Here is a 57,671-nt window from a genome sequence, read left to right on the forward strand (position 1 = left end):
AACCGAAACGTATCAGATACAAACCCATTACGCGCTAGTCTGTCAATTATTGCATGTAGCATTTCGGCCAGTGTTTAGGCTGGTGACATTGGTAGAAATTGCCTTTGTCACATCGGCTACGGCTTCTTGTAAACTTATCACTACTGCATTGATGTCACTGGTAACCGTTTTGCTGATGATGCTTTGGCAGGATAATGAAGGCATGTCTCCTGAGCTTGTACCAGCATTTAGGCGTGTAATCGTCCATACAAAATTGGTTTGTACTTGTTCGCCCAGAGTCGCATTGAACTGCTGCAAATTAATAGAAATGCGGTAAATAGGTTGATTAGCGACTCGGCCGCCACGTGAAATATCGATGGCGCCAAGCTGATTGGTGATTCCGCTAACAAAAGCATCATGTAGTTCGTCATTGAATGCGGATGACCAGCGATCCTGCTCTAGAATCTTGATTTGAGAAACACTCTTTGAGGTAATCACTAACTGCGGACGTTTTAAGCGCTCAGGAACGCGTACAGGCAGCACCTCAATGGCAATTGGTGTTGTGTTTGATACACCCGCCGGCTTGCTTTGCGTTTGGTTGCTTAATGTATAAAAGCGCACGGTTGCAGGTGTTGCACATGCCGCGAGCGCAATAGCCAATACAACTATCAATGCTCTAGATTTGGTTAAACTCATCCGATGACTCCAATTTATCATGTTGCTTTTCCATATGACAAGGTTTTGAAACTCTTTTGTGCATTTATAAAGTTAAGGATTATCAATGGCTTTGCCACGAATCAGCGATTCAGGGTGTTGTTCAAGATAATCAGTTAATACTTTTAAAGAGCTTGCAGCACGCGATAGGTCTTGTAGTGTTTGCCTTAAATCTTGCTGTAATGGCGCGTCTTCTGACAACGTACGCCCTGCACTGTCAAGGGTTTTACGCACATCTTTCATGGCAGCGGTCACCTCAGGTGCTACGTCTTGGTTGAGTGTTTTTGTCAGTTTTTCAGCGCTGTTTAAGGTGTTGTTTAAGGTGACTAATGATTTTTGCAAATCAATACCGATTTGATCGAACGGCACTTTACTGAGCTTGCTAGTGATAGTCGCAATCTGTGTTTGCACTTCATCTAGCCCATTAGAAATGGTTGGTAATTCTATTGGTGTGCTCGGTGCTAGCACCACTGGCGGCGCTTTGGGGAAGAAATCAAGTGCAACGTAAAGCTGACCTGTCAGCAAATTGCCTGTGCGTAGCTGAGCACGCAAGCCGCGGCTGACCATAAATTGTATACGCTGCTGCTGTGTGTAAGATGATTGAGCTTCATCTTTAGCATATTTACTACCTAGCCTAGCAGGATAAATCTCAATGACCACGGGCATATCGAATTCACGGCGTTTAGTGTCATATTCAATGCCTATTGATTTCACTTGACCTAGCACTACGCCGCGGAAATCGACCGTTGCACCAGGTGTTAAGCCGCGGATCGACTGGTTGAAATGAAGGATGGCTGTTTCCGAGCGGCCATCCGGCTGCTTAAGTGCTTCGGTTTGGTCATGCGCTAATAGGAAAGTGGTATTTTCTTTGGCAAGCGTACCAAGATTACCATCTGCTGATTGAAATGCAAGCCCGCCCAGAACGACGCTAGCGAGTGATTGCGTATTGACCTTAAAGCCGCTGGCATTCACCTGAATATCCACCCCGCTGGCCTGCCAGAAGCGCGTGTTCATGCCAACAAACTTGTCATAAGGTTTATCGATGAAGATACGCAAACTAACACCTTTGCCATCATCATCTAAATCATAAGCAGAAACTTGGCCTACCTTGATGCGACGGTAAAAAATAGGTGACCCTACATCGACCGACCCCAAGTCATCTGCGTGCAATATGAACTGCTTACCCGAAGCGTCGCGCGTAACCGTGGGTTGTATTTCCAGCCCTGTGAATTCTTTGGTGGTTTCGTCGGATATACCGCCATCCGCGGCAATGTAAGCACCTGATAGCAATGTGCCTAGGCCTGAGACGCCAGAAGCACCAAGGCGTGGACGTACCACCCAGTAGTGCGTATCCATCGTGGTGAAGCTTTCTGCATTCTTAGATAGCTGCACCTTTACCAGCACCTGTGAGCGGTCTTTACTTAAGCTAATGGTTTGTACTTCACCAATATCAACTTCCTTATACTTCACCTTGGTCTTACCTGCTTCCAAGCCTTCACCAGTACGAAATGTGATGGTGATGACTGGGCCACGGTCTATTAATATTTTGGCGACTAAGATGACACCAATAATTGCAGCAATAATAGGAATTAACCATACCAACGATGGCAGCCAATTACTTTGCTGCTCACGCTTAGGGGTGGGCAAGCCAGTCACATTTTCTTGTTTAATCTCTTCGTTCATCGCGTTTCTTTCATCTTGTCTTTTATCTTTAATTTGGCATTACTTTTGTTTGAGCCATCAGTGGCTATAAATGACTGACTTGAAGTTTGGGAATCTGCAGTGTCCCAAATCAGCCGCGGATCAAAGCTGAGCGAAGCCAGCATGGTTAATACTACTACTGCGCCAAAAGCCACAATACCCACACCTGCAGTGATTTGGGCAAATCCCTGAATCTGTACTAAACCTACCAAAAGTGAGACGACAAAAACGTCCAGCATCGACCAGCGACCGATGATTTCTACTAAGCGGTATAACTTAGCTCGTTCTAGTTGTCGCCAGAAACTTTGCCGTTGTGCGCTAATCACTAATATAAATAATGATGCCAGTTTGAGTAAAGGTACAAGAAAGCTAGCAATGAAGACCACGGCTGCTAGACCCCAATCTCCAGACACCCAGAAGAAAATGATGCCGCTCAGAATGGTATCTTGATGGGTATCAAATAAAGTGCTGGTGATCATGACCGGCAACATATTAGCTGGAATATACATGATGCATGCGGTGATGAGTAGCGCCCAAGTGCGGTTAAGGCTATCTGGCTTGCGCATGTGCAGTGTAGCGTTGCAATGTAAGCAACATTGACCTTGCTGTGCACCTTTCCAGAGCTTGCCACATTGGTGACAGGCTAGTATGCCCAAGCTGCTAGCAGTCTCGAATTGAGTAGTTGCATATTCAGAAGGCAGCACTGCCATGTTAGTTAGAACGTTCTTCGTCATCTTGCCTCCTGTTCGGAGGTTTCCAACTGCCACAAATAACGTGGGTTGAATGACACCACAACTGTGAGCATCACGGTGAGCATACAAAATGCCCACAAGGCAATGCCGGGGATGATAGTGGCCATGTTTGATAGTTTGATTAACGCTACTAGTACCCCCAACATGAACACTTCCACCATGCCCCACGGGCGTAGCATTTGCATGATGCGTATCAATAGGCTAAACCCAGGGCGGTCATTAAGACTCGTTGATGGGATGAGTAGGTAAAATAAGATCAGCATCTGCATCAATGGAAATAATATAGTGGTTGCTAGCACCAGTAGTGCTACCAGCGAGACACCCTCGGTGCTTAGCGATAATACCGCACCCATTAATGTCGTTTTGCTGACTAAGCCCTGTAACTCTATTTGGACAATAGGAAAAGTATTTGCGATGACGAAAATGATGAGACTGGCGATGGTCAATGGCAGCAAATGATTACGCCGCTCTTGAGCATTACGGTCGAGTTCAGCTCCACAACGTGTGCAAAGTGAAATTTCGCCATTACCTAGTGAGAGCTTTTGAAACACGGCGTCACACTGCTCGCAGGCAATCATGTCTTGGATTTCATGCATAGTCAAGTCAGGCGATGTCTAATTAAGTCTATGATTAGACTATAACTTAGAAAAGCTATGGCAGGGGTTATCTAGGCCAAAACAGAACAATGCCATGGGCTAAATTTTATCAATATTTACAAAAATATTTATAGCCAATCCCAATCTAGGCGCTTCTTATGAGGCGCTTTTTTTACAGCAAAATCCCATAAAAATGGCGGTATTAAACGCATAAATCTTGCTACCCAACCCATTTGCCATGGAATCACACAGAAGCGGCGTTTGTTTTCAACGGCATTGGCAAATTTATAGGCAAATACATCGGCGTCCATTAAGAATGGCATTTTGTATTGATTTACGTCTGTCATTGGCGTGCGAATATAGCCCGGTGCAATAGTGGTGACGGCAATATTGTCTTGCGCCATTTCTACGCGCAGACTTTCTAAATAACTAATGGCGGCCGCTTTACTCGCGCTGTAAGCGCCTGCGCCTGGTAAGCCGCGAATACCCGCGACACTAGCAACGCCGACTAATTGAGCGTTCTCACCTTTTGCCCCAGCTTGGCGCATGGCGGCAATAAATGGCTGGAAGGTATGTACCAACCCCATGACGTTAATATCCATAATCGCTTGAAAAGCGGCAATGTCTTCCACGTGTTCGGTGAGCGTTCCACGGCTTACGCCTGCATTGGCAATGACTATGTTTGGTGTGCCATGTTGCTGCATAAAGCTTTCAGCAGCACTGGCAAGTGCTGCGCTATTACGTACATCTAGCGGATAAATGACACATTTAATTTTATAGGTTTCTTGTAGCTTAGATTGTAGCTTTTGTAAGTGCTCACTACGCCTAGCTACTAGTCCTATTGTGGTGTCTTTATTTTGAAAGCGTTTAGCATATTCTGTGGCAAGCGCCTCGCCTATGCCGCTGGAAGCGCCAGTGATAAAAACTTTCATGGATATAGCCTTAGTTGATGAGAGCAATTGAATAACGGAAATATTATAGGCGTAAAAAACCCGTTAATACCAGAAGGTAGTAACGGGCTCATTAGGTTTAAGCTAGAGTCTTAACAGAATCACCGATTAAATATTCTCTGGAAAAAAGACGTTAACCAGTTTGATTCTCCAACTACTTTTTTGCTGGGGTCTTCGCTTTGCTTGCGCGAACGTTTCCAACAATAAAATCAACCGTTTTAAGTGCTTGCTCGTTACCACCAGCCATTGTGCTAGAGGTAATGAATTGACCATTGATAATAAAACTAGGTACGCCAGTTGCGCCAGAAGCACGGAAGAAATTAGCCGCTTGGTTCAATTTATTATTCATAGAGAATGATTTAAATGCCGCTTCTACTTTCGCTTTATCTAGACCGCTTTTTTTAGTCATCCAATCAGTAATAGCTGCTTCATTGGTAGGATCAAGTGACTTTTCTTTATGCACAGCATCAAATAAAGCGGTGTGCAATTTGTCAGATATTTTCAAATCTTCCATAGCATAGAAAGCTTTAGCCATAGGTGCCCAAGATGGATTAGGCAAACCAGGTACACGTTTGAATACTACATCTGCTGGTAATTTCTTGACCCATGCGTTAAGGATAGGATCCATGTGGTAGCAATGAATACAGCCGTACCAGAATATTTCAGTCACCTCAATTTTACCTGGGTTGTCTGTGTTGATGACTTCTGCGGTTTTATCAAACTCTTGACCCAATTGTGGGTCTGCTGCCAATACATTGAATGAGGCTAACAACATTAATGCGGCCAACAATTTTTTCATCTTTAACTTTCCTTTTAACTTGGTCTAAAATTTAACTATCTAAATTAATGATTAATATTCACTCACATTACTTAAATATTATTTACATACAAACGTGTGACTTTAAATTTGGCTGACAATTCAATCTATAAAAATTGTAGTCAGTATCTAAAATAACTTGTTTACGTTACTGGTTTTCGTTATTTACTTTAATCAAGTCAGCATTAAAGCCGTTACTGATTAAATCTTTTTTGGTTTTGTTGATTTGATCTAAATCGTTCAAAGGTCCTACGCGTACGCGGTGCCAAGTACCTTTATCAGGAATTGTAGCGGTTTGTACTACCGCCTCAAAGCCTTGCAAGGCAAGTTTAGCTTTCAAGTTGTCAGCTTCTTCATCTGTTTGAAAAGCACCAACCTGTAAAAAATAACTTTTTGGTACAACTGGCTGCTGGTCATTTGCCTTGATTTTATCTTCTTCTTCCTTGGTCACTTTGCTCTCGCTACCCGGCAAAATCGTGTAAAAATCAAAACGTGTTTTGTCATCAACATTTTCATTATTATCTGCAGCGGCTTGTTTGTCTTTTTCAGCTGCAGCTTTTGCTGCTTCAGCTTTAGTGTCCGCAACAATTTTATCTGCCAATGGCGTTTTAGGTTCTTTCTCGGTTTGTGCGCCAAATGGGCTATCGCCGCCTTTAATAAACATCACCACGCTGAGTGATGCAGCAACACCTAACAAAATGCCGACCAATAGACCCGTTAAAAAAGGGCTGCCTTTGCTGCTGCTCTTAGTTCTTTCTGGGCTTGGTTTGTAATCTCTACTCATAATTTTCTAAAGTCCTTACATTTGTACTACATTTTTTCGGGCGCACTTACGCCAAGTAAGCCTAAACCATTTTTTAAGACTTGTTGCGTAGCGCTAATCAAGCTTAAGCGCGCTAGTTTAACGGTTTCATCTTCAATTAAAAACTTATATTCATTGTAATAGCTATGCAAATCACTGGCTAAATCTTTTAAATAATTTGCGATTACGTGCGGCGCTAGCTCGGTCGCGGCATTTGCAACTGTTTCAGGGTAGGAACTTAAACGTTGCATCAATGCAGTTTCATGCGGATTATTAAGCGGGCTTAAATCTACATCATTTAATTGCGCTGCAACACCACCCCATTGGGCTAACACGCTGCAAATACGGGCATGGGCATACTGAATATAAAACACAGGGTTATCGTTGGTTTGAGCACGAGCTAAATCAATATCAAACACCAATTGCGAGTCTGAACGACGCGCGGCTAAGAAGTAACGTGTTGCGTCACAGCCAACTTCTTCAATTAAATCACGTAGCGTGACATAACTACCTGCACGTTTTGACAGTTTCACTTCTTCGCCACCGCGCATCACAGTGACCATTTGGTGCAATACATAATCAGGCCAACCGCTTGGAATGCCAGCATCTAAAGCCTGCAAACCAGCACGAACGCGAGTAATGGTGCTGTGATGGTCAGCGCCCTGCTCGTTAATTACACGTACAAAACCACGTTTCCATTTTTCAGAATGGTAAGCCACGTCAGGTACAAAGTAAGTGTAGCCGCCTTCAGATTTGCGCATCACACGGTCTTTATCATCGCCAAAATCTGTGGTTTTTAACCATAACGCACTGTCTAGCTCATAGGTGTGACCGCTTTTAATCAGTGCTTGCACGGTTTCTTCAACTTTGCCTTCTGAATACAAGGCGCTTTCTAATGAAAATACGTCAAACTTGATTTGAAAGGCTTTTAGATCTAAATCTTGCTCATGGCGCAAATAGGCTACAGCGAAAGTGCGCACGGCATCTTCGTCAGTAATTTCGCCATTTGCAGTGACTTGCATGTCATCGGCGGTCACGGTTTCTTTGTTCAGAAACGCGTTGGCGATGTCCAAAATATAGTCGCCACGGTAACCATTTTCAGGAAAGCTGGCATCATCCGTTGAAAGGCCTTTGCAGCGCGCTAGCACTGAAATCGTCAGATTATCGATTTGCGCACCAGCATCGTTATAGTAAAACTCACGTGTTACATCCCAGCCGTTAGCATCAAGCAAGCGTGCCAAGCAATCGCCGACCGCTGCGCCACGTCCGTGGCCTACATGCAATGGGCCGGTTGGGTTAGCTGAAACAAACTCTACTTGTACTTTCTGACCACTACCGATGTTATTGCGACCATAATTTTCGCCAGCTTTTAAAATATCAGTCACAACAGCTTGTTGTGACTGTGCATTCAAAAAGAAGTTAATAAACCCTGCGCCCGCGATTTCAGTTTTCGCGATATAGTCACTGGTTGGCAATGCTTCGAGGATTTGCGTAGCGATTGCACGCGGATTTTGTTTGAGCGGTTTGGCTAAAACTAAGGCTAAATTGGTTGCAAAATCACCATGTTCGGCAGATTTTGGGCGTTCAAGTAAAATGGTCGCTTCAAATTCAGGCGCAATAGTTTTTGCGGCTGCGGTCAGTAATTGGGTAAGATGTGTTTTCACAATATTTGCATTACATGCTAAAACCGCTATTTTAACCTACTGTCGCCATTTTTTCTTTAATCAGTTGATTTTCTGAACATAACTTTGCCCAAAACCATCCTAAATATTGCTTTAGATGTGCCGCTTGACCGCTTATTTGATTATTTGAGCGGTGGAAATGTTGCGCAAATTGGTCAGCGCGTACTCGTACCATTTGGCCGTAGAAGCCAGATTGGTATTGTGATGGGCTTTGCTGAAACTAGCGAATTTCCGATTGAAAAACTAAAGCCTATCACGCAGGTGTTTGCAGATGAATTGCCAATTAATACTGAAACGTTAAATTTGATTAAGTTTAGCGCGGATTATTACCAATATCCGTTTGGTCAGGCATTGTTATCCGCCCTACCCTCACGTTTGCGGCAAATTGCACCAGCCGTTTCGCGCAAGCAGTTTGCTTATCAGTTAACCGAGTTTGGGCGTGCGCAAACTGTCGAGTTAATCCCTAAACGTCAATTGGTGACGCGCCGAGTTTTTGAGGCTTTGCTGGCTTCTGAATTGTTAACCGAAGCTGAGTTAGATGCAATTTCCAGTGGCGCACGCAAAGCTGCAAAACAGCTGGTGCTGGATGGTTGGGCTAGCAGCAAGCAAGTGCAAGCAGGATTGCGTGTGTTAGAACAGCAATCAGCCACTGAGCCAGACTTAAATGATGAGCAGGCGCACGCGGTTGAGCAAATTGTACAAAATTCCAACGAATTTAAAGCTTGGTTATTACACGGCATTACAGGTAGCGGTAAAACCGAAGTGTATGTTCGCTTGATGCAGCATTTTTTAGCTTCTAAAGACGCTCAAGTATTAGTGCTAGTACCAGAAATCAATCTAACGCCACAATTAGAATCACGCTTCAGAAGCCGCTTTGCAAATATTCCATTAGTGAGTTTACATAGCAATTTGAGCGAGAGTGAACGCTTACATCATTGGCAAATGGCGCAGTCTGGCGCAGCTAAAATTGTCATTGGCACACGTCTTTCTATCTTTACGCCATTGCCTAATTTAAAGCTCATTATTATCGATGAAGAGCACGATGGTTCGTATAAGCAGCAAGATAGCATGCGCTATCATGCACGCGATATTGCACTGGTGAGAGCCAAGCGTTTGAATATTCCCGTGGTGCTTGGTTCTGCCACGCCAGCGCTGGAAAGTTGGCACAATGCAACTACAAATAAATACCATTTACTTAGCCTGAATCAGCGCGCGGTCACGGCGGCGCAACTGCCCAATATTGAGTGTATAGATACGACTAAAGTGAACCTGCAACAGGGTTTAACGCCGCAACTGATTACTGCGTTAAAACTCAGGTTAGCGCGCAAAGAGCAAAGTTTGTTGTTTATTAATCGCCGTGGTTATTCGCCTGTTTTGTTGTGTTCAGCTTGCCATTGGATTGCGCCGTGTATGCGTTGTAGCAGCCGCCTGGTAGTGCATTTAGGGCAACGAAAACTGCGCTGTCACCATTGCGGACATGAGCAAAAGATACCACTGCAATGCCCAAGTTGCGGCAATGCGGATTTGCACCCAACTGGACACGGTACGCAAAGGCTAGAGCAAACCTTGGCGCAATTGCTACCTACTGCGCGAATTGCACGAGTAGACCGCGATAGCATCAGTCGCAAGAACGCTTTAGTTAAGATTTTAGACAAAGTACATAATCAAGAAATCGATATTTTGGTGGGCACACAAATGCTCGCTAAAGGGCATGATTTCCCAAACTTGACCTTAGTTGGCGTGATTGATACCGATAGCGCGCTGCATAGTCCAGATTTTCGGGCGAGTGAGCGTTTGTTTGCGCAACTCATGCAAGTGGCTGGACGCGCAGGTCGGGCAGATAAAGCCGGGCAAGTGATTATTCAAACGCAGTTTCCAGAGCATGTGCTATTTAACGCCCTGCGCAGCCAAGACTATGTGAGCTACGCCAATGCCATGCTGCTAGAGCGTGAGCAAGTGCAGTTTCCGCCGTATGTGTTTATGGCACTGCTGCGTGCGGAAGCGAATGATTTCGCACTTGTGCAGCAATTTTTAAACCATGCATTTAAAGTAGCGCGAGACTTAAGCGCTGAAGTCACCGTATACGACCCCATTCGCCCGCAAATGGAGCGCCTAAAAGGCATGGAGCGCGGCCATGTATTGATGCAAACCAGCAATAGAAGCGCACTGCAAAAGTTGCTTAGAAACTTGGTGAGTCAATTAAGAGGTCAAGCCATCGCAGCTAAAGTGCGATGGGCGATTGATGTTGATCCACTAGAGTTTTAATCTCTAGCTTCTTTGGATAATGTGATAATCGAACATACTCGCTTTTACTAAATTACAGTAAAATGAAGGATTAGGCGGGATTGGTGAAATGGAATCACGAAACTTTCCCAAAGTTTAATCGCGGGTTCGATTCCCGTATCCCGCTCCATTTAAATTAATGTAATCATTTAGCGCAAAAATATTATGGCCAATCAAGCACCACCTTCAGTTCTAACCTTTGCTGGCACAGACCCTAGCGGTGGCGCGGGTTTGCAGGCAGATATTCTCACTTTTGCTAGTATTGGCTGCCATCCGCTTTCTGTAGTGACGGCTATTACCGTGCAAGATACGCGTGGTGTTGATGGCGTGCTAGCGATGGATGCCGATTGGGTGAATGATCAAGCACGAGCGATTCTGGAAGACGTTCAGGTGTCTGCATTCAAGCTCGGTCTGTTGGGCTCAGTTGAAAATATCGCAGTGATTGCTGAAATCATGGCGGATTATCCAGATATTCCATTGTTGATAGATCCAATCTTAACCTCTGGTCGTGGCGATGATTTAACCAATGATGACATGATGGATGCGATGATTGAGCTGTTATTTCCACAAGCCACTTTAATTACGCCCAATAGTTTGGAAGCGCGTCGATTAGCGTTTGCCGATGCGGACGATGAAGTGGCGTTAACTTCGCTAGATGAAGCTGCTGCGCGCTTGCTGGAAATGGGCAGTGAATACGTGTTGATTACCGGCACGCACGAACGCAGCCTAGAAGTCACTAACACGCTGTATGGTGAAAATAAACTTATTAAAGCGTATAAATGGGAGCGATTAGCAGGTAGTTATCACGGCTCTGGCTGTACGCTTACTAGCGCCATTGCCGCTTGCATGGCGCATGGTTTGAGCATCGAAGAAGCCGTGATGGAAGCGCAAGAATATACTTGGCAAACACTCAAAAATGGATTCAGGCCTGGCATGGGGCAATTTATTCCCGATCGTATGTTCTGGGCGCGCGACGAAGAAGATGCCGTTGTAAATAGCGGTGATGGTAGTGCTAAAACGCACTAATGTTACGCATAAAAGCTATCTGTAGGAGCGGCTTGCAGCCGCGAATTATGGCGAGACTCTGTACGGCTGTTCGCGGCTGCAAACCGCTCCTACAAGTAGCCGCGTCATTCTGAGCAAAGCGAAGAATCCATGCAACTTATACCATTTCATAAAATCTACGGCTTATACGCAATCACGCCCGACGAAGTTGACACAGGCTTACTGTTAGCAAAAGTAGAAGCTGCACTTCAAGGCGGCATAAGCGTGCTGCAATATCGCAATAAACAAGCAAGCTATGACTTACAAGCTCAGCAAGCAGGGGCTATTTTGCCGCTATGCAAGCATTATCAAGTGCCATTCATCATTAATGACTCATTAGAGATTTGCCTCGCTTTAGATGCAGATGGTGTGCATATAGGCGCAGATGACGGCAATATCGCCGAAGTTAAAGCAAGGTTAGGCGCGAATAAAATACTAGGCGCATCGTGCTATAGCCGCTTTGATCTGGCTTTGAGCGCGCAACAAGCTGGCGCAACTTATGTGGCCTTTGGCGCTTGCTTTGCATCAACTACCAAACCGCATGCGCCTGTAGCAAGTTTAGATTTATTCAAACAAGCAAAAGCGCAATTACATATCCCAGCCGTAGCTATAGGTGGTATTACTTTAACAAATGCGTCATCCGCTATAGAAGCTGGTGCAGATTCAATCGCTGTGATTAATGCAATTTTTAATGCAGATGACGTAAAATTAGCAGCTCAACAATTCGCACATTTATTCAAAGAATCAAACCTTAAGGCAACGACATGACTTCTACCAATCAAACCCTTTTTGATAAATCTCAAGAGCTAATTCCTGGCGGTGTAAATTCGCCAGTACGTGCGTTTCGCAGTGTAGGTGGCACGCCGATATTTTTCAAAAAAGGTTTAGGTTCTAAATTATGGGATGTTGATGGTAAAGAATATATCGATTACATCAACTCTTGGGGGCCGATGATTGTTGGTCATGCGCACCCTACTGTGATTAAAGCTGTGCAAGAAGCTGCGGCAAATAGCCTGTCATTTGGTGCGCCGACTGGTTTAGAGCTTGAAATGGCGCAGCTGATTAATAAGCTGGTGCCAAGCATGGAGCAAGTGCGCCTTAACAGTAGCGGTACTGAAGCCACTATGAGTGCAATCCGCACAGCGCGTGGTTTTACCGGACGCGATAAAATCGTGAAATTTGAAGGTTGCTACCATGGCCATTCAGATGGCTTGTTGGTAAAAGCTGGTTCAGGTCTGCTCACATTTGGTGAGCCAGATTCAGGTGGTGTGCCAGCTAGTGTAGCTGCACACACGCTCACTTTAGAATACAACAATACGCAGCAATTAAAAGACTTGTTTGATAAAACGGGTGATGAAATCGCGTGTGTGATTATTGAGCCTGTCGTCGGTAATATGAATCTAATCGTGCCGCACATGGAGTTTTTACAAACGCTACGTGAACTTTGCACTAAACACGGCGCCGTATTGATTTTTGATGAAGTGATGACGGGTTTCCGCGTCGCTTTGGGCGGTGCGCAAGCGCTATATAACATCAAGCCTGATATGACCACTTTGGGTAAAGTGATTGGTGGCGGCTTGCCAGTTGGCGCGTTTGGTGGACGTAAAGATATTATGCAATGCCTCGCACCTGTGGGTAAGGTGTATCAAGCCGGCACGCTCTCTGGCAACCCTGTTGCGGTGACTGCTGGTTTAAAAACACTAGAGCTTATCCAAGCGCCCGACTTCCACGCTAAGTTGACCGCGCAAACTCAAAAATTAGTTGATGGCTTAAAGGCTGCGGCAAAAGAAGGTGGTGTGATATTTAATGCACAAAGTGTGGGCGGTATGTTTGGTCTATATTTCTGCGAAAAATGCCCGACTTCTTACCATGAGATGATGCAATCAAACAAAGAGCACTTTAACCAGTTCTTCCACAGCATGTTAGATAGTGGCATTTATCTAGGCCCATCTGCATTTGAGGCAGGCTTTGTTTCAGCCGCACATACTGATGAAGATATTGCTAACACTATTGCTGCAGCTAAAAAGGCATTTTCACTAATCAAGTAAAGACTTGCTGCTTTAATTGTACTCTTCAGTTCCTCTAGTCAATTCCACTCACCAATTCCCTTTGCCCCCGTTATTTCAATATCAGTGAAATGGCGGGGCTCTGTAGTTTGAGTTTAGACTTGCTTTATTTCTTAATGAGGCGCTTAAAAATTAAAAAAAACGAAATTCAGCCTAATTTATGTCCCTATCTTATTGAACACATAGGCATTTAACGGTAAACTTGAAGGTTCCGCTAAATGTTTTGTGATTAAATAATATGGCAACAGTTTTAAGTAACTCGAACAACCTAAATTCAAACAATTTGAATTCAAATCAGCCTGCTAAACAGGGCTTATATAGCCCGTCAAACGAGCGTGATGCTTGTGGTGTAGGTTTTGTGGCGCATATCAAAGGCAAAAAGAGCCATGAGATTGTGCAAAAAGGGTTGGAATTATTAACTAACCTGACCCACCGTGGTGCTACAGGTTATGACCCTAAATTGGGCGATGGCGCTGGCTTGCTTATGCAATTGCCAGACGCTTTTATGCGTAAAGAAGCCGCAAAGCTTGGAATTACCCTTCCAGAAGCAGGTCAATACGCTGTTGCTAATGTATTTTTGCCGCAAGCTACAAAAAATCGTGAAGCTTGCGAAGCTTTAATCAGCAAAATCATTGCAGAAGAAAATCAAACATTACTCGGCTGGCGCGATGTGCCAGTAGATAACAGCAATATTGCTCAAGCTGCGCGTGATGTTGAGCCGACTATGCGTCAACTCATTGTAGGCGCCACAACTGCAGATCAGAACGTTTTTGAACGCAAATTATTTGTCATCCGCAAACGCATAGAACATGCAGTTCGCGCGCTGAATTTGCAAGATAAAGCCACGTTCTATATTCCATCATTATCTTCACGCACCATTGTTTACAAGGGTATGTTGCTTGCTAATGAAGTGGGTGTTTATTACACAGATTTAAACGATGAAACGATAGTTTCAGCTTTGGCGCTAGTGCACCAGCGTTTTTCTACCAATACCTTCCCAGCTTGGGACTTGGCGCATCCATTCCGCATGATTGCACATAACGGTGAAATTAATACAGTTAAAGGTAACGTTAACTGGATGGCAGCGCGTCATGAGACGATGAAATCTAGCCTGATTGGTGAAGATTTAGAAAAACTATGGCCGCTAATTGTAGACGGTCAATCTGACTCAGCTTGTTTTGATAATTGTTTAGAGTTGCTAGTGGCTGGTGGTTACTCATTGCCGCACGCGATGATGATGTTGATTCCAGAAGCTTGGAGTAATAATGCCTTGATGGACGAAGAGCGTCGCGCATTCTATGAGTATCACGCTGCCTTGATGGAGCCATGGGATGGCCCTGCTGCTGTAGCATTTACCGATGGTCGCATGATTGGTGCAACTTTAGACCGTAACGGTTTGCGTCCAGCGCGTTATTTAGTAACGGAAGATGACCTTGTAATGATGGCGTCTGAGATGGGTGTGTTGACATTCCCGCAAGAGAAAATCGTTAAAAAGTGGCGCTTAGAGCCAGGCAAAATGTTGCTGATTGATACTGAGCAAGGCCGTATTATTGGCGATGCAGAAGTGAAAAGCGCACTTGCAACGGCTAAGCCTTACAAACAATGGATTGAGAAAACACGTTATTTCTTAAGCGACATGCCTAAAGTTGATGGCGGTCTAGAGATGGCGGCAAGCCTGCTAGATACGCAACAAGCTTTTGGCTATACACAAGAAGATCTCAAATTCGTGATGCAGCCTATGGTGCAAAACGGCGAAGAAGGCGCTGGTTCAATGGGTAATGACGCGGCGCTGCCAGTCTTATCTGCTAAACCAAAACTACTTTATAACTACTTCAAACAATTATTCGCACAAGTAACTAACCCGCCAATTGACCCAATTCGTGAAGAGTTGGTGATGTCATTGGTAACCTTCATTGGCCCAAAACCAAACTTATTAGGCGTGGATGAAGCAACGCCTCCAATGCGTTTAGAGGCGAGCCAACCTGTATTGATGTTAGATGAGTTGGAGCAATTGAAAGCGATTGCTACACTTACACAAAACCAATATAAATCATTAGTGTTAGATATTACTTATCCAGCAACACAGGGTAAGGCTGGCATGGCAGCAGCAGTTGCTAGCATAACTAGCGCGGCTGAAAATGCAGTGAAAAGTGGCTTTAATATTCTGATTCTTTCAGATAGAAATATCAGTGCAGATCGCCTAGCGATTCCAGCATTGCTGGCTTGTTCTGCAACGCATGAGCATTTAGTGGATGCTGGACTGCGAACAAGTACCGGCTTGGTCATCGATACTGGTTCTGCACGTGAAGTGCATCACTTTGCTTTGCTTGCAGGTTATGGTGCTGAGGCAGTTTGCCCATGGTTGGCATTTGAAACCATTAAACATATGGATGTTAAAGACCCGTATGCAGCCGCTAAGAACTTTGTTAAAGCGGTTGGCAAAGGCTTATATAAAGTCATGTCAAAAATGGGTATTTCTACTTATCAGTCATACTGTGGAGCCCAGAAATTTGAGGCCATTGGCTTAAACACGGCTTTTGTAGAAAAATACTTTACCGGTACCACTACCAATGTTGAAGGCATTGGCTTAGACCAAGTGGCTGAAGAAGCTGAACGTTTGCACACGTCAGCATTTGGTGAAGATCCAGTGTTGGCCAATAGCTTAGATGCTGGCGGCGAGTACGCATTTAGAGTGCGTGGCGAAGAACACATGTGGACGCCAGATTCTATTGCTAAATTGCAGCACGCAACTCGCACAGGTCAATACGATACTTATAAAGAATATGCGAAGTTAATCAATGACCAAACACGTCGTCACATGACCTTGCGTGGTTTGTTTGAGATTAAATCAGTAGGCGCAGCAATTCCGCTTGATCAAGTAGAATCAGCCAAAGAAATCGTTAAACGCTTTGCGACTGGTGCGATGTCGCTGGGTTCAATCTCTACTGAAGCACACGCAACTTTAGCCATTGCCATGAACCGCATTGGCGGTAAATCTAACACTGGTGAAGGTGGTGAAGATGCGAAACGCTTTATTCCTGTAGCCACAGACACGACCATGGCGAAAGTCATTGGCAGCGATGTGATTGTGAAAGATATTCCGCTCAAAGCGGGCGACTCAATGCGCTCACGCATCAAACAAGTGGCTTCAGGTCGCTTTGGTGTAACGGCTGAGTACTTGGCTTCTGCTGATCAGATTCAAATCAAAATGGCGCAAGGGGCTAAACCTGGTGAAGGTGGCCAATTACCTGGCCACAAGGTATCTGAATACATCGCGAAATTGCGTTTCTCAGTACCTGGCGTGGGTTTGATTTCTCCTCCTCCGCACCATGATATCTATTCAATTGAAGATTTGGCGCAGCTGATTCATGACTTGAAAAACGCAAATCCTAAAGCGTCTATTTCAGTTAAATTAGTCGCTGAAACTGGCGTCGGTACGGTTGCAGCTGGTGTTGCTAAAGCTAAATCAGACCATATCGTGATTGCCGGTCATGATGGCGGTACAGGTGCATCACCAATTTCATCAGTGAAACACGCTGGCGGTCCATGGGAAATAGGCCTAGCTGAAACACAGCAAACATTAGTACTTAATCAACTGCGCGGTCGCGTTGTACTGCAAGTCGATGGTCAAATTAAAACCGGTCGCGATGTTGTGATTGGTGCTTTACTAGGTGCTGATGAATTCGGTTTTGCTACCGCGCCGCTAGTGGTTGAAGGCTGTATCATGATGCGTAAATGTCATCTGAATACTTGCCCTGTAGGCGTGGCAACACAAGACCCAGAATTACGTAAACGCTTTACTGGTCAACCTGAACATGTAGTGAATTACTTCTTCTTTGTTGCTGAAGAAGTGCGCGAGTTAATGGCTTCTATCGGTGTTGCTAAATTTGACGACTTAATTGGTCGTGCAGATTTACTAAACATGCAAGCAGGTATCGACCACTGGAAAATTCAAGGTTTAGATTTCGCTAAAGTGTTCCATCTGCCAGAAATGCCTGCGAGCGTATCACGTAAAAATAATGACGTGCAAGACCATGGCTTGGTGAATGCGCTAGATAACAAATTAGTCAGTTTGGCTAATACGGCCTTAGAAACTGGCGCAAAAGTAGTGTTAGACATAGCAATTTCTAATACAAATCGTACTGTAGGTACTATGTTGTCTAATCAAGTTGCTACGCGTTATGGTCATGCAGGCTTGCCTGATGACACGATACACGTTAACTTTACAGGTACTTCTGGTCAAAGTTTTGCAGCATTCTTAGCCAAAGGCATTACGTTTGAACTGACTGGCGAAGGTAACGATTACGTGGGTAAAGGCTTATGTGGCGGACGTATTATCATCAAACCGCCAGTGGCGTTCCGCGGTATCGCGCATGAAAATATTATTATCGGTAATACCGTTATGTACGGTGCAACTACTGGTGAAAGCTATTTCCGTGGCGTTGCAGGTGAGCGCTTCTGCGTACGCAACTCAGGCGCATCTGCGGTAGTTGAAGGCGTTGGTAATCATGGTTGTGAATACATGACTGGTGGCACGGTTGTAGTGCTTGGTGTTACAGGTCAAAACTTTGCAGCAGGTATGAGCGGTGGCGTGGCATATGTGTATGACGAAGATGGCCTATTTGCTAAACGCTGCAACATGAGCATGGTTGCGCTTGAAAAAGTGGAAAGCGCAGATGCAAGCGTAGGTAAAGTACATCATCTAGATCAACCAGATGAAATTACACTGAAATCATTGATTGAAAATCACGCTAAATATACTGGCAGTGTTCGTGCTATTGCGATGTTGGCTGATTGGGCAAACTACAGAACTAAGTTTGTTAAAGTGATGCCAAATGAATATAAACGTGCATTAATTGAAATGGCTGAAGATAAAGCACTGGTTGCAGCTTAGCAGCGACGTAAAGTTGGCTAAATAATTGCTTGTTAAAAACAACAGTATGCGCAATGCAAAAAAATTAAATATGGGTAAGGGCTTATTAGTATGGGCAAAGTAACAGGTTTCATGGAATACGATAGACTGGCTGAAGCAAATCTGCCAGTGACTGACCGCGTTAAAAATTACAAAGAGTTTGTATTACATTTAAGCGATGCAGAGGCTAAACAGCAAGGTGCGCGCTGCATGGATTGCGGTATTCCATTTTGTACTACGGGTTGTCCTGTCAATAATATCATCCCTGATTTTAACGACTTGGTGTATAACCAAGATTGGAAAGCAGCGATTGATGTGCTGCATTCAACCAATAACTTTCCTGAGTTTACGGGCCGTATCTGTCCAGCACCTTGCGAAGCGGCTTGTACGCTGAACATCAACGCGGATGCAGTTGGTATTAAGTCTATTGAACACGCGATTATTGATAAAGCTTGGGAAAATGATTGGGTAACGCCACAAATTCCTGCGCATAAAACTGGTAAAAAAGTCGCAATCGTCGGTTCAGGCCCAGCGGGTATGGCTGCTGCGCAACAATTGGCACGCGTAGGTCATAGTGTAGTGCTGTTAGAAAAAAATAGCCGTATTGGTGGCTTGCTTCGTTATGGTATTCCAGATTTCAAAATGGAAAAATTACACATTGATCGTCGTATGACGCAGATGGAAGCCGAAGGCGTTGAGTTCCGCGTTAATCAAAATGTAGGCGAGAACGTAAACGCTGATGACTTGCTCGCTGAGTTTGATGCAGTAATTTTAGCTGGTGGTGCCGAATATCCACGTGATTTACCAGTAAAAGGTCGTGAGTTAGATGGCGTGATGTATGCCATGGATTTTTTAACACCGCAAAACCAAGTGGTGGCTGGCGATACTGTTGTAAATCAAGTAATGGCGAGCAATAAGAACGTTGTTGTAATTGGCGGTGGTGATACAGGTTCAGACTGTGTAGGCACTTCAAACCGTCACGGCGCGTTAAGTATTACGCAATTCGAATTAATGCCACAACCACCAGAAAAAGAAAACAAAGAGCTCGTTTGGCCAAACTGGCCACTCAAAATGCGCACTTCAAGCTCACATGAAGAAGGCGTCAGCCGTGATTGGTCTATCACCACTAAAGAGTTAATCGGTGAGAACGGTAAAGTCGTTGCTTTAAAAGGCGCTAAAGTTGAGTGGGTCAATGGCAAAATGGTGGAAATGGCTGATTCGGAGTTCACAATCAAAGCTGATTTAGTGTTATTAGCAATGGGCTTTGTATCACCTGTCCAAAAATTGCTTGAAGTTTTTGGTGTAGAAAAAGACGCTCGCGGTAACGCAAAAGCTACTACTGAAGGCGCTGAGAGCTATAAAACCAGCAAAACAAAAGTGTTTGCAGCCGGCGATGTTCGCCGTGGACAATCCTTGGTGGTTTGGGCGATTCGTGAAGGTCGCCAAGCGGCTAAAGCTGTGGATGAGTTTTTAATGGGCTCTTCTACATTGCCACGCTGAGTATTGCCAAGGTAAGCTGCAGTGAAAATGCAATTTCTAATCCAAGTTTATGAACGATGATTAGACACAAAGGACGCGAAGTAGATTATTTTGCGTCCTTTTTTATGAGTAGAATATTAGGTTAACACAATGAGTGAATTAAAAAACGATACGTTCTTAAAAGCGCTAATGCGCCAACCAACTGAGTACACGCCAGTGTGGATGATGCGCCAAGCGGGACGTTATTTACCAGAATACCGTGAAAGCCGCAAAACTGCGGGTAGTTTTTTGCAGTTGTGTAAAAGCCCTGATTTCGCGACTGAAGTAACGATTCAGCCGCTAGATCGCTATCCGCTTTTAGATGCTTCAATTTTGTTCTCTGATATTCTTACTGTGCCAGACGCAATGGGTTTAGGTTTATATTTTGAAGAAGGCGAAGGCCCGAAATTTGAGCGCACATTACGTGAAGAAGCTGAAATTCAAAAGCTAGAAGTACCAGATATGGCTAAATTGCAATACGTGTTTGATGCCGTAGCGCAAATTCGCAAAACATTAGATGGCCGAGTACCTTTGATTGGATTCACCGGTAGCCCTTGGACGCTAGCCACCTATATGGTAGAAGGCAAAGGTGGCACAGACTTTTTAACTATAAAAAAAATAGCCTACGCTCGCCCAGATTTATTGCATCATATTTTAGAGACAACCGCGCAAACTGTCATTCAGTACCTCAATGCGCAAATAGCCGCGGGTGCTCAAGCCGTAATGATCTTTGACTCATGGGGCGGCGCACTTTCACACGATGCCTATATTGAGTTCTCGCTTAATTATATGAAGAAAATTGTGGCTGGTTTAATTAAAGATAATGATGGTCGCAAAGTCCCAAGTGTTGTCTTTACCAAAGGTGGCGCCTTGTGGTTAGAAGCACAAGCTGAAATCGGCGCAGATGCACTTGGCTTAGATTGGACAGTAGATATTGGTCAAGCGCGTAAACGCGTTGGTGACAAAGTCGCACTGCAAGGTAACTTAGACCCAGCAATTTTGTTATCAACGCCTGACGCGATTGATAAGCAGGTAGAAAATGTACTTCGCAGCTATGGCCACGGTCATGGCCACGTATTTAACCTTGGGCACGGTATTACTCAATGGACGCCACCAGAGAATGCGGCAGCGATGTTAGAAGCTGTTAGAAAACATAGTAAACAGTATCACCAGTAAATAAAAAAGCCCGAATCAATCGGGCTTTTTTATTTGCTCATAATTTATTACTTAAATGTCATGCGTTTTAAAGTATCGTCTTTGTCAATAATCTTATGTTTTAAAGCACCCGCAACATGGAGTGCAACTAACACTAATAAAACAATACCAACAAACTCGTGAGAGCCTTCAAAAAAATCTCGTAGGGCTTTATTGTCAGCACCTTTGATTAACTCTATGCCAAACCAATTAACACTATATTTTCCGTAAATGCTCATTAACAAACCAGTTAATGGTATGACTACCATGAATAAATATAGAAGATGATGCGTTCCAGTAGCAACTTTACGCTCTACTGCAGAATATGAAGTTAAAAAAGCTGGTGGTTTGTGGGTAACACGCCACAAGATACGGATGGCAATCAACGCAAAAATGGTGATGCCTAAAGATTTATGTAAATTGAAGTAAAAAGCTCTAGGTGAGATTTCTTGAGCGACTTGCCATGTGTAAACGCCTAAATCGAATAGATCAAAAGCAGTTTGTTTCGGCGCTTCTTTTGGAATATCAGTCATAAACCAACCTAATACAAACATCCCAACTAGAAAAATAGCGATAAGCCAATGAAGTACAACTGCGGTTTTGGTGTAACGAGAAGATGTTTGAATCGTCATGATATTCCTGTATATTAATTTTTGTTCCTATGTGACACGTGTCACAGCAATAGATTCCACAATACCACATCATTCTAACCAATTATCTAATCAACAGGAATGAATCATGCGAATTTTAATGATAACCCTTAGCCTCTTGGCGTTAGTGAGTTGTGCGCAAGTACAAGCGCAGGATGACAGCTTTGCCATTGAAAGTCTGGGTGATGGTATCTATGTGCATCATGGTGTGCATTTAGATATAGATGATGGCTATCAGGGTGATATTTGCAATGCTAGCTTTATTGTGGGCAGCAAAGGCGTGGCGGTAATTGATACGGGCGGCAGCTTTAAAGTCGGCAAGCAGTTACGCGAAGCTATAAGAAAAATCACGCCATTACCGGTAATATACGTGATTAATACGCATGTGCACCCTGACCATATCTATGGCAATGCTGCTTTTCTGAATGATAAGCCACAATTTATAGGCCATGATAAACTGGCAAACGCTATGGAGTTACGCCATGAAGCTTATGCCAAATTAAACGCCAGATTGTTGGGTTCGGATGCACAAGCCAGCGAGCTTGTTAAACCTACAATGACTGTTAAAACTACGTTAGAACTCGATTTAGGTGATAGAAAATTAACGCTCACAGCGCATCCAGTAGCGCACACCAATACTGATGTTTCAGTGATTGAAAGTAAGGCAGGTACATTATTCACAGGTGATTTGTTGTTTATCGAGCGCACGCCAGTCTTAGAGGGTGATATCAAAGGTCTAATCACAGAAGTGCAAAAGCTGAAAAATAGCCCAGCTAAACAAGTCGTTCCTGGGCATGGACCCGTCACTAAAGACTGGATAGTGGCGCTGAATAATGATGAGCGTTATTTAACGATACTTTTAACGGATATACGCGCTAGCATTAAAAAAGGCGAGAGTATGGAGTCCACCATGAATACTGCAGCTGCGTCTGAAAAAGGCAAGTGGCTGTTGTTTGATATCGCTAATAGGCGCAATGTGAATACGATTTACCCTGCGCTGGAATGGGAATAATACTGAAATGGCAGTTAAAATCTAGGTAATAAAAAAGCGGCATATAGCCGCTTTTTTGAGTGAGATACCTGATTATTTTTTCAAGCTGTCTACACTGCAAGATGTCACCGGATTTAAATAAAGCATTAGCAAACCGCCTGCAATGGCTAAGTATTGCAGCACTGGCAAATGTAGTAAAACAGAAATGATTACGGCATAAATCGCCATGAATAAGGCAAAAAACTTAGTTTTATAACCAAAGAAAAGTGCTAATCCGCCAACTAATTGAATCAAAATAATTAATGGTGCAAAAATACCAGGTAAGCCCAAGCTGCCTAAACCAGCTTGATATTGTGCATAACCATCGGGATTGCTAAAAAATCCAACCATGAGCATGGTCACTTGTAATAAAAAAACTTGTGCGAGTAAAATGCGGGCAAGAGCTGTTAAATAACGTTGCATAAGACACTTTCGATGAGTCAAAAATTTATAGCCTGAATAATGCACTGAACATTCTAATTTCGCAAGCTTATCTAAATGCCACCAAAATCTAATCATACGAAAATTTCACCTAAGATACTTTCAAAAGTCACGATTCAACAAGTGACTTGGCAAACGGCAGAAAGTGAACTGCGCGCCGTTAGAACGCCAGTATTTATAGAAGAGCAATTTGTGACGCCTGAGTTTGAGTGGGACGATATTGATGCCAGCGCTGTGCATTTGTTAGCTACATATGAAAATCAGCCTATCGCTTGTTTGCGCATCATTCATTATCAAAAAATTGGCCGCATGGCGGTGATAAAGCAATGGCGAGGTGTTGGGCTGGGAGCAGCTCTGCTGCAAAAAGCCATTAGTTTTTGCAAAGAATGTGGCAGTAAAAGTATTTATTTATCCGCGCAAACGCATGCCATTCATTTTTATCAAAAAGCTGGATTTAAACAAATCAGTGATGAATATTGCGATGTAAATATTCCGCACGTAGATATGCGACTAGATTTATAGCTAACTTTCGCAATTAAATTGAAACTAAGGCTAAGCCTTTGGTAAAATAGCGTTTTATTTAATATCATCAAAGAGAAAATTATGTCAAAAATCGTGTTTAAAGCTGGTGAGGCAACTGTTTATTCTGAAGGTAAAGACGTGACTGCGGCTATGCCTGAAATCTTAATCGGCAGTGTAGATGGCCCTGTTGGACAAGCGTTTGCTAATATGATGGCGCAAAGTAAAGGTCACACTGCAATGTTTGCGGTGCGTGATATCAACCAATTAGTACGCCCAGCTTGCATGATGGTGCCAAAAGTAACTTTAAAAGGCAGCACTGATGTGGGTTTGTTTGGTGGCGTGGTTCAAGCAGGTGTAGCTGATGGTATTTTGGATGCTGTTATTGAAGGCATTATTCCTAAAGACCAAGTAAATGATTTATGTATCGTTGCATTATTATGGATTGATCCAGGTTGTATCGAGTTAGAAAAGGCGGGTACTTTAGATAAAGCTGACATGTACAAAAACAACTACGAAGCAATTAAATTAGCACTTAAACGTGCACTGAACGATGAGCCAACTATTGATGAGTTGATTGCAAACCGCAAAAAAATCAAACACTGCATGTGGGAAGAGAGCTGGGGCGAGATTTAATTTCCCCATTTAGCTTTGAATAGTCAGTGTTGAATCAATAGCCACAAACAAGGTGTTGTAAAGATTAGTCAGTTTTAATTAAAATTTGCTATGATGAAATATCCGTGTCATAAATCGGGAGTGAATATGGCTGAATATAACGCATGTATGGAAGCATTTGAGCGACTTTGTGAAGATGTAAACGCAGATAAAAAGTCTGCGATTGATCAATCTGATTACTGGTTATTTGAGTTGGGATTTAGATCTGCAATTGAAGAGCTGTTGAATATTGTAGACGCAGGTACACAAACTAAAGAGTTTGTTTCACCGCGTTTTCAAATGTTGGCAGATAAAATATTACAAGCAAGGTTTCACTAAATAGAAAAGCGACCTAGGTCGCTTTTTTTATTCTTCTTATCAAGTATTACTTTTAAAAAATACTTAAGTTTTTGTTGGCGGTGTTTTAGTTAACCAAGCTCGCAGGCCACGCATTGCTAAAGACGCAATCCAACTCCGACGCATCCACTTAGCCGCCCCCATCGGCTTAAGCAAGCCAATTAAGCTCACTAATCCCATAATGAGTATGGGGTGCTTTTTAACATAGCGTACGATGTTTAGGCTTTTATCAGCAAGCGTCAGACCACCTTTTAGTGGCTGTATGTGCTTTGCCAATGCTATACGCTGTTGTTCAGCTTGCGCTACCAGCAACTGGCGTCGTTCAGCAATTGAGGCTAGCTTCTTCTTCATCTTCTAAATCGACTTGTCAGTATCGAGCTGTTTTTGGTCTTTTGCCAGTTCAATAATGCTCGTTTCAAATAAGCGCGGCATAGCTTTGAGTGCGCGTATTGCGAGCACACATAACACGATGCCAGCCGTAATGAATATGGCCGTTAATGAGCCTAATATCAATAATCTATGCGTATCCCAAAGCAGCACGATAATGAAAATAGCTAATAACACCATGCCGAAACAAAGGCAGAACAATGCGACAAAAGCTGTGACTAAGAGTGATACAAGCCGAAGCCAGCCCTCTTCTAAGTCTGTAGAGAGCAGCTCTAAACGTGTACGTGTGAGCGCCAGCAAGGTTGTGGCGATATTTTTCACTGAGGCAATTAAGCCTTCATCATCAGTTTTGGTTTCTTCAGTCATTTAGTATATTCATTTGAAAATAGAATTCAAATAACCTGTTTATGTGTGCAAGGTGTTAAGTTTATCTTAGTCTGATGATAATTACTTAGGCTTGATTTAAAAAACAAAAGGGCTTTGTATAGAGAAGGCTTACTTAAGCTACCGCTTTAGCCTTAAGCGGATTTAGATTGCGAAAATGAGCTAAAGGTAACCGCACTAATCACTAAGATGGCTCCTAATATCTGTGCGTGATTTGGCGGTATGCTTTGAATCGTTGCGATAACCATTGAAGTGACCGGTACCAGATTCATAAAAATCGCGGCTTTTGATATGCCTAATTTAGCAATACTCGCGTTCCAGAAAAGATAAGCCAAGACACCTCCTCCAACGGTCATCATGATTAGTGAGGCGCTTGTAGAGGCTGTCGGCACCACAAAACTATCACCATGCAAGATTGCCGCAAGACTTAATGCCATTGCCCCGACAGTCATGATGCCAGCTGTATTTGCAATCCCACTTACATCCTTAGGCATCATTTTACGCACCAGCACGTTATAGAGCGCCCAGCTTAAATTGGCTACTAATATGTAAAGGTCTCCAATTGAAATTTTCAGGTGTGCACCAGCACCAAGCACAACGATAGCTACGCCTGCCACCCCAATAGGAAAAGCAGTCATTTGTCGTTTTGATGGTCTTTCATTCAGAATTAGATAAGCTAGAATAGCCGTCAATAATGGGTTTAATGCCATGATTAGCGCACCATTGATAGCCGAGGTCGTTTCCATGCCAAGAAAGAAAAAAAGATTGAACCCAAAAACGCCTACAACCCCCAAGGTTAAATAAGTTCTCAAGTATCGTAATGGAATGGTCTCTTTTCTAATCTGTGTAATTAGCAGCATAATGGCTGCGGCTAAAATATAGCGGCTAGCGCCTGCAACATAAGGCCCCATTTCGTCCACAACAGGTTTAGCTAAATTGAAGTTTGCTCCCCAAAATACTGCTGCCATCGTAGCCATCAGGTAAGTTTTAATATTGCCCATAATGTATAGTCCGTAAAGCTTTGAAAAATTGTAATCGCTGAAAATTATTGAGGCAGGCTACAGCAAGATAAATATGATTTTATAGCTCGCTGTAACCAAACAAAAATATGAAAGGTTGTTAATCTCTCACTCCCTCAACTATTAAAACACGGTACTCAGCACCCTTGTGGCGATGTTTTATTGCCTCTTGATACTTGGCGCTGTGATACCAACTCTGTGCATCTTTGGTTGTTGGGAATCGATGTATCAAACAACCTTCTGCATTAGCGCCTTCCAGAATTTCCATGGCGCCATATCTAGCCAAGGGCTTGACCTCATGCCCATCTCGCGCTAACGTGGCTAGCTTGGCATACTGCGTCATTTCTCCTTGATCCAGCGTATGCTCTCTTATCATGACAACATAAGCACTCATACTCGAACACTTTCACTTGTGAGAAGTAACAGCTGTCTAGCCGCCTCTGCAGAAGAGGCAGGATTTTGCCCAGTAATCAGATTACCGTCCTTGACAACATAAGACGCCCAATCAGAAGCGCTGGAATACTGCCCACCTTTACTGATTAGTTCATCTTCTACCAAGAACGGCACAATTTCTGATAATCCAACTGCGGCTTCCTCTGAATTCTTAAAGCCAGTAACTTTCTTGCCATACACTACTGGCGTACCCTCTGGATTTTTAACATGCCTTAGAACGCCAGGTGCATGACACACCAACGCGACAGGTTTATTACTAGCTAATGCGCTGGCTAGTAACTTGATAGAGTTTATATCCTCAGCCAGATCCCATAATGGCCCATGACCGCCCGGATAAAATATCGCATCGAAATCCTCAATATTTATCGACTGCAAGGGTATGGTGCTGGCAAGTGCAGACTGTGCCTCTGGGTCAGCTTCAAACCTATGTGTGGCATCGGTTTGAAAGTCAGGCTCATTACTTTTAGGGTCTAGCGGTGGTTGACCTCCCTTAGGTGAAGCTAAAACGACTTCAGCCCCTGCGTCCTTAAATACATAGTATGGCGCAGCTAGCTCTTCTAGCCAAAAGCCTGTTTTACGGCCTGTTTCGCCCAATTGGTCGTGTGAAGTTAATACAGTAAGAATTTTCATATGATGACACCTTTTAACAAGTTGGGATAACTAGATACTTCTGATCCACCCAACAATTAGACCAGTCGTATATTATTTGATTAAAAAAATATTCAAGCTAAGAATATTTAGTTTGAATAATTGAGTGCTACTTACTCCAAATGCAAAATCTTTCTTGTAGCAGCCATCGCATTCTTCATGGGGTCCATACTTCGAGTAATCTTAGCCATTAAACTCGCGCCTAGCCACAACTGATAAAGCGTCTGAGCCAAGCTGTTGGCATCGGCTTCAATATTCAATGAGCCATCAGCTACTCCAGCATCAATGACATCTGCCAATCGATTAATAATACCTGTAGTACCTGATTTAATTGCTAATCGCATGGCTTCAGACAAGTCAGCGACCTCAGCAGCTAATTTAACTGCTAAGCACTTGCCTTGGCAATCGAAAGACTCTTGTGAATCCAACCAGTGTGCCCAGTAATTCAAAAGGCGCTGAGCCATAGTCTGATTCGCAGCACTAAAAATTGTGTCCATAGTAGCAAGATAATTTTCAAAGTAATTCTGAAGCATTGCCTCACCAAATGCGTCTTTGGATTTAAAGTAGTAATAGAATGAGCCTTTAGGCACGTCAGCCGCTGTTAGGATCTCATTGAGACCTACGGCAGAATAGCCCTTTCTGCTAATAATTCTCTGAGCAGTTTCTAGCGTGTGCTGACGGACATCAAGGTTGTTATTTTCAGTATTCATGTGGCTACTTTATCAACTAGTAGACCGGTTGTCTAGTAATTTTTTGTGGTTATATAATATTTATTTTATGAATTTGAAATTGATTTAATTAATTTGTAAAATATGAAGAGAAAATATCTGGCAGGAGCTAAGCTTTGCAGCAGAGAGACTGCAGTCGAGGTTGCTAAGCAACGACAAGTGAATAGTTTAAATTTAAGTGATTAAAGTAGCGACTTTTGCATACTGAGTAGAATTTTACGTATAGGCGTTGGAATAGCTGCGCCAATTGCGTCTTCGATGCTTAGCCACATATGCGCAGCTTGGTTCACTTGAGGGTTTAGTTTTACCACTTGCAAAGTTTGGGGGCGAATGTGCAGCTTAAAGTGCGTAAAAACGTGTGTTAAATTGGGTAAGCTAATATCATTTTCAGCAATTACTCCAAACTTTTCCAGCGCTAGGGCTTCAATATCTTGGCTATTCTCAGCTTCAGGAAAACTCCATAAGCCTCCCCAAATACCAGTAGAAGGACGTTTTTCGAGCAGTATTTCATCGCCGCGACGCAATATCAGCATGGTGGTATGTTTCTCTGGAATGGTTTTGCGTGGCTTGGGGGTGGGTAATTCATGTACGCGTTGTGTTTGAAGTGCTATGCAGCTGTCGTTTAATGGGCAATTGCCGCACTTTGGCTTGCTTCTGGTACAAAGTGTCGCGCCTAAATCCATTAAGCCTTGGGTGTACGCCACCATGCCTTGTTCTGGCAATAACTTTTCAGCAAGTAGCCATAGTTCTTTTTCGACTTTAGGTGAGCTTGGCCAGCCTTCAACTAAAAAGTGCCTAGCCAGTACGCGCTTTACGTTGCCATCTAGAATAGTTTGTACTTGATTAAAGGCGAATGATGCAATGGCTGCTGCGGTGGAACGACCTATGCCAGACAGCGTTTGAATTGTCTCAAAGTTTTGCGGAAATTGTCCCTTATGCTCATCCATTATGGTCACTGCAGCATTTTGTAAATTCCGCGCTCTTGAGTAATAGCCTAGACCACTCCAATGTTGTAGCACTTCATCTTGCGTTGCATTTGCCAAGCTTGCGATATTTGGAAAGCGTTTCATGAATTTACTGTAATAGCCAATGACTGCCGTCACTTGCGTTTGTTGCAGCATGATTTCAGATACCCAAATTGCATATGGATCTACAGTATTTTGCCAAGGTAAATCGTGCCGCCCATGTATTTTTTGCCATGCAATGAGGCGATTTGCAAAATCAGACATTCAGTGAAACCTTAAATGAAGCTAGCGTGTTGATGCGCAGGTTATACGAATGAATCGTACAACCTACATGAGTGATATAAATTAATTAAATGCTTAAGCGTTTAAAGCTGAAATTTTAAACTTAGAATTTAAGTAATTTTTTAAGTTTGTATTTGGCTTTATCTTCTGCAGATTTAGGTTCTTCAGCAGGTTTTGCGGCTGCATCGGTTGTTGCTGGCGTAGTTGTAGTATCTGTTGGTTTTTTCTTACCGAGTAAGCCGCTCAGCGCATCTACTTTATTCCCATCACCAAGTAAGTCTTTGACAGCAGTAGCTTTGTCGCCACCCACTTTATCTAGCAACTTAGACTGTGCAAGCGCGGTGCCAATAGCTGCAAAATCCATACCGTATTTAGGGCTGGAAAATGTTCCTGTAATTTTCAGCGGAATTGCAAAGCCTGCAAGAGAATCTAAATCTGCGCCCTCTTGACCTTTGAGTGATTTAACAATGGTTGGCTTGGCTAAATAATTGATTGATTCATTACCAATATCGACATCTCCACGGCTATCGCCTTTAGCTAATCTTAGAATTGGCGCTTTCATGGCTAAGTCTTCGTTATGCGCTACGCCATTTTTAATGGTGAACGAAGCAGTGAGTTCGCTGAAGTCAGTTTTCTTAGATTTATCCGCGTTAGCATCTTTAGTTTTAAGAATATTGACCTTGTTTTTAAGCTCACGGACGCTGCCAGCAATATCCACGCCTTTTAACGCACCATCGGTTAGACTAAGGGATGAACTACCTGATAAGGCTTTTTTAAGCGCCCCCACAGTGTTGCCTGACGCTGTAACATCAACATTCACAGTTCCTTTGCCAGATAACATATCATTGTTGATAGAATCTACTAACAAAGGGCCAATCGAAACGTTTTTCATGTTTTGTTTGAACGCGATACTAGGTGTGGACCGCGCATCCACCTTTAGCAAGCCATCCATACTACCTTGATACAGATTGGCAGAGAAAGGTGAAAGTGTCGCCACGCCTCCTTCCGCTTTTAAACCAAGGTTCACATTCTCAGTTTTAACATTTGCCAATTTAAGCCAGCCGATTTTCGCCTCGCCTGAAGCGTTCAACTTTTTTAGTGCGGATAAGTCGATAGGAGCATCGCCGCTAGTTTTAGCCGTAGAGTCACTTTTGGTGATGTATCTGTCGGCGTCTAGCTTATCTATATTCACATTAAAGCTATAAATCGGGTCGCTAAACCTTGAAATGCCAACGTTGGCATTTACCTGGCTGTCATCAATCTTTGCTGCGACTGGGTTCAAGTTTAACTTCTGTCCATCGGCCTTTAAGTCGATGCGGATATTTGAAGCTTTGGTTTTACCATATTTAAGGCTGCCAATCCGCAGGTTACCATCCGCGTTAAGCGCTTTCAGTGCGCTTAAATCAAGTGGTTTGCTGTCGCTGCTAGCTTTAGTCGGAGTCTTGTTTGTTGATGCGTATTTATCAACATCTAACTGATCAATATCTAAATCAAAGGTGTAAAGTGGCTTGGTGAGTTGGCTAATACCTAGGCTGCCTTTAATCTGGCTGTCATCCACTTTAACATTTAAGCCGCTCAATGTGAGCTTTTCACCATCGGCTTTAATGGCGACATTCAGACCTGAAATTTGGAATTTTTCATACTGAATACTTCCCACATTCAACTTGCCATCTAATAATAGGTTTTTCATTCCGCTTAAATCTGCAGGTTTTTCGCTACTTGGTTTTTCTGCCTGGGTAGATTTTGCTAATAGTTTATTCAGATTTAGCTTATCCGCACTCAAGTTAAATTTAATGCTTGGTTTTTTAAAGCTAGCTACTGCAACATCACCATTGAGCTTGGTGTCATTAATATTTAAACTAAATTTGCTATTGGCTAGTTCATTTTTAATATCAGTGTGTGCAGATAAATTGAATAAGCCTTTCATGCCACCATTCGGTAAGCTAGGATCTTTAATATCTAGGTTGCCAGCCAATTTTGGTAAGTCGAAAATCAGGCTTTCAAGGTTGCCACTAAACGGTGAAGAGAACTTGCCCGTTACCGTGCGTTTACCTTGTACGGCAGAAATGTCGCCAGTAATACCACTACTTTCTAATGCTTTTGGCGAACCTTTAATGTCGGCTAGCTCTAAGTTTGCCTTAAAGGTATCACCGGCTTTTTCTTGCATTAAAGTCACGGTAGTTTTTTTGCTAGTGACTTCATCTTTTTGAGCATTTAATTTTGGTGCGTTAAGCTCAATGCTCATTTTTGCATCGTTAAACTGACCAGAACCTACCAGCTTTAAGCTATCCACCAAGAATTCACGCGATTCAGGCTTGGCATCCACGTCGCCGCTCAGTGTTACATCAACATTTTTGCCGCCAAGTAAGTCGCCTTTTATTGCAGCATCTAAGCCTTTGGCGACAAAATGTTTGGTCTCAGGGTCTACTAAAAAATTACCTTTTAAATTGGCATTGGCTGCAATTTCAGGCTGGTTTGAGCTAATGGTAAAGTCAGTTGCAATATCTACGGGCTCAGCCAGTGCAATGTGGCCAGACTTGAGATTGAACTTAGAAATATTGAATTTTGCGCCAGTGGCTTCATCACTATAACTTACGGCTGAGTTAGTGACATTTACGCCATCAATATCAAATTTAATGTCTTGTGACTCTTCATCTTTACTCATTAAGTCGTCAAAGTTGGTAGTGCCGTCTTTATATTTAACGATATTGGCTTGTGCACCATCAATATAAACAGTGTCTACCACTAACTCTTTTTTCAGTAGTGGTAACAGGGCGAGTGAGACCTTAACGCCATTGACTGAAGCAAACTCCTTACTGTTTTTATGTTCAGAAATTGAAACTCTGCCTAGATTTGCGCCAATTTTCGGCCAAAAAGCGAGCTTGATGTCACCATCCAGCGTAAGCGTGCGCTCCTTTTTCTCCTGCACTAAATCAATCACTTTTTGCTTGTAATCATTTGGGTTGAATGTCGCAGTAATAATGCCTACGGCAATTAAAACTAGGCCGATTAAGCCGCCAACACCATACAAACTATATTTAAGAAATTTTTTCATGATGACTCTCGCTACAAGGGATCAATAGAGGGGTTACAAAATTTTAACACTAGCGCAATTCTTATACTATTTCCAGAAAAAATGGTGAATCGCGGCCGCACCAAATTTCCAAGCGATATAAAGCACCATGCTATATAAAATAACAGATAGAACAATACAAATTAGCGAAAAAATCGCCATTAAACCGTCATGTTCAGTTTCGCCAGTGCAGTAAAACAGCACCGCTAAACTTGGAAATAGATTTTTAAACGGCATGCCTGCCAACGGGATAGCGACGATGACGCCAACTGCCATGAAAATAAAGCCACCTATTTGTTGGCCTAATTTACCTTCGACTAAAAACCTTAAGCGTGGTTTGGTAAATCGATGAAAAAAGCGCATGATTTTTAAACAAGTATTGACTAAAACTTGTCGAGTACGCAAACTTAAAGTCAAGTTGCGGATTTTATTGGGTAGGCTTAAATTCTGCTCGCCTCTGAATAATTGTAGGCCCAGCGCCAAAAATGCTGCGCTACCGACTAGGGCGAATACTCCTAACGGGAATGGCTGCAAGAAAGGTAAAACAGTAATGGTTGCAGTCAATGTGTAGGCGTCAGCCCCTAGCGGATCAATCGCAGTGCCAAAGGCTAATGGTTCCGTCGCAGCAGGAGCAGCAAAGAGATTAAGCGTTGCAACCAAATCATCATAACCGCTCTCGGTATGTGTCATCTTAATGCCAGAAATAGGCCAACACGATTGCACCAAAAACAATGCGATACCAAGCAAACGCAGTAAAATCGTGGTTTGCAACATAGCGGATTAATACTTTAATCACAATTAATGCTGCAATAAATGCTGTAACAAACCCAGCTAAGAACAGCGTTAAATCATGAGCGGAAAGTAAATCTCTACTTTTGTATAAATCATAAAAAGTAGCGGCAAACATCACCGGTATCGCTAAAAAGAATGAAAACTCTGTTGCCGCAGTGCGTGATAAACCAAAACACATGCCGCCGATGATAGTTGAACCAGCCCTAGAAGCGCCTGGAATTAAAGCAATGGCTTGTGCGAAACCAACTTTAAGTGCAAGTTTCCAATCCATATCATCAACAGAATGAATTTTTACTGGGGGCAGCTTCTTCTCGATAAACAATATCACAAAACCGCCCACAATGAGTGCAATGGCCACTGATTTTGGGTTGAATAATAAATCTTTAATTTGATGATGAAACGCTAAACCTAGTATTGCTAGTGGTAAAAAGGCAATGAATAGATTAATCACTAATTGTCGTGATTTGCTTTCATTTAGATTGGTTGCTACGTGAATGAATTTTATACGGTATTCCCAAATCACGGCAAGAATGGCGCCTAGTTGAATGATGATTTCAAATACATCACGCTTATCTTTAGTTAAAAAGTCCAGCAAGTCACCCACAATAATTAAATGCCCTGTGCTGCTAATTGGCAAAAATTCAGTAGCGCCTTCGACTACACCAAGTATTAAGGCTTTTAGTATGAGTAATATGTCCATAAGGTTATTTTAACAGGTTTGAGTTTTAGATTAAGTCAGTTTTGTTGCAAAGCGTCAGTTAAAGCTTTTACTCAAAAAAAAGGGCGATACCTCGCCCTTTTTTCAATGCTTAATCTGCGCTCAATGCCTATTTAAGCATACCCAAAACCGTGCTTAGTAAGTTGCCTGAATCAGCACCAACTTCGCCGTTTGGCGTCATTTTATCTATTACACCAGGCAAATGTTGTGCAATTTGGTTGCTTAATACTTCTGGCGTAATGCCAAACTTCGCTGCCATTTCAGCAATCGCGCCACTACCTAAAACGTTAGAAATTTGCTCAGCAGAAATTGGCAAGTTTGCACCTGTACCAACCCAAGAAGCGGCTAATTCGCCTAAGCCACCTTGTTTGAATTTGTCTAAAACACCATTTAAGCCGCCGTGCTGATTAAACATTTCCATGGCAACTTGCGCCATTCCGCCTTGGTTGCCACCCATCACCTTACCCATTACGGCGCCTGCTACGTCATCAAATAAACTCATGATTTATCCCTTAATAAACGTCAAAAAATGACTAGCAATAGCATAACTTAAAAACGTTCGCCATTGCGTAAGTAACGCCATTGTCCGACTGGTAATTTACCTAAATTAACACTTCCAATACGCACGCGTTTTAAGCCAACTACGTGCAAGCCTACCATTTCGCACATACGTCGAATTTGGCGTTTTTTACCTTCGCGCAGTACAAAGCGCAATTGGTCTTCATTCTGCCAACTGACTTTTGCGGGCTTGAGTTTTTCGCCATCTAAACTTAAACCGTGATTGAGGCGTTTTAAGCCGTCGTCATCCAAAGTGCCTTCCACGCGCACTAAGTATTCTTTTTCAACCGTTGAATCCTCACCAATTAAATGGCGTGCTACGCGACCATCCTGAGTGAGTACTAACATTCCTGTAGAATCAATATCCAAGCGGCCTGCTGGCGCAAGGCCGTTTAAATACCTACGTTGAAACTCGCGCTCGTGGAGCTGATTTAACTCAGGATCATCCAACCATTCGTTATCAGGGTGCACCAACACAATCGCAGGTTGGTAGCCATCTTCGGCCTGCCCACTCACATAACCCACCGGTTTGTGCAGAATAATCGTGACCGTTTCAGCCTGTACTTCATGTGCGTAACTACTAATCACAATTTCAGCATCTGGGTTAATGCGTGTACCCAGCGTATCAATAATCACGCCATCGACCATCACCCAGCTATTCATAATCCACTCGTCTGCCTCGCGACGCGAGCAAATGCCACGCTCTGCCATCACCTTAGAAAGGCGAGGCAATTCAGTACTAATGGATGTAGATTTATACGCAGCTTTAGCAGCAGCGCCATATTGCGGTGTGTTGGCTGCATCATAACCATCACGAACCTTGCCGCCGCGGCGTGGCGCTTGGCGATATTGCGGCTCATTTTTATCAGGACGCGGCGTAATGCGCGTATCAACACCTTGCGGTCTTGCTTGGCGTGGTGCTTGTTCTCTTTCGTCCGTAGGCCTAGCTGAATAAGCTGGACGCGCATTTTGTCTATCATCATCACGCGAATTTTCACGCGGTTTACCATCAAAACGATGGTTGCGCTGTCCAGCGCTAGCTGGTGCTTGATTTGAAGGTTCTGGTCTTTCGGCTTTTCTTTCAGTTGGCTGTTCGTCTCTAACGGGTACATTTACTTTAGGTGGTGCCACGCTGCGGTCGCGCACACCAGCATTGGTGCGACGCACAGGCGGCTTACTCGCCTTTACTTGAGCGTCATCAGATTTTTTATTCAGTTTAATCGTGGTCAAAATAGTCTATTCATTTAATTTGTAAGGCTATTTTAACAAAATATAGCAATTAGTTTCTATTTATTAATACAAGTACTTGATGCTGAGTTACAGCTTATTGGGAGAAGATTACAATCATAGCGTTTGTAAAAAGAGTATTAGCAATTCATATCATGTGATGGTGCATTATGTGTGGGCTAATGAGTTACCCTTACTTGACCAGGACTGCCAAAAATTTGCCGATAACTCAACATTGATATTAAACTATCAACATGACTTGATACATTAATTTTTTAATTTTATCAATAAATCAATAGGTTAAGTTTATTAACTTTTATTAAAGCTATTGGCATAGTCTTTGCAAGCTCATCATTATGTAAGTATTTTTAAATGAATTAAAAATGCTCAATAATCTTAATGAGGTGAAGAAAATGATTCTCAATAAAGTAGTGGCTAAGAAAAGTAATGCAGCGGATGCAAGCCAAAATCGCAACAGGGCATCCAACTTGTTGTTGGAAGAGATGGCTGTTTGGTATCCCGCGCCTTATTACGATGTTGAAATGATAGTATCTAAAGAGACTAAGGGCTTTAAGTTAAATTATCGCTCAATTTAGTGCTTAATATTGCCGGAAAAGTTGTTTATCTTATCTGCAGAGTGTTGAATATTTAATCTTCTACTTTGCCAAACCACACACTTTTTAATTTATTTAGCTTATATGACAAGCCTGAACTTTCATTTGAAAGTGCATCTAAAAACAGCGATAGCCTGCGCGATTTAACTACGGTATAAAACGTGAGTATGCCGACTGGGATAAAGATGGCAATAAAATAGCTGAATTTTTCTATCAGGCTTGCTTGGCTGAAGTCGAAAATATTCATGCCTAGTAAGCCGCTAGTCATGCTGCCAATTAGGCCTAGAATGGTGACTACGGTTAATCTTACTACGGTATCTGCTTGACGTTTAATTTCTTCGCCTTCTAAATACTCGGCCATATCCATAATGCGGCTACGCGTTTTTCTAAACAGGTCTAGGGTGTCCAATTGCTTATGCATCATGGTAAATACATCTTTTGCCACGGCTTGGTCAGATACGCTTTCAAACCAATAGCGGTGGGTAAAGCGTAAAAATACACCCATGACATTGCGTATGCTTTGCCTAAATGCTTTGATGGAGTCTTCATCTTCAATATTAAGGCGGCTAATGGCTTGCACCATGCGGTCTGAAAGCATTAACAGCGCGGCTTTTTGGAAATGGGCAATTAAAAATAGTAAGAAATACTGGTTTTGATAATTGCGTTTGATGCCGGTTTTGTCGTTGGTGTACACGTGGTGCTGTTGACTGCCGACTACAATGAAGTTTTGCCCTGTGCACATAATGCGTGTGCTACTCCAGAGGTCGCGTTTATTGTTGTCCCAATAGCGGTCGTAGCAGTGTTTTTGTTCAAAGTTGCTTAAAAACTCTTCGGTAAACGGTAGTGTTTCAGAATCCCAAGGTTGGGTGACGAGACCTAAGCGTATCAAATCACCACGGGTAAGTTTGCTGATGTCTTCAAAGGCTAGATAAGCCATTAGTGGCATGCGCTGGTATTCAATTTCACGATAGCGAATTAGGCCTTCTTGGCTGGAATAGTGTTGCACCAAAGGGTGCATTAGAAACTCCCAGTGCAATGAAACGCAAGGCACGTGGTTGTCTTTTACAAAGGCTAAGTAGCGAGCTTTGTCTTGGTAGTCTGAGCGAGAAAGTACGTTGCCTTGTTTATCTAGCCACTCAATACTTTTTGCACAATGACCTGCGTCGCCATTTTCTTCCCAATAATTGGGGTAAGTGCGCCCCAAGCGGTAAAGAATATCCATAGCATGATTGAGTTTAATGTTCTTTCCTGTGACTTCGAGCGCTAAAAAAGCCACGTCTATGTCAAAGAAAAAATACAGCTCAATATGTGCAACTTTTAATACGATAGGTTCCTTTTCATGTTTTAGCGTAATGCGTACTTGATTAACATCGGAGCGTGAAAATATATGCAGAGGCGATTCGCCGTAGCCACCAGACTCCCGCCCATGTTTGCCTTCGCCGTATAAAAAACGCTGTGCAAACGGCATAAAAGTGACAAATTCTTGATAGCGCACTTCACTTAAAGATTGTTTTGCTAGTGAAAATTCATCCTGAATTTCTTGCCAAGGGCAGTTTTCAGCTTTAAGAATATCCCACGGGCGTTGGATTTTTTGACTATTTGACTCTGAAATGAGCTGGACTGGCCAAAGCAGGGTTTGCCTAAAGTCGGCAACGATACTGGATTCAATATTGTTCACAACTCAGCCAGAAAGGTTAATTTAAAACACCAGCTTAATGTGGCTACTGTGAAATCAAATGGCTGATAAAAGTAGTTATATGTGGCTAATTTTTAATTACAATCAAAAGGCTATAGCTACTCCTCTAAATAATCTGGCAATCCATTCACTGCCGTCGTTCCGATGAAAATCGGAATCCAGTGACTTTAGCAACATTGCAAAAACCTCTGGATTCCGTGTCAAGCACGGAATGACAGTAGTGAAAATTGCTTATAGCATCGGATTATTTAGTAGGTTAGTTATAGTATTTTTTTAAAAAACTTTGGGCACTGACAATAAAAAGCCAGCAGATGCTGGCTTTTTATTGTCTAAGAAATGGATTTAAACTTTTTGATACACTTCAGAACCTTTTTTCACAAACTCAATGGCTTTTTCTTGCATGCCTTTGTGTAGCGCTTCTTCACCGCTTACACCTAGCTTGTCTGCGTAATCGCGTACATCTTGCGATATTTTCATAGAGCAGAAGTGTGGGCCGCACATAGAGCAGAAATGCGCTTGTTTTGCGCCTTCTTGTGGCAATGTTTCGTCGTGGAATTCTTTAGCTTTTTCAGGATCTAGACCAAGATTAAATTGATCATCCCAACGGAATTCGAAGCGGGCTTTTGATAATGCATTGTCACGAATCTGCGCGCCTGGGTGACCTTTTGCCAAGTCTGCTGCATGTGCTGCAATTTTGTAGGTAATGATGCCAACTCGCACGTCTTCTTTGTCTGGCAAACCTAAGTGTTCTTTAGGTGTTACATAACAAAGCATCGCACAGCCGTACCAACCAATCATGGCGGCACCGATACCTGAAGTGATGTGGTCATAGCCCGGTGCGATATCTGTGGTTAATGGGCCTAATGTATAGAAAGGAGCTTCGCCACAATGCTCTAACTGAAGCTCCATATTTTCTTTAATTAAATGCATAGGCACGTGGCCTGGGCCTTCGATCATACATTGCACGTCGTGTTTCCAAGCGATTTGCGTTAACTCACCTAGTGTTTTCAATTCAGCAAATTGTGCCTCATCGTTGGCATCGTAAATTGAGCCTGGGCGTAAGCCATCACCTAAACTAAAGGCAACGTCGTACTGTTTCATGATGTCGCAAATATCTTCAAAATGCTCGTACAAGAAAGACTCTTTATGATGCGCCAAGCACCATTTCGCCATAATAGAACCGCCGCGTGACACAATACCTGTCATACGTTTTGCGGTCATTGGAATGTAAGCCAAACGTACACCTGCATGGATAGTAAAGTAATCCACACCTTGTTCAGCTTGCTCAATCAATGTATCGCGGAAGATTTCCCAAGTTAAATCTTCGGCTTTGCCGTTAACTTTTTCTAAAGCTTGGTAGATAGGCACAGTACCGATTGGCACTGGTGAGTTACGAATAATCCACTCGCGCGTTTCGTGAATGTTTTTACCTGTAGATAAATCCATCACGGTATCGCCACCCCAACGTGTACCCCACACCATTTTTTCAACTTCTTCGGAAATTGAAGAACCTAGCGCAGAGTTACCAATGTTAGCGTTGATTTTTACCAAGAAGTTACGGCCGATAATCATAGGCTCTATTTCTGGATGGTTAATATTCACTGGGATAATCGCACGGCCAAGCGCGACTTCACTACGCACAAATTCTGCGGTGATGACTTTAGGAATGCTCGCGCCAAAATTTTGACCTTCGTGCTGTTTAAGTAGCAATTCGCTCATGCCCTCACGGCGTTGATTTTCGCGAATAGCGATGTATTCCATCTCAGGCGTGATAATGCCTTTACGTGCATAGTGCATTTGGCTGACATTTGCGCCAGCTTTTGCACGCAATGGTTTGCGGTGCAAGTTAAAACGCATTTCTGCCAATTCAGGGTCAACTAGGCGTTGATGACCAAACTCTGAACTTGGGCCATCTAATTGCTCAACATCGCCGCGTTCCATAATCCATGGTGCGCGCATTGCTGGCAAGCCGTTACGAATGTCGATGTCCACAGTTGGGTCTGTGTATGGACCAGAAGTATCGTAAACAACCACTGGCGGATTTTTTTCAGCGCCAAATTGTGAAGGCGTATCGCTTAATGAAATTTCACGAAATGGTACTTGAATGTCAGGACGTGAGCCTTGTACATAGACTTTACGTGAATTAGCGAATGGTAATTTAGTTGCGGGATCAATTTCCGCAGTTTCACTCACAAATTTAGCGAGGTTTTTTTGTAGATTCTTATCGGTGGCGTTCATTGTGCTTTCCTATAGATTGGTTCAACATAGAAAAGCATCAGATGCGTACACCACGATTTAGCAGCGACACATTGCATGCTTTCCTACGGCGGCATAACCCGCGTCAGGTTCAAAGGGTGTTTCTCACTATGCTTTAAATTAATATAATGAATTAATCTAAAATATAGACCCCTAGCAATGAACGAAAATTACGCTAATTCGTCAATAATAGCAAGTCATAATATTTTAAGTGTGACGAGTAATAGCAATTTAAGTGCTTATTTCTTAATAACTTTATAGCAATAATGTTAAAAACAGAAATTGTAAAAAATGGTATTAAATCATCAGCATTGATGAATGTTATTGCTATAATGTTCAATAATTAAATAAATATAAAAAGGTCGGGGGGTTTTATGGCTTTAATTCTGTATCTTCTTTATTACCTAGTCGCCATTGTTACGCTATTTTTTCATTTTACTGGCCAACTAGAGCGCTGGGGCATGGAATGGGTCATATTGGTATTGGCTGTCACGGTATTCCCAGTAGTGCTGTATTTGTAGTGGATGCAACTTCCCGCAAATTCAAATTAAGCCAAATTTAAACTGGGCTTTGCCGCAATCAGTAATTGCCGTAGCTATAAAGGCTGGTTTAAAGCATCTTTAACATGGTTTAATTAGGTTAATCTGTATTTAAGTACAGCCTATTTCGCTTTTATTTAAAGCTCATCATTTGACTCCATCATTAAATTGAATAATAGCAACTTCCAACGAGTTTTTTGGCAGCGGTCATTTTGGTTGCCTCATATAGCCTTGCCTGTCATAGCGGGACTACTGCTGGTTTTTCTTTACCCACACACAAGTTTAGATGCATGGTTGATTCAGCCTTTTTATGACACGCATGCGCTGGTGTTTCCATTAAAGAATGACGGCTTTTTGGAAAGTGTGATGCACAAAGGCTTAAGAAACCTAATGATAGTAGTGAGTTTGATGATGCTGGGTTTTTGGATTTTCGGTTTGAAAATTTGGGGTGTTGTATTTAAAAGCCAGAATGGTAGTCATTGGTCTAAGGTTTACCATCGCCAGTTTTTGTGGATATTTATAGCAATGGTGATTTCTACCAGTGCTATTTCAGTATTAAAACGTCTAAGTATGCACAGTTGCCCTTGGGATTTATTGCCATACGGCGGTACCCAGCCTTGGATTCCACTTTTTGGTCATTTGCCAGCGGCTGCCGAAATGGGGCATTGTTTTCCAGGCGGACATGCTAGCGGTGGGTTTGCCTTGATTGCAATCTATTTTGGGTTTAGAGATTCACTACCAAAATTAGCAAATGCAGGTCTGCTATTAGGTCTGTTGTTTGGCTTTGCCATGGGTTGGGGACAAATGATGCGCGGTGCACATTTTATGTCGCACAATTTGTGGACGGCCTGGGTGGTCTGGATGATATTACTTGCGCAATATCTGGTGTGGTCGCCCAAGGCACTTGCAGCTCAAGATTAGGCTGCAATCTGATGTCAGCTAGTCGTAAGTTTCAGGTGTTATGATTCAGACACTTATCCATTATCGAAAAATAATTTTAAGAAAAATTAAATGATTTCATTTCCAAATATTTTAAAGAAGCTAACTTCACCGTTTAACAAGACTTCCAGTCAAACGCGCGGTATTTTTCTTGTAGTTGCATTTATGATGCTGACTGGCAATTTGGCGCTATTTGGCAGAATTGTAGAAAATTACCCACTAACATTAAGTAATCTGCCATTCATATTGTCGCTAACGGTATTCTTTTCATTAGTCACCGCGATTTTCTTTTTACTCATTTGCCACGGTAAAGCGACGCGATGGATTTTGGCTATCTATTTGTTGATAGTGTCTCAAGCCGCTTACTACATGGATAAGTTTGGCGTGGTAGTAGATGTCAGTATGTTAGACAACATTATGCAAACAGATGTGCGAGAGTTTGCTGGCTTGCTGACTGTGAGTCTTGTGGTGAGAACAGTGCTACTTGGCATAATTCCAGCTTGGCTAGTGATTAAGTATTTTCCAAAATCAGAGCGTGGGTTTGCTGAGATTCTGCCTAGATTACGTGTATTAGGCATATTGTTATTATTGCTTATTGTGGTGGTTGCGCCGTTCTCAGGCGGCTATGCTTCTTTTATTAGGCAGCATAAAGCCACACGTTTTTATACCAATCCAATCTATTCAACTTATTCAATTGTTAAGTATGTAGATCAGCAAATTAATATTGCCAAAGTGGTGCCACTAAAACACATTGCGCAAGATGCCAAGAAACTAAGCTCGAGCGGAAAGCCTGAATTGATGGTCATGGTGGTGGGCGAAACGGCTCGGGCAGATCGCTTTTCACTCAATGGTTATCACAAAGATACCAACCCTATGCTTACCCAGCAAGGCGTAGTCAGCTTAAGTAATGTAAGCTCTTGCGGCACTTCAACCAGTGTGTCTGTGCCATGTATGTTCTCAGCGCTAGGTAGAAAAGCTTACGATAAAGAAACCGCTTTGAATCAGCAAAACGCCTTAGATGTATTGGCTGCGCATGGTGTAGAAATCTTATGGCGAGATAATAATTCCGACTCTAAAGGCGTCGCGACTCGATTAAAAGTTGAGGATTTTAGAACGCCAACATTAAACCCGGTTTGTGAGGGTGAATGCCGTGATATTGGCATGTTGACAGGTTTAGAACAATATATTGAAGCACGCAAAGGTAAAGATATTCTCATCGTGTTTCATCAAATGGGTAATCATGGACCTGAGTATTACAAAAGGTATCCCAAAGAGTTTGAGAAATTTAAACCTGTCTGTACGACGGGCGAGTTGAAAGACTGCTCGCACGAAGAAATTGATAACAGTTACGATAATGCCATTTTGTACACCGATTATTTCTTATCAAACGTGATTGATTTCCTTAAAAAATATGATGATGAGCGTGCTACCGCCATGTTGTACGTGAGCGATCATGGCGAGTCTCTGGGTGAGCACGGTATTTACTTGCATTCGGCACCTTATATGGTGGCGCCTAAAGAGCAAACTCACGTACCTGGAATTATTTGGATGGGTAAGAATTTTGATTACAAAAAAGAACAACTTTTGCCGCATAAAGATGAGGCTTTGAGCCAGGATGACTTGTTTTGTACCTTATTGGTAACATTTAAGCTGGATACGAAAATGTGCGAAGCCAAAAAAGGTATGTTAATGCAGAATCCAACGCTAACGAATAATGCGCAGTAAGCAAGCATGAGTGCGAGTAATGCATTAAGTCTTGAGGATGCAGTCAGCAAGGTTCCAGCACTTACCTTAGTTTTTTGGCTCATAAAAATTCTAGCCACTACGCTCGGTGAAACCGCAGGCGATGCTTTGTCGATGTCTATGAATCTGGGTTATTTACTCAGTACATTGATATTCGCAGGCCTCTTCTTGGTTGCCGTTGTCGCACAAATTAAAGCCAGTAAATTCCATCCATTCTTGTATTGGATAACAATTATTGCCACCACTACTGTGGGTACTACGCTTGCAGATTTTGCAACACGTTCTTTAGGCATTGGTTACACAGGTGGCTCAACGCTGTTATTTGGGCTGTTGTTGGCCTCGTTAGCTGTTTGGTATAAAACAATGGGTTCTGTTTCAGTCAGCACTCTGAATTCACCCAAGGCCGAAATGTTTTATTGGGTCACCATTATGTTTTCACAAACATTAGGCACAGCGCTGGGCGATTGGACGGCCGATACGGCAGGGCTAGGCTATTTAGGTGCGGCTTTAATTTTTGGAGGCTTATTGGCGGTGATTGTTATCGCTTACTATTTCACCCAATTATCCAGAACATTTTTATTTTGGTCTGCATTTATTCTAACTCGTCCACTTGGTGCAGTTGTTGGTGACTTTCTTGATAAGCCCTTCAGCGCAGGCGGACTTGCATTAAGTCGATATTCGGCTTCAGCTAGCCTTGTTTTGATGATCCTCGCTTGTATTTTGTTCTTTCCACAACGGGCAGCAGCAAGTGCTAAGCATTGATACCAAGCTTAAACGCTAATTATTAGGAAAAGATTGCATGAAAGAACACAACAATATCGCAAAAGTAATTGCTGAAAAGAAATGGAATGAACTCTCAAGAGCGCAGCGCGAAGAAATCGCCAAGATGCTGGAGCACATGGATGACGTGCGTGATGTCAACCAAGAGTATGTAGATCATCGTACGATTGGGCAGCAAGCTGCGGATGGTGTGGCTAAAGTGGCTGGATCATGGTCGTTTATCATATTTTTCCTGTCAGCATTGTTATTGTGGGCGTTCTTAAATACCGAAATTCTCGGCCCTAGGCACGAAGCGTTTGACCCATATCCGTATGTTTTCCTAAACCTTGTACTTTCAATGTTGGCAGCAGTTCAAGCGCCTATTATTATGATGTCGCAAAATCGTCAAAGTGCACGTGATAGACTGGATGCTGAAATTGATCATGAAGTAAATGTGAGAGCCGAAGTGGCTATTCAAAACGTAGATGCGCGTATTTCAGAATTAACTGAAAAATTAGAAGAAGCCACTAAACTCATGGCCGCAAAAATCTAGTGGCAGATCGTTCTACTAATAGTCATTAGAGAGGCGAGATTAAAATGGAGCGCTGGGTAGTCTACGCAATTATTTCAATGTTTTTTGCAGGCTTTACTTCTGTAGTGGCTAAGCAGGGTTTAGCAGGGATTTCAGCAGAGTTAGGTTTAACGGTTCGTACCATTTTTGTGTGCGTATTTGTATTGGTTTTTGCAGCGATGGCAGTTGACCCTGCGGAAATAAAATCGCTACAAAAAGTGAATTATATGTGGCTAGGTTTTTCTGGTATTACTACTGCGGGCTCGTGGATTTTCTACTACAAAGCCCTGAAAGTTGGGGATGTTGCCACGGTGGCCTTGATCGATAAAGGTAGTGTAGTTATCGCTATTTTACTGGCTTGGTGGCTGCTCAAAGAGGCTATTACTTTACGCCTTATACTCGGTGCACTGCTTATTGTCGCGGGATTATTTGTTATAGCCAAGAAGTAACAATATCTCAAACTTTAATTTTCACACTTACCCTGTCTCACACTTATAAGCCTTTACAGGTGTTAAAGCCACAAATATGAGTTGACAGCATTTACTTAACGGTGTTAACTTAACGACGTTAAGTAAATTATTTTATTATGCCGCCAAAACCAAAAACAGAAGCAGAACGTCAGCAATTACGCACATTGATTATTGATGCTGCGCGCGATTTATTCGTTACGCGCGGCGTTGAGGCCGTCACTATGCGTGAAATCGCTAAGCGCATCGGCTACTCTGCCACCAGCATTTATTTGCACTTTGCAGATAAAGAAGCTGTACTGCGCGCAATTCTAGACGTTGATATGTTGGCGCTCGCTACAAGCTTAAATACCATATTGCAGATCGAAGATCCTGTTGAACGCATGCAAGCATTGGGATACGGCTATGCCGATTTTGCTTTATCTTTCCCCAATCACTATCGCTTAATGTTTATGGCAGAGCGCATCCCTTGCGACCCAGAAAAGTCTAGCTTACAGAAAAACAATGCCGAACAAGATGCGTATTTTTTGCTAAAAACAGTCGTCAATGATGTGTATTTAGCCGGTCGTTTTAAAGAAGAATTACAAGACGTAGATTTGATTGCTCAGGTTATTTGGGCTGGTGTACATGGTATTTGTTCCCTAGAAATCAACATGGCGAACGATAAGTGGGTGAATTGGACAGATATTTCAGCGCGTTTGCAATTAATGCAAACAGTGCTGATACGCGGACTTTTAAGAGAACCAACATGAAAAAATTAATCATACTCAGCATCGGCTTATTGCTTGCTGCTTGCCAAAAACCAGTTGAACCACCACCACCGCCAAGACCTGCACTAGTTGTGATTGCAGGTGAATCAGCAGCGAATAATGCGATGGTATTAGTTGGTGAAGTGAAATCACGTTATGAGTCGAATCAGGGTTTTAGAATTGGCGGCAAAATTATTGAACGCAAAGTAGACGTTGGCAGCCAAGTTAAAAAGGGTCAATTGTTAGTGCGTTTAGATGCGACAGATACAAATTTGAGCGCACAAGCAGCGTCGGCCGATGTGCGCGCAGCAGAAGCCAGTTATGGTTTAGCACAAGCTGAGGTTGAGCGTCAGCGTACCTTATTCAACAAAAAATTCATTTCTGCATCAGCTTTAGACTTGCGTGAAGCGGAGCTGAAAACCTCGGCAGCCCGTTTGCAGCAGGTGAAAGCGCAAGCTGCCGTATCGGGAAATCAATCACGTTACACGGCTTTAATTGCGGACAGAGATGGTGTGGTGACACAGATTCATGCTGAACCGGGTCAAGTAGTGGAGGTGGGCGCGGTGATTGCGCAAATCGTCGATACCAAGCAAATTGAAGTGCTAGTGGCTGTGCCTGAATCTAAAATGACCAAGTTAAAGGTGGGCGATAAAGTCGCTATAAAACTATGGGCTGACCGAGCGAAAACCTACCTAGGGCATGTGCGTGAAGTGGCGCCGGCAGCGGACTCTTCAACACGTGCATTTGATGTACGTGTCACCATAAGTGATGCGGATGAAGCCGTAAAACTGGGTATGACAGCAGGGGTTAGATTCGCAGAAGATGATGCCAATGAAATCATTATTCCTTCAACCGCGCTTACACAAATCAACGGAAAAAACACGGTATGGGTAATTGATAAAAATAATATTGCTAATACTCGTGAGGTGACGACAGGTCAGTTTACCGAAGCGGGAGTAGTGATTAAAAGTGGCTTGCAAGCCAATGAAATGGTAGCTGTTGCTGGCGTGCATACCTTGATTAAAAACCAAAAGGTAAAGCCACAATTGGCTGAGTCTAAGTAATTTATGAGCTACCAAGACACACAGCCAGCAGCTTCATCACGCTTCAATCTTTCAGAATGGGCGCTAAAACATCAAACCTTGGTGCTGTACATGATGTTGATGCTCACTATTTCTGGCCTACTTGCTTATACTAAGTTAGGCCAGTCAGAAGATCCGCCATTTACTTTTAAAGTCATGCTAGTACACACCACTTGGCCAGGCGCGAGTGCTGAGGAAGTTGAACAGCAAATTACCGATAAGCTAGAAAAGAAAATTCAAGAAGTGCCGCATTTAGGCAATACCAGTAGCTTTTCTCGACCAGGTGAGTCGATGATTTTTGTTGTGATTAAAGACGATACAGTTTCAAAGGACATTCCTGAGATTTGGTATCAGGTGCGCAAAAAAATCAGTGATATTAGGAACACGCTGCCACAAAATATTGAAAGCCTCACTTTTAATGATGAATTTAGTGATGTGTATGGCAGCATGTATGCGCTCACGGGCGATGGTTTTGATAACTTTGCACTAAAAAAACAGGCCGAGATTATTCGTGCTGAGATTTTAAATACGCCTGATGTTGCAAAAGTAGATTTCTTTGGTGAGCGTAAACAACGTATTTTTATAGAGTTATCGAATGCCAAACTTTCTACCTTAGGTATCAGTACCACACAGTTGATTGGCATATTGCAAACACAGAATGCCGTAGTTAGAGGCGGTACATTTGATTCACCCAAAGAACGCATTCGTGTTGAGGTTTCTGGTCGATACAACACGCTAGAAGAGTTACGTGAAATTAGGTTGCGAGCAAACAACCAAGACTTTAGGTTGGGCGATGTTGCGCGGGTTTATCGAGGCTACGAAAATCCACCGACAAGTACCGTGCGCTATAACGGCAAGGAAACATTATTGCTCGGTGTGAGTATGCGTCAAGGTGGCGATGTGATTGCGCTTGGGCATGAGCTGGATAAAAAAATAGCCAGAATTCAGCAAAACTTACCTGTGGGTTTGAGCTTTGAAACGGTGACTTCACAACCAAAAATCGTCACAAACTCTGTGAATGACTTTGTGGAGTCTTTGATTGAAGCTTTGGTGATTGTGCTCACTGTAAGCCTACTATCGCTTGGCTGGCGCACTGGTATTGTGGTGGCGATTTCGATTCCTGTAGTGCTAGCAGCGACATTTCTTGTGATGAGTTCGTTTGATATTGGGCTGCATAAAATATCATTAGGCGCATTAATCTTAGCGCTGGGCTTGCTAGTGGATGATGCGATTATTTCAGTAGAAATGATGGCCTCTAAAATGGAGCAAGGTTGGGATAGAGTGCGAGCAGCCTCATTCGCCTATACCTCAACCGCTATGCCTATGCTGACGGGCACGTTGGTAACTGTTGCAGGATTTTTGCCTATTGCAACCGCCACTTCTTCAACTGGTGAATATACCCGTTCAATTTTCCAAGTGTCGGCAATTGCGCTAATACTTTCATGGTTTGCTGCAGTAATATTTGTACCTTATTTGGGCTACCACTTGTTGCCTGATTATACGCATGCGCCTAAACCTTCAAAGTTTAAATTATGGCTTAGAAGCAAGCTTGGTTTGATTGAAACAGTTGATGATAATCACCATCACGATATTTATAACACCAAGTTTTATCGCGGTTTCCGTCAATTACTGACCACATGTGTGCGTTATCGTAAGACTGTCATTGCCATCACGCTCTTGATGTTTGTCTTGTCGATTGCAGGTTTTAGTCAAGTGCAGCAACAGTTCTTTCCTGATTCAACGCGCTTAGAAATTACTGTGGATTTACGCTTAACTGAAGGCGCTTCGTATCAAGCGACCAACGATGAAGTCAAAAAGCTGGAAAGCTGGTTACAGCAGTGGGATAAAAATAGACACGGCAAACATCTGGCTGGTCTTGATAACTTTGTGGCTTATGTAGGCATAGGTAGCCCAAGATATTACTTGCCTTTGGATATTCAATTGGCGCATAGAGGCTTTGCACAATTTGTTATTCTGACTAAAAACTTAGAAGAGCGTGAAGCTTTGCGTAGCGACTTATTAAAGCTGTTTGAAACTGATTTCCCTTCGTTAAGAGCATCGGTATTGCGTTTGGAAAACGGCCCGCCAGTTGGCTTTCCTGTGCAATTCCGTGTCAGTGGAAATGACCTCCCTAAGATTCGAGAAATCTCGCACAAGGTCGCAGATATTATGCGTGTAAACCCTAATTTGTCTAATGTGCAGTTGAACTGGGAAGAGCCAAGTAAGGTCATGAAAGTGTCTATCGATCAATCAAAAGCGCGTTTGCTAGGGGTTAGTTCGGTTGATATTGCCAATATGTTGAATGGCGCGATGAGCGAGCTCTACATCACTGAGTTCAGGGAAGGTAATGAACGTATTGATTTAGTGGCACGCGGTGATGAGGTCGAACGCACTAGGTTATCACGCCTGCCAAACTTGATGATTAATACGCAAAATGGCACCAGCGTGCCGTTATCGCAAATTGCGACGATTACTTCAGAGTTTGAAGAAGGGGTGATGTGGCGACGCAATCGTGTGCCATCTATCACCATGCGTGCGCATTTGCGTGGTCATATGCAAGCTCCTGTGGCATCAGCGCAAATTGAAGCGAAATTGAGCGAAATCAAAGCGAGTTTGCCGCTAGGTATTACATTAGAAACAGGCGGCGCAGTGGAAGAGTCAGCTAAAGGTGGTGCGTCAGTAGCGAAAGGATTCCCGCTATTTTTAGTGGTTGTACTGACCTTGTTGATTTTGCAATTACAAAGTTTTTCACGGGTGTTTTTAGTCTTGCTCACCGCGCCATTGGGTTTGATTGGCGTCACTATTGCATTACTGGCATTTGATAAGCCATTTGGTTTCGTGGCGATGCTGGGTACTATTGCGCTATCTGGCATGATTATGCGTAACTCTTTGATTTTAGTAGACCAAATCGATCAAGATAAAGCATCTGGCATGCCCGAGTGGCAAGCGATTATTGAATCTACCATACGTCGTTTCAGACCTATTGTTCTCACTGCAGCGGCGGCGATCTTAGCCATGATACCGCTCACGCAAAGCGTCTTCTTTGGCCCGATGGCGGTGGCGATTATGGGTGGTTTAGCAGTGGCGACATTGTTAACGGTATTGTTTCTGCCCGCGCTCTATGCTGCTTGGTTTAGAGTAAAAGTGCCAGCTGAGGTCTAACAAGTGTTAAAAGCTAGTTTAATCAACAGTTTGTACAGCACGCGCATGCGTTATAATATTAAGAAATTGATAGGAAAATATTTGCCATGACACAAACACAACAAACCACTAAAAATCAGTCAATAGACTTAGCGCGCTTCAACATGATAGAGCAGCAAATTCGCACATGGGAAGTGCTAGATCCAGTTGTGCTGGACTTGCTAGGCGAAGTGCACCGTGAAGACTTCATTGATGAGTCACAACTAGGCCTAGCCTTTGCCGATGTGGAGTTGCCGATTGGCCATGGTCAGACCATGCTTTCACCAAAAATCGAAGGTCGCATCTTACAGGCGCTTAACATCAAAAGAACCGATAAAGTATTGCTGGTCGGTACTGGTAGTGGTTATTTAACTGCATTGATTGCCAAACTTGCAAAACATGTAGATGCTTTGGAAATCATTCCAGAGCTCTCTCAACAAGCGGAAGTTCGCATACAAAAGCAAAATATCCACAATGTGACTTTCTATGTACTTGATGCTTTCAGTGGTTACACCACGGATAAGACGTACGATGTCATCGTATTTGCAGGCTCTTTGCAATTACACCCAAGCGCCGCTGAACAAATGTTGAATATTGGTGGTCGTATGTTTGCTGTGGTTGGTGAAATGCCAATTATGCAAGCCACGCTTACGCAGCGTGTGAGTGAAGGTAGTAGCCGTAAAGAAACACTTTTTGAAACCTGCTTGCCGCCACTAGTGAATGCCCCACAATCTGTTAAATTTGAGTTTTAAAGAGAGTAATAAATGTACAAGTTAGCACGGACACACCATTTAGAACGGTTACACCGTGCAGTTTTTCTAGCTTGTATGACTTTATCGGTTTCTGAATCTGCGCTTGCTGCAAAGATGCAGATAACAAAAAACTTAACAGTAGTGGCTGAGTCAGCGGTTGTGGCGCGGCCAGCGGTCATCAGTGCCGTGAGTATGCGCGACAACACTATCTCTTTACTCGATTTATATCACCAAGCCGTAACGCACGATCCTACTTTAGCTTCAGCTTTAAGTGCTAACCAAGCCGCACAAGAAATTATTGAGCAAGGTAAGGCGCTGTATCGCCCTACCGTCAACTTTAATGCAGAAGCCAATGCAGTTAAAACGGATATTCGTTATTTAAACTCTAGTGCAGTGCCCGGGCAGTCTAATTTCGAAACCTACAAAGCTGGCATCGAAGCTAGTCAGCCCATCTACCGCAAGCAAAATCTGGTGCAAATGGATCAAACGCTGACTCAAGTGAGCCGAGCGGATAAACAATTGCATCTGAGCAAGCAAGACCTGATTTTACGTACCACTCAAAGCTATTTTGATGTGTTAATTGCGCAAGACAAAATTGATTTGATAGGTGCACAGAAAACTGCAATATTAAGCCAGCTAGAGCAGGCCAAAGCCAATTTTGATGTTGGTAGAGCGACGATTACCGATGTCAACGAGGCACAAGCACGGTATGATTTAATCGTTGCGCAAGAGATTGCTGCAGTGAACGAATATCAAATCGCGCAACGCAGCGTGCAAGCCATTACAGGTGAATTGCCGCAAAAGCTTGCTACGGTAAGAGCCGATATTCAGCCCAATGCTTTAGCGCAAGGTATGGATAAATGGTTGGAAGTCGCTGAACAAAATAATCTCAATATACAAATCCAGCAAGATGCACTTAAATTTTCAGACCAAGAAATTGATCGTTCAAAAGCTGGGCATTTACCTACTTTAGACGCTGTTGCCAGTGTCTCGGAATCTTATGCCACAGGCAGTGCTTCAGTTTTTAGCACTGGTAATGACCTTAAAACAGGGACAATAGGTTTGCAGTTGCAAATCCCTTTGTACCAAGGTGGCGCGACCAGCTCAAAAATTCGTCAAGCAGTGCTGAATAAGCAAAAAGCACAAGATGATGTAGAAATCGCACGCAGGCAAGCTGCACTAGAAACACAGCGTGCATACCTCAATTTGAGCACTACGATTGCGCAAATTAAGGCTTTAGAGCAGGCCTTAATCAGTAGCCAAAGCCAAGTCGATTCGACCAAGTTGGGGTATGAAGTGGGTGTACGTACGAGTGTAGATGTGTTGAATGCTGAACAACAACTATTCAGTGCGAAACGTGATTTGTTGCAAGCGCGTTATAACTATCTGGTGAATATTATTCGTCTGAAATCCGCTTCTGGTGTGCTTGCTGAGGCTGATTTGATAGATATTAATCAACAATTAGTGCATTAACAATCTGTGTTAATTTAAAAAGCCTATCATTGAATCAATCTATTAGTTTATTAAACCTATGACAAAAATGTCTTTGAAGTTAAGCGCGGGTTTAAGTCAGCTTGTGATTGTGGATACGCAAACGCGCCTCATCACCGCCATGCCGCAAGATGAGTTGCAATCCACTATTAAAAATATGGGCATATTAGCGCAAGCCGCAAAGCTCTTAGCTGTCTCCACAATCATCACCGAGCAGTATCCTAAAGGCTTAGGGCATACCGTGCCTGAGCTATTGGCGATGCTGCCAAACGTGAAACCAGTAGAAAAACTCTCATTCTCATGCATGGCAGAGCCAACATTTAGTCGTCAACTCACACGTGATCATTCGCAAATCGTACTTGCTGGCATGGAGGCACATATCTGCGTTTTGCAAACTGCGCTAGATTTAACAAGTGTGGGTAAGCAGGTGTTTGTGGCGGAGGACGCGGTGATTTCACGCAACCCAGTCAATAAAGCTAATGCGCTGGCAAGAATGCGCGAAGCAGGCTGCATCATTAGCAATACCGAATCTATCGTATTTGAATGGCTAGGCATTGCGGAAGGTGACGCATTCAAAGCTATTAGCAAACTTATTCGTTAAAATTTCTTGATGAATAAGAAGTTATTATTAGTGTTGATGTGTCTGCTGGCCTTTGGTGCTTACAAACATCATCAACACCGCCCCGTTGTGCATGGCGTGGGTGAAATTGCACCTGACGAACCCATTCAAACTAGCACAGGCACTGCAGACTTTCAGTTTAACGGCTTCACACTCACGCCGCTGGCTGAGTATTCAATTAAAGCAAGAGTGCTATCAACAGAAGATTATTTCATGGGTACAGAGGCGGAATTGTCGCCAACTGATTTAGCGCTAGGCTGGGGGCCAATGTCAGATGAAGCAGTGCTAAGTAAAATTAAGATTACTCAAGGTAACCGCTTCTTTTATTGGCATGTCGATGAGTTTCCCATTCCACAACGTGAGATTGAAATTCATGCTGCCAACACACATATTATTCCAGCCAACGATAGCATCAGGCGGCAACTCAGCAAAATACGTCCAGGGCAGATTGTCAGTATTAAAGGTCAGTTAGTCGAAGCAAAACGCGCTGATGGTTGGCATTGGCGCAGCTCGCTCACGCGAGACGACACAGGCGCGGGCGCTTGCGAAGTGGTTTATGTGACGGAGCTTAGCGTTAGTTGATTGCAGCTGCGTGATTAAATATAAGTCGCAATGATCGCTAAAGTCTTTTGCGTAGCGCCTTGCGAGCTCATACATAAAGCCAGCCCTGCCTGACCCATTTCAAATTGTTGTTGTGGGTTTTCTAGCAAAGTTTCAATCGCTTGCTGCATTTCTTGTGGATCTTTTACGCGCCAAGCGGCATTTTGCGCAATGGCACGCTCCGAAACCTCGGTAAAGTTAAACGTATGTTCGCCAATCAGCACAGGCTTGGCCATACGCATCGCTTCTATTAAGTTCTGCCCGCCGAATGGCAATATACTGCCGCCCACCAAGCAAATATCAGCGCTGGCGTAATAACTGAACAACTCGCCCATGCTGTCACCTAGGATAAATCGCGTATCAGTATTTGCTGTTTGAACGAGTGCCGAGCGCCGTTGGTAAGTTAACTGGCGCTGTTGTAGCAATGCCTCAACCTCGTTAAAACGTTGTGGATGGCGTGGCACGATAACGGTAAGTAAGTGCGGAAGTTTGAGCGCCGTTACAGCATCTAAAATAATGCTCTCTTCACCTTCACGCGTACTGGCCGCTAAAAATACTGGGCGATTGCTGCCAAGTAAATCTCGCAATTGCTGCCCTCGAGTAACCGCATCTTCTGGTGGATGCACCTCAAATTTTAAATTACCGACCACGCTTACATTGCCTGCGCCAAGTTGTATTAAGCGTTCAGCATCTTGTTCAGTTTGGGCGGCAATGGCAGATAAGCTTTGTAAGCCTTCATGAACAAGGCTGCTTAATTTGCGATAACCGCGGGCAGATTTCTCTGAGAGCCTTGCGTTGATTAGCAGCAAGGGAATGTTTCGTGCCTTAGCACCAGCAATCAGATTAAACCAAAGCTCAGTCTCCATCAGCATGCCAAGTGTAGGTTTAAAGTGCGTTAAAAAGCCTTTTACGGCAAATGGCAAGTCGTAAGGCAAATAAACACGTATTACTTTATCGCCAAATAGTTGCTCGCTTGTTGCGCGGCCTGTTGGCGTGGTGTGGGTAAGTAACAGCTGATGATTCGGATATTGGTTAAGCAGCGCGTTAATGAGCGGTGCCGCAGCGCGCGTTTCACCCACCGAAACGCAATGCAGCCATATCACGGGCTTTTTTACTATTAATGTATAAAAGCCAAACCGCTCTAACCAATGTTGACGATACTCAGCTTGTTTGAGGCCGCGCCAAAGTAATTTGAGTGGCACAAAAGGCAGCACTAAATAAAGCAGCAGCGAGTATAAAAAACGATTCATAGCGTATTTTCTCACAAATTGCGCCCCGTTGTTTTTGTCTAAACCAGCACACGCATAAACATATCGTTTTTGCGAGAAATTTATTTTTATATTTTTTACATTAAGAAAACATAGGTGAGTGATTGCTCACCCTATCTCAACGCAAATACAGGCCTCATTTGTAAGAAAATCTCACCAAAATGGTGCAAAAAGATACGTAAAATTAGTATTGACGTCCACAAAATAAAGGCATAAATTGCTGCTCTAGGCACAACATGTTGTGTTTAAGACGTGTATTTTTCACAAGAATACCAAAAGAATAATAGTTTTTAATTGAAAATCACAGACTTAGCGTAATGTTCTAATAAATAGCGCACAAGTCTACCGTTTAGGAGAGGCATCCATGCTAAAAGCAGTCGAATCAGCAACCGAGTCAAAACCAGATTCTGAAAAAGAAATTCCAATTCAGCCGGTGTCGCTGGATATTTGGGATAAAAAGTATCGCCTAAAAACTAAAGCTGGCGAACATGTTGATGCTGATATCGACGCTTCATATGCACGCGTTGCACGTGCTTTGGCGGATGTAGAAACCACCGAAGGCAAGCGTGAAGAATGGCATGAGAAGTTTCTATGGGCATTGCGTCGTGGCGCGATTCCAGCAGGTCGTATTACTTCAAACGCTGGTGCTTTAGAGCACAAGCCAGCGACGTCAACCATTAACTGCACAGTGTCTGGCGTGATTTCAGACAGCATGGATGACATTTTAGGCAAAGTGCACGAAGCTGGCTTAACTCTAAAAGCAGGTTGCGGTATTGGTTACGAGTTTTCAACATTGCGTCCAAAAGGCGCGTTTGTGGCTGGTGCTGGCGCTTACACAAGCGGTCCGCTCTCTTTCATGGATATCTACGACAAAATGTGCTTCACCGTGTCTAGCGCGGGTGGTCGTCGTGGTGCGCAAATGGCAACATTTGATATTTCACATCCAGATGTCACTGACTTCATTAAAGCAAAACGTGAAAACGGTCGCTTACGCCAATTCAATTTGTCATGCCTAATCACTAAAGAATTTATGGAGGCGGTAAAAGCGGACAGTGAGTGGAAGCTCGCTTTCCCAGTGACAGAAAAAGAAGCAATTATCGATGGTTTAAACACTAATGATTTAGCGCAAGTGGTTTGGCGTGAGTGGCCAATTAAAGGTAAATACCTCACTAAATTAGATGGCGTAGATGCTGGCAAAGTGGCTTGTCGCGTGTATAAAACTATCAAAGCACGCCGTTTGTGGGATGTGATTATGTCCAGCACTTACGATTTTGCTGAACCAGGCTTTATCTTAATTGACCGCGTAAACGAAATGAACAACAACTGGTTCTGCGAAAATATCCGCACAACTAACCCATGCGGCGAACAGCCACTGCCACCTTACGGCGCATGCTTATTAGGCTCTGTGAACTTAACGCGTTTTGTGAAAAAACCATTCACTGACGAAGCGTATTTTGACTGGAAAGAATATCGCGAAGTGGTCGCGATTTTTACACGTATGCTAGATAACGTGGTTGAAATCAACGGTTTGCCATTGCAACAACAGCGCGATGAAATTATGCGCAAACGCCGTCACGGTATGGGCTACTTAGGCTTAGGTTCAAGCCTGACGATGATGAAAATGAAATACGGTGAAGAAGATTCACTTAAATTCACTGATGAAGTGACGCGCGTGATGGCAGAAGAAGGCTGGAACGTAGGTGTGCAATTAGCTGAAGAAAAAGGCCCTGCACCGCTAATGGATGAGAAATTTGAAGTGACTGCTGACATGCTAGCAAAACGTCCAGAAATGGCGGCAGATGGCATTAAAGTCGGCCAAAAAATCACAGGTAAAGTGTTGTTGGGTAAATACAGCCGTTATATGCAGCAGTTTCCAGAAGGCTTGCGTAACCAAATTGCCACTAAAGGCTCACGCTTCACGCACCATAGCTCAATTGCACCAACTGGCACTATTTCGCTTTCACTAGCAAACAATGCAAGTAACGGTATTGAGCCATCATTCGCGCACCACTATGCACGTAACGTGATTCGTGAAGGCAAAAAATCTAAAGAGAAAGTCGATGTATTCTCTTATGAATTGCTCGCTTACCGCGAATTGGTTAACTCAAAAGCTATGCCGTTTAGCGATAAAGAAGATGAAAAGTTGCCTGATTACTTCTTAGATTCATCCACTATTCAAGCCAAAGCGCACGTGGATATTCAAGCTGCATCGCAAAAATGGATTGATAGCTCAATTTCAAAAACCATTAACGTGCCTACAGATTATGATTTTGAAGATTTCAAAAACATCTACCTCTATGCTTACGACAAAGGCTTAAAAGGCTGCACAACGTTTAGATTCAACCCTGAAGCGTTCCAAGGCGTGTTAGTAACTGAAAAAGACTTAGAAAATACCACTTACAAATTCACGCTAGATGACGGCGCTGAAATTGAAGTAAAAGGCAACGAAGA

At 43.1% G+C, this 57,671-nt stretch carries 51 protein-coding genes, 1 tRNA gene and 1 riboswitch (1 of these 53 only partly in view); of the genes, 27 read left to right on the forward strand and 25 right to left on the reverse strand.

All coding sequences use genetic code 11. The annotated features are described in order from the left end of the window. Nucleotides 1-42: 42 nt before the first annotated feature. The 8 genes from PSU72_RS11205 to argS form a co-directional block, all read right to left on the reverse strand. On the reverse strand, nucleotides 43-675 hold the full coding sequence (locus tag PSU72_RS11205; RefSeq protein WP_300432599.1) for a PqiC family protein: 633 nt from the start codon (nucleotides 673-675) through the stop codon (nucleotides 43-45). 72 nt (nucleotides 676-747) lie between these two features. After that, complete coding sequence (locus tag PSU72_RS11210) at nucleotides 748-2,376, reverse strand: MlaD family protein (RefSeq protein ID WP_300432601.1); 1,629 nt, start codon at nucleotides 2,374-2,376, stop codon at nucleotides 748-750. Beyond that, entirely contained in the window at nucleotides 2,373-3,128 is a 756-nt protein-coding gene (locus tag PSU72_RS11215; RefSeq protein WP_300432602.1) for a paraquat-inducible protein A, read from the reverse strand. The genes PSU72_RS11210 and PSU72_RS11215 overlap by 4 nt, the downstream gene beginning before the upstream one ends. Further along, the gene (locus PSU72_RS11220) at nucleotides 3,125-3,742 is read right to left on the reverse strand and encodes a paraquat-inducible protein A (RefSeq protein ID WP_300432603.1); all 618 of its coding nucleotides are present in this window, start codon (nucleotides 3,740-3,742) and stop codon (nucleotides 3,125-3,127) included. The genes PSU72_RS11215 and PSU72_RS11220 overlap by 4 nt, the downstream gene beginning before the upstream one ends. Nucleotides 3,743-3,870: 128 nt before the next feature. After that, complete coding sequence (locus tag PSU72_RS11225; protein ID WP_300432604.1) at nucleotides 3,871-4,674, reverse strand: SDR family oxidoreductase; 804 nt, start codon at nucleotides 4,672-4,674, stop codon at nucleotides 3,871-3,873. A gap of 172 nt (nucleotides 4,675-4,846) precedes the next feature. Next, nucleotides 4,847-5,491, reverse strand: a complete 645-nt coding sequence (locus PSU72_RS11230) for a thiol:disulfide interchange protein DsbA/DsbL (RefSeq protein ID WP_300432606.1) — start codon at nucleotides 5,489-5,491, stop codon at nucleotides 4,847-4,849. Nucleotides 5,492-5,657: 166 nt separating this feature from the next. After that, nucleotides 5,658-6,293 (reverse strand): SPOR domain-containing protein, encoded by a 636-nt coding sequence (locus PSU72_RS11235; protein ID WP_300432607.1) that lies wholly within the window; start codon nucleotides 6,291-6,293, stop codon nucleotides 5,658-5,660. A 26-nt stretch (nucleotides 6,294-6,319) separates the two neighbouring features. Continuing rightward, the gene (gene argS / locus PSU72_RS11240; protein WP_300432608.1) at nucleotides 6,320-7,975 is read right to left on the reverse strand and encodes an arginine--tRNA ligase; all 1,656 of its coding nucleotides are present in this window, start codon (nucleotides 7,973-7,975) and stop codon (nucleotides 6,320-6,322) included. 84 nt (nucleotides 7,976-8,059) lie between these two features. On the opposite strand from argS, the gene PSU72_RS11245 reads away from it, so the two are divergent. The 8 genes from PSU72_RS11245 to hemE all read left to right on the forward strand — a co-directional run bounded on the left by PSU72_RS11245 (nucleotide 8,060) and on the right by hemE (nucleotide 20,992). Then, nucleotides 8,060-10,258: a primosomal protein N' gene (locus tag PSU72_RS11245; RefSeq protein ID WP_300432609.1), complete on the forward strand. Its 2,199-nt coding sequence runs from the start codon at nucleotides 8,060-8,062 to the stop codon at nucleotides 10,256-10,258. A gap of 74 nt (nucleotides 10,259-10,332) precedes the next feature. Next, nucleotides 10,333-10,406: transfer RNA gene (locus tag PSU72_RS11250), tRNA-Gly, on the forward strand. Between the two features lie 35 nt (nucleotides 10,407-10,441). Further along, complete coding sequence (gene thiD / locus PSU72_RS11255) at nucleotides 10,442-11,302, forward strand: bifunctional hydroxymethylpyrimidine kinase/phosphomethylpyrimidine kinase (protein ID WP_013149426.1); 861 nt, start codon at nucleotides 10,442-10,444, stop codon at nucleotides 11,300-11,302. Nucleotides 11,303-11,431: 129 nt separating this feature from the next. Next, a complete protein-coding gene (gene thiE, locus PSU72_RS11260; RefSeq protein ID WP_300432611.1) occupies nucleotides 11,432-12,088 on the forward strand; it encodes a thiamine phosphate synthase in 657 nt (218 codons plus the stop codon). Next, nucleotides 12,085-13,368, forward strand: a complete 1,284-nt coding sequence (hemL, locus tag PSU72_RS11265; protein ID WP_300432612.1) for a glutamate-1-semialdehyde 2,1-aminomutase — start codon at nucleotides 12,085-12,087, stop codon at nucleotides 13,366-13,368. Before thiE ends, hemL begins: the two co-directional genes overlap by 4 nt. A gap of 256 nt (nucleotides 13,369-13,624) precedes the next feature. Further along, nucleotides 13,625-18,280, forward strand: coding sequence for a glutamate synthase-related protein (locus tag PSU72_RS11270; protein WP_300432614.1), 4,656 nt, complete (start codon nucleotides 13,625-13,627; stop codon nucleotides 18,278-18,280). Between the two features lie 90 nt (nucleotides 18,281-18,370). Further along, nucleotides 18,371-19,798, forward strand: coding sequence for a glutamate synthase subunit beta (locus PSU72_RS11275; protein ID WP_300432615.1), 1,428 nt, complete (start codon nucleotides 18,371-18,373; stop codon nucleotides 19,796-19,798). Between the two features lie 129 nt (nucleotides 19,799-19,927). Beyond that, nucleotides 19,928-20,992 (forward strand): uroporphyrinogen decarboxylase, encoded by a 1,065-nt coding sequence (hemE, locus tag PSU72_RS11280; RefSeq protein ID WP_300432616.1) that lies wholly within the window; start codon nucleotides 19,928-19,930, stop codon nucleotides 20,990-20,992. 47 nt (nucleotides 20,993-21,039) lie between these two features. Here the strand turns inward: hemE and PSU72_RS11285 are convergent, their stop codons facing one another. Beyond that, nucleotides 21,040-21,642 carry a cytochrome b gene (locus tag PSU72_RS11285; RefSeq protein ID WP_300432618.1) on the reverse strand — a complete coding sequence of 201 codons (603 nt, stop codon included), beginning with the start codon at nucleotides 21,640-21,642 and terminating at the stop codon, nucleotides 21,040-21,042. 106 nt (nucleotides 21,643-21,748) lie between these two features. Here PSU72_RS11285 and PSU72_RS11290 point away from each other — a divergent pair, with 106 nt between their 5' ends. Continuing rightward, complete coding sequence (locus tag PSU72_RS11290) at nucleotides 21,749-22,672, forward strand: quinoprotein relay system zinc metallohydrolase 2 (RefSeq protein ID WP_300432619.1); 924 nt, start codon at nucleotides 21,749-21,751, stop codon at nucleotides 22,670-22,672. A gap of 72 nt (nucleotides 22,673-22,744) precedes the next feature. On the opposite strand, the gene PSU72_RS11295 is transcribed toward PSU72_RS11290, so the two are convergent. Beyond that, a complete protein-coding gene (locus tag PSU72_RS11295) occupies nucleotides 22,745-23,113 on the reverse strand; it encodes a DoxX family protein (protein WP_300432620.1) in 369 nt (122 codons plus the stop codon). 75 nt (nucleotides 23,114-23,188) lie between these two features. Here PSU72_RS11295 and PSU72_RS11300 point away from each other — a divergent pair, with 75 nt between their 5' ends. From PSU72_RS11300 to PSU72_RS11310, 3 genes are all read left to right on the forward strand, one after another. Next, nucleotides 23,189-23,653 (forward strand): GNAT family N-acetyltransferase, encoded by a 465-nt coding sequence (locus PSU72_RS11300; RefSeq protein WP_300432621.1) that lies wholly within the window; start codon nucleotides 23,189-23,191, stop codon nucleotides 23,651-23,653. An 81-nt stretch (nucleotides 23,654-23,734) separates the two neighbouring features. After that, a complete protein-coding gene (gene fae / locus PSU72_RS11305; protein ID WP_300388149.1) occupies nucleotides 23,735-24,286 on the forward strand; it encodes a formaldehyde-activating enzyme in 552 nt (183 codons plus the stop codon). A gap of 126 nt (nucleotides 24,287-24,412) precedes the next feature. Then, nucleotides 24,413-24,643, forward strand: coding sequence for a hypothetical protein (locus PSU72_RS11310; protein WP_300432623.1), 231 nt, complete (start codon nucleotides 24,413-24,415; stop codon nucleotides 24,641-24,643). Nucleotides 24,644-24,706: 63 nt separating this feature from the next. On the opposite strand, the gene PSU72_RS11315 is transcribed toward PSU72_RS11310, so the two are convergent. The 12 genes from PSU72_RS11315 to PSU72_RS11370 form a co-directional block, all read right to left on the reverse strand. Beyond that, complete coding sequence (locus tag PSU72_RS11315) at nucleotides 24,707-25,012, reverse strand: YqjK-like family protein (RefSeq protein ID WP_300432624.1); 306 nt, start codon at nucleotides 25,010-25,012, stop codon at nucleotides 24,707-24,709. A 3-nt stretch (nucleotides 25,013-25,015) separates the two neighbouring features. Continuing rightward, nucleotides 25,016-25,414, reverse strand: a complete 399-nt coding sequence (locus PSU72_RS11320; RefSeq protein ID WP_300432625.1) for a phage holin family protein — start codon at nucleotides 25,412-25,414, stop codon at nucleotides 25,016-25,018. Nucleotides 25,415-25,566: 152 nt separating this feature from the next. Further along, nucleotides 25,567-26,433 (reverse strand): DMT family transporter, encoded by an 867-nt coding sequence (locus tag PSU72_RS11325; RefSeq protein ID WP_300432626.1) that lies wholly within the window; start codon nucleotides 26,431-26,433, stop codon nucleotides 25,567-25,569. Between the two features lie 118 nt (nucleotides 26,434-26,551). Continuing rightward, entirely contained in the window at nucleotides 26,552-26,845 is a 294-nt protein-coding gene (locus tag PSU72_RS11330; RefSeq protein WP_300432627.1) for a DUF1330 domain-containing protein, read from the reverse strand. Beyond that, nucleotides 26,842-27,534, reverse strand: a complete 693-nt coding sequence (locus PSU72_RS11335) for a type 1 glutamine amidotransferase domain-containing protein (protein ID WP_300432628.1) — start codon at nucleotides 27,532-27,534, stop codon at nucleotides 26,842-26,844. The genes PSU72_RS11330 and PSU72_RS11335 overlap by 4 nt, the downstream gene beginning before the upstream one ends. Nucleotides 27,535-27,665: 131 nt before the next feature. Continuing rightward, nucleotides 27,666-28,262 (reverse strand): TetR/AcrR family transcriptional regulator, encoded by a 597-nt coding sequence (locus PSU72_RS11340; protein ID WP_300432629.1) that lies wholly within the window; start codon nucleotides 28,260-28,262, stop codon nucleotides 27,666-27,668. A gap of 200 nt (nucleotides 28,263-28,462) precedes the next feature. Next, complete coding sequence (gene mutY, locus PSU72_RS11345) at nucleotides 28,463-29,509, reverse strand: A/G-specific adenine glycosylase (RefSeq protein WP_300432630.1); 1,047 nt, start codon at nucleotides 29,507-29,509, stop codon at nucleotides 28,463-28,465. Between the two features lie 121 nt (nucleotides 29,510-29,630). Next, complete coding sequence (locus PSU72_RS11350; RefSeq protein WP_300432632.1) at nucleotides 29,631-32,582, reverse strand: AsmA family protein; 2,952 nt, start codon at nucleotides 32,580-32,582, stop codon at nucleotides 29,631-29,633. A gap of 66 nt (nucleotides 32,583-32,648) precedes the next feature. Then, nucleotides 32,649-33,290, reverse strand: a complete 642-nt coding sequence (locus PSU72_RS11355) for an exopolysaccharide biosynthesis protein (protein WP_300432633.1) — start codon at nucleotides 33,288-33,290, stop codon at nucleotides 32,649-32,651. A 1-nt stretch (nucleotide 33,291) separates the two neighbouring features. Beyond that, the gene (locus tag PSU72_RS11360; protein ID WP_300432634.1) at nucleotides 33,292-34,092 is read right to left on the reverse strand and encodes an undecaprenyl-diphosphate phosphatase; all 801 of its coding nucleotides are present in this window, start codon (nucleotides 34,090-34,092) and stop codon (nucleotides 33,292-33,294) included. 127 nt (nucleotides 34,093-34,219) lie between these two features. Further along, nucleotides 34,220-34,612, reverse strand: a complete 393-nt coding sequence (locus PSU72_RS11365) for a YidB family protein (protein WP_300432635.1) — start codon at nucleotides 34,610-34,612, stop codon at nucleotides 34,220-34,222. Nucleotides 34,613-34,659: 47 nt separating this feature from the next. After that, entirely contained in the window at nucleotides 34,660-35,898 is a 1,239-nt protein-coding gene (locus tag PSU72_RS11370; RefSeq protein ID WP_300432636.1) for a pseudouridine synthase, read from the reverse strand. Nucleotides 35,899-36,308: 410 nt separating this feature from the next. On the opposite strand from PSU72_RS11370, the gene PSU72_RS11375 reads away from it, so the two are divergent. Further along, nucleotides 36,309-36,491 carry a hypothetical protein gene (locus PSU72_RS11375; RefSeq protein ID WP_300432637.1) on the forward strand — a complete coding sequence of 61 codons (183 nt, stop codon included), beginning with the start codon at nucleotides 36,309-36,311 and terminating at the stop codon, nucleotides 36,489-36,491. A gap of 52 nt (nucleotides 36,492-36,543) precedes the next feature. Here the strand turns inward: PSU72_RS11375 and PSU72_RS11380 are convergent, their stop codons facing one another. Next, the gene (locus tag PSU72_RS11380) at nucleotides 36,544-38,187 is read right to left on the reverse strand and encodes a hypothetical protein (protein WP_300432638.1); all 1,644 of its coding nucleotides are present in this window, start codon (nucleotides 38,185-38,187) and stop codon (nucleotides 36,544-36,546) included. A gap of 360 nt (nucleotides 38,188-38,547) precedes the next feature. After that, nucleotides 38,548-40,443, reverse strand: coding sequence for a phosphomethylpyrimidine synthase ThiC (gene thiC, locus PSU72_RS11385; protein ID WP_300432640.1), 1,896 nt, complete (start codon nucleotides 40,441-40,443; stop codon nucleotides 38,548-38,550). Nucleotides 40,444-40,506: 63 nt separating this feature from the next. Continuing rightward, nucleotides 40,507-40,626, reverse strand: a riboswitch (TPP riboswitch). 209 nt (nucleotides 40,627-40,835) lie between these two features. Between thiC and PSU72_RS11390 the strand changes: the two genes are divergently transcribed. The 13 genes from PSU72_RS11390 (at nucleotide 40,836) to PSU72_RS11450 (ending at nucleotide 53,934) form a co-directional block, all read left to right on the forward strand. Continuing rightward, nucleotides 40,836-40,982: a hypothetical protein gene (locus PSU72_RS11390; RefSeq protein WP_013149397.1), complete on the forward strand. Its 147-nt coding sequence runs from the start codon at nucleotides 40,836-40,838 to the stop codon at nucleotides 40,980-40,982. A 249-nt stretch (nucleotides 40,983-41,231) separates the two neighbouring features. After that, nucleotides 41,232-41,921: a phosphatase PAP2 family protein gene (locus PSU72_RS11395; RefSeq protein WP_300432641.1), complete on the forward strand. Its 690-nt coding sequence runs from the start codon at nucleotides 41,232-41,234 to the stop codon at nucleotides 41,919-41,921. 90 nt (nucleotides 41,922-42,011) lie between these two features. After that, nucleotides 42,012-43,664: a phosphoethanolamine--lipid A transferase gene (locus tag PSU72_RS11400; RefSeq protein ID WP_300432643.1), complete on the forward strand. Its 1,653-nt coding sequence runs from the start codon at nucleotides 42,012-42,014 to the stop codon at nucleotides 43,662-43,664. Between the two features lie 6 nt (nucleotides 43,665-43,670). Further along, the gene (locus tag PSU72_RS11405) at nucleotides 43,671-44,444 is read left to right on the forward strand and encodes a hypothetical protein (protein WP_300432644.1); all 774 of its coding nucleotides are present in this window, start codon (nucleotides 43,671-43,673) and stop codon (nucleotides 44,442-44,444) included. 37 nt (nucleotides 44,445-44,481) lie between these two features. Further along, nucleotides 44,482-44,994: a DUF1003 domain-containing protein gene (locus tag PSU72_RS11410; protein ID WP_300432646.1), complete on the forward strand. Its 513-nt coding sequence runs from the start codon at nucleotides 44,482-44,484 to the stop codon at nucleotides 44,992-44,994. A gap of 44 nt (nucleotides 44,995-45,038) precedes the next feature. Further along, nucleotides 45,039-45,461, forward strand: coding sequence for an EamA family transporter (locus PSU72_RS11415; protein ID WP_300432647.1), 423 nt, complete (start codon nucleotides 45,039-45,041; stop codon nucleotides 45,459-45,461). Nucleotides 45,462-45,598: 137 nt separating this feature from the next. Then, nucleotides 45,599-46,231 (forward strand): TetR/AcrR family transcriptional regulator, encoded by a 633-nt coding sequence (locus PSU72_RS11420; RefSeq protein ID WP_300432648.1) that lies wholly within the window; start codon nucleotides 45,599-45,601, stop codon nucleotides 46,229-46,231. Further along, nucleotides 46,228-47,292 carry an efflux RND transporter periplasmic adaptor subunit gene (locus tag PSU72_RS11425; RefSeq protein ID WP_300432650.1) on the forward strand — a complete coding sequence of 355 codons (1,065 nt, stop codon included), beginning with the start codon at nucleotides 46,228-46,230 and terminating at the stop codon, nucleotides 47,290-47,292. Before PSU72_RS11420 ends, PSU72_RS11425 begins: the two co-directional genes overlap by 4 nt. A gap of 3 nt (nucleotides 47,293-47,295) precedes the next feature. Beyond that, on the forward strand, nucleotides 47,296-50,472 hold the full coding sequence (locus PSU72_RS11430) for an efflux RND transporter permease subunit (protein WP_300432652.1): 3,177 nt from the start codon (nucleotides 47,296-47,298) through the stop codon (nucleotides 50,470-50,472). Nucleotides 50,473-50,558: 86 nt separating this feature from the next. Then, nucleotides 50,559-51,242 carry a protein-L-isoaspartate O-methyltransferase gene (locus PSU72_RS11435; RefSeq protein ID WP_300432653.1) on the forward strand — a complete coding sequence of 228 codons (684 nt, stop codon included), beginning with the start codon at nucleotides 50,559-50,561 and terminating at the stop codon, nucleotides 51,240-51,242. A gap of 12 nt (nucleotides 51,243-51,254) precedes the next feature. Next, nucleotides 51,255-52,715 carry a TolC family outer membrane protein gene (locus PSU72_RS11440; protein WP_300432655.1) on the forward strand — a complete coding sequence of 487 codons (1,461 nt, stop codon included), beginning with the start codon at nucleotides 51,255-51,257 and terminating at the stop codon, nucleotides 52,713-52,715. 67 nt (nucleotides 52,716-52,782) lie between these two features. Further along, a complete protein-coding gene (locus tag PSU72_RS11445; protein ID WP_300432671.1) occupies nucleotides 52,783-53,334 on the forward strand; it encodes an isochorismatase family protein in 552 nt (183 codons plus the stop codon). A gap of 9 nt (nucleotides 53,335-53,343) precedes the next feature. Continuing rightward, nucleotides 53,344-53,934, forward strand: coding sequence for a hypothetical protein (locus PSU72_RS11450; protein ID WP_300432656.1), 591 nt, complete (start codon nucleotides 53,344-53,346; stop codon nucleotides 53,932-53,934). Between the two features lie 14 nt (nucleotides 53,935-53,948). Here the strand turns inward: PSU72_RS11450 and waaA are convergent, their stop codons facing one another. Next, nucleotides 53,949-55,202, reverse strand: coding sequence for a lipid IV(A) 3-deoxy-D-manno-octulosonic acid transferase (gene waaA / locus PSU72_RS11455; RefSeq protein WP_300432657.1), 1,254 nt, complete (start codon nucleotides 55,200-55,202; stop codon nucleotides 53,949-53,951). A gap of 382 nt (nucleotides 55,203-55,584) precedes the next feature. On the opposite strand from waaA, the gene PSU72_RS11460 reads away from it, so the two are divergent. Then, nucleotides 55,585-57,671 carry the 5' portion of an adenosylcobalamin-dependent ribonucleoside-diphosphate reductase gene (locus PSU72_RS11460; RefSeq protein ID WP_300432658.1) on the forward strand. The gene runs 79 nt beyond the window's last position, so 2,087 of the gene's 2,166 nt are visible here — the first part of the coding sequence; the start codon lies at nucleotides 55,585-55,587; its stop codon lies beyond the right edge, outside the window.

Origin of the sequence: Methylotenera sp., assembly GCF_029945535.1 — a bacterium.
Lineage (GTDB): Bacteria > Pseudomonadota > Gammaproteobacteria > Burkholderiales > Methylophilaceae > Methylotenera.

What these genes read in the sequence shown, in the direction of transcription:
- PSU72_RS11205 (WP_300432599.1), bottom strand. Translation starts at nt 675, where the DNA reads ATGAGTTTAACCAAATCTAGAGCATTGATAGTTGTATTGGCTATTGCG.
- PSU72_RS11210 (WP_300432601.1), bottom strand. Translation starts at nt 2,376, where the DNA reads ATGAACGAAGAGATTAAACAAGAAAATGTGACTGGCTTGCCCACCCCT.
- PSU72_RS11215 (WP_300432602.1), bottom strand. Translation starts at nt 3,128, where the DNA reads ATGACGAAGAACGTTCTAACTAACATGGCAGTGCTGCCTTCTGAATAT.
- PSU72_RS11220 (WP_300432603.1), bottom strand. Translation starts at nt 3,742, where the DNA reads ATGCATGAAATCCAAGACATGATTGCCTGCGAGCAGTGTGACGCCGTG.
- PSU72_RS11225 (WP_300432604.1), bottom strand. Translation starts at nt 4,674, where the DNA reads ATGAAAGTTTTTATCACTGGCGCTTCCAGCGGCATAGGCGAGGCGCTT.
- PSU72_RS11230 (WP_300432606.1), bottom strand. Translation starts at nt 5,491, where the DNA reads ATGAAAAAATTGTTGGCCGCATTAATGTTGTTAGCCTCATTCAATGTA.
- PSU72_RS11235 (WP_300432607.1), bottom strand. Translation starts at nt 6,293, where the DNA reads ATGAGTAGAGATTACAAACCAAGCCCAGAAAGAACTAAGAGCAGCAGC.
- thiD (WP_013149426.1), top strand. Translation starts at nt 10,442, where the DNA reads ATGGCCAATCAAGCACCACCTTCAGTTCTAACCTTTGCTGGCACAGAC.
- thiE (WP_300432611.1), top strand. Translation starts at nt 11,432, where the DNA reads ATGCAACTTATACCATTTCATAAAATCTACGGCTTATACGCAATCACG.
- hemL (WP_300432612.1), top strand. Translation starts at nt 12,085, where the DNA reads ATGACTTCTACCAATCAAACCCTTTTTGATAAATCTCAAGAGCTAATT.
- PSU72_RS11270 (WP_300432614.1), top strand. Translation starts at nt 13,625, where the DNA reads ATGGCAACAGTTTTAAGTAACTCGAACAACCTAAATTCAAACAATTTG.
- PSU72_RS11275 (WP_300432615.1), top strand. Translation starts at nt 18,371, where the DNA reads ATGGGCAAAGTAACAGGTTTCATGGAATACGATAGACTGGCTGAAGCA.
- hemE (WP_300432616.1), top strand. Translation starts at nt 19,928, where the DNA reads ATGAGTGAATTAAAAAACGATACGTTCTTAAAAGCGCTAATGCGCCAA.
- PSU72_RS11285 (WP_300432618.1), bottom strand. Translation starts at nt 21,642, where the DNA reads ATGACGATTCAAACATCTTCTCGTTACACCAAAACCGCAGTTGTACTT.
- PSU72_RS11290 (WP_300432619.1), top strand. Translation starts at nt 21,749, where the DNA reads ATGCGAATTTTAATGATAACCCTTAGCCTCTTGGCGTTAGTGAGTTGT.
- PSU72_RS11295 (WP_300432620.1), bottom strand. Translation starts at nt 23,113, where the DNA reads ATGCAACGTTATTTAACAGCTCTTGCCCGCATTTTACTCGCACAAGTT.
- PSU72_RS11300 (WP_300432621.1), top strand. Translation starts at nt 23,189, where the DNA reads ATGCCACCAAAATCTAATCATACGAAAATTTCACCTAAGATACTTTCA.
- fae (WP_300388149.1), top strand. Translation starts at nt 23,735, where the DNA reads ATGTCAAAAATCGTGTTTAAAGCTGGTGAGGCAACTGTTTATTCTGAA.
- PSU72_RS11310 (WP_300432623.1), top strand. Translation starts at nt 24,413, where the DNA reads ATGGCTGAATATAACGCATGTATGGAAGCATTTGAGCGACTTTGTGAA.
- PSU72_RS11315 (WP_300432624.1), bottom strand. Translation starts at nt 25,012, where the DNA reads ATGAAGAAGAAGCTAGCCTCAATTGCTGAACGACGCCAGTTGCTGGTA.
- PSU72_RS11320 (WP_300432625.1), bottom strand. Translation starts at nt 25,414, where the DNA reads ATGACTGAAGAAACCAAAACTGATGATGAAGGCTTAATTGCCTCAGTG.
- PSU72_RS11325 (WP_300432626.1), bottom strand. Translation starts at nt 26,433, where the DNA reads ATGGGCAATATTAAAACTTACCTGATGGCTACGATGGCAGCAGTATTT.
- PSU72_RS11330 (WP_300432627.1), bottom strand. Translation starts at nt 26,845, where the DNA reads ATGAGTGCTTATGTTGTCATGATAAGAGAGCATACGCTGGATCAAGGA.
- PSU72_RS11335 (WP_300432628.1), bottom strand. Translation starts at nt 27,534, where the DNA reads ATGAAAATTCTTACTGTATTAACTTCACACGACCAATTGGGCGAAACA.
- PSU72_RS11340 (WP_300432629.1), bottom strand. Translation starts at nt 28,262, where the DNA reads ATGAATACTGAAAATAACAACCTTGATGTCCGTCAGCACACGCTAGAA.
- mutY (WP_300432630.1), bottom strand. Translation starts at nt 29,509, where the DNA reads ATGTCTGATTTTGCAAATCGCCTCATTGCATGGCAAAAAATACATGGG.
- PSU72_RS11350 (WP_300432632.1), bottom strand. Translation starts at nt 32,582, where the DNA reads ATGAAAAAATTTCTTAAATATAGTTTGTATGGTGTTGGCGGCTTAATC.
- PSU72_RS11355 (WP_300432633.1), bottom strand. Translation starts at nt 33,290, where the DNA reads ATGACACATACCGAGAGCGGTTATGATGATTTGGTTGCAACGCTTAAT.
- PSU72_RS11360 (WP_300432634.1), bottom strand. Translation starts at nt 34,092, where the DNA reads ATGGACATATTACTCATACTAAAAGCCTTAATACTTGGTGTAGTCGAA.
- PSU72_RS11365 (WP_300432635.1), bottom strand. Translation starts at nt 34,612, where the DNA reads ATGAGTTTATTTGATGACGTAGCAGGCGCCGTAATGGGTAAGGTGATG.
- PSU72_RS11375 (WP_300432637.1), top strand. Translation starts at nt 36,309, where the DNA reads ATGATTCTCAATAAAGTAGTGGCTAAGAAAAGTAATGCAGCGGATGCA.
- thiC (WP_300432640.1), bottom strand. Translation starts at nt 40,443, where the DNA reads ATGAACGCCACCGATAAGAATCTACAAAAAAACCTCGCTAAATTTGTG.
- PSU72_RS11390 (WP_013149397.1), top strand. Translation starts at nt 40,836, where the DNA reads ATGGCTTTAATTCTGTATCTTCTTTATTACCTAGTCGCCATTGTTACG.
- PSU72_RS11400 (WP_300432643.1), top strand. Translation starts at nt 42,012, where the DNA reads ATGATTTCATTTCCAAATATTTTAAAGAAGCTAACTTCACCGTTTAAC.
- PSU72_RS11405 (WP_300432644.1), top strand. Translation starts at nt 43,671, where the DNA reads ATGAGTGCGAGTAATGCATTAAGTCTTGAGGATGCAGTCAGCAAGGTT.
- PSU72_RS11410 (WP_300432646.1), top strand. Translation starts at nt 44,482, where the DNA reads ATGAAAGAACACAACAATATCGCAAAAGTAATTGCTGAAAAGAAATGG.
- PSU72_RS11415 (WP_300432647.1), top strand. Translation starts at nt 45,039, where the DNA reads ATGGAGCGCTGGGTAGTCTACGCAATTATTTCAATGTTTTTTGCAGGC.
- PSU72_RS11420 (WP_300432648.1), top strand. Translation starts at nt 45,599, where the DNA reads ATGCCGCCAAAACCAAAAACAGAAGCAGAACGTCAGCAATTACGCACA.
- PSU72_RS11425 (WP_300432650.1), top strand. Translation starts at nt 46,228, where the DNA reads ATGAAAAAATTAATCATACTCAGCATCGGCTTATTGCTTGCTGCTTGC.
- PSU72_RS11430 (WP_300432652.1), top strand. Translation starts at nt 47,296, where the DNA reads ATGAGCTACCAAGACACACAGCCAGCAGCTTCATCACGCTTCAATCTT.
- PSU72_RS11435 (WP_300432653.1), top strand. Translation starts at nt 50,559, where the DNA reads ATGACACAAACACAACAAACCACTAAAAATCAGTCAATAGACTTAGCG.
- PSU72_RS11440 (WP_300432655.1), top strand. Translation starts at nt 51,255, where the DNA reads ATGTACAAGTTAGCACGGACACACCATTTAGAACGGTTACACCGTGCA.
- PSU72_RS11445 (WP_300432671.1), top strand. Translation starts at nt 52,783, where the DNA reads ATGTCTTTGAAGTTAAGCGCGGGTTTAAGTCAGCTTGTGATTGTGGAT.
- PSU72_RS11450 (WP_300432656.1), top strand. Translation starts at nt 53,344, where the DNA reads ATGAATAAGAAGTTATTATTAGTGTTGATGTGTCTGCTGGCCTTTGGT.
- waaA (WP_300432657.1), bottom strand. Translation starts at nt 55,202, where the DNA reads ATGAATCGTTTTTTATACTCGCTGCTGCTTTATTTAGTGCTGCCTTTT.